The following is a 57,671-nucleotide window of genomic DNA, read 5'->3' on the forward strand; positions in this document are numbered from 1 at the left end:
GCACGTGCTCCACCCAGTAGCCCGGGTTGGTCAGCTGGCCCGGCTCGGCCAGCCGGCCGGTCACGTTGGAAACGACCGGAATCACAGGCTCGTGATAGGTCAGACCGGCAATGGCCTCCTCGAAGGAAGCCAGCATCGGCTCCATCAAAGGCGAATGGAAAGCGTGCGAGACCCGCAACCTGCGCGTCCTGAAGCTGACCCGCTCCTCGATCTCCGCGATCTTCTGAGCGTCGCCGGAGATCACCACCGCTGCCGGGCCGTTGACCGCCGCGATCCCGACCCGCTCGTCCAGCAGAGGCAGGACCTCCGCCTCGGACGCCGCGACCGCCAGCATCGCCCCACCGGCCGGAAGGGCCTGCATCAACCGCGCCCGAGCCACCACCAGCACACACGCATCCGCCAGCGAGAACACCCCGGCCACATGCGCGGCGGCGATCTCCCCGATCGAATGGCCCACCAGCACGTCCGCCCGCACCCCGAGCGAGGACAGCAGCCGATACAGCGCCACCTCGAAGGCGAACAACACGGGCTGCGTCATCCCGGTCTCGTTCAGCACCCCATCGGGATCGTCGAACATCACCTCACGCACGGGGTGCGGCAGCAGCGGGTCCAGCGCCCGGCAGATCTCGTCCAGTTCGGCGCCGAAGACCGGGAACGCCTCGGCGAGCTCCCGCCCCATGCCCAGCCGCTGGCTCCCCTGACCGGCGAAGAGCAGCGCCAGCTTCCCGCGGGAACCGGTCCCGGCCACCGCGTCCGAGGCCCCGTCAGCCAGCGCCCGCAACCCGGCCAGCAACTCGTCACGATCCGCACCGACCACGACCGCACGCTGCTCCAGCGCGGTACGTCCGGTCGCCAGCGTCCACGCGACCCCGGCAGCGTCCGGCTCCGGGCGTTCCTCCACCCATGACGCGAGCCGCCGCGCCTGCCCCGCCAGCGCCTCGGGCGTCTTCGCCGAGATCAGCCACGGCACCACCGGCAGCCCCGGGTCGTCGCCGGCGTCCGCGCCGGTCTCCTCGCCCTGCTCGATGATCACATGCGCGTTGGTGCCGCTCACCCCGAACGACGAGACGGCGGCGCGGCGCGGATGATCCTGAACGTCCCACGACCGGGCCTCGGTCAGCAGCTCGACGGCGCCCGCGGACCAGTCCACGTGCGGCGACGGCTCGTCCACGTGCAACGTCCGCGGCAGCACCCCGTGCCGCATGGCCATGACCATCTTGATCACGCCACCCACCCCGGCCGCGGCCTGGGAGTGGCCGATGTTCGACTTCAGCGACCCCAGCCACAACGGCCGATCCCGCTCCTGGCCGTACGTGGCGATCAACGCCTGCGCCTCGATCGGGTCACCCAAGGTGGTCCCGGTCCCGTGCGCCTCGACCACGTCCACGTCCCCGGCCGACAGCCCGGCGTTGGCCAGCGCCTGCCGGATCACCCGCTGCTGCGAAGGGCCGTTCGGCGCGGTCAGGCCATTACTGGCACCGTCCTGGTTGATCGCCGACCCCTTGACCACCGCCAGCACCCGATGACCGTTGCGCCGCGCGTCCGACAACCGCTCCACCAGCAGCATGCCGACACCCTCGGCCCAACCGGTGCCGTCAGCAGAGGCCGAGAACGCCTTGCACCGCCCGTCCGCCGACAACCCCCGCTGCCGCGAGAACTCCACGAACGTGCCCGGCGTGGCCATCACCGTGACACCGCCGGCCAGCGCCAGATCGCACTCCCCCGACCGCAGCGCCTGCACCGCCAGGTGCAGCGCCACCAGCGACGACGAGCACGCGGTGTCCACGGTCACCGCCGGGCCCTCGAACCCGAACGTGTACGAGACCCGGCCCGAGGCGATGCTGCCCGAGTTGCCGGTCCCGATCAGGCCCTCCAGCTCCTGGGGCACGGAGGACACCTGGGGGGCGTAGTCGTGGTACATCACCCCGGCGAACACGCCGGTACGGCTGCCGCGCAGCCCGGCCGGATCGACGCCCGCCCGCTCGATCGCCTCCCACGACGCCTCCAGCAGCAACCGCTGCTGCGGATCCATCGCCAACGCCTCACGCGGCGAGATCCCGAAGAACCCCGGATCGAAGTCCCCCGCGTCATACAGGAACCCGCCGTGCCGCGAGTAGGACGTCCCACGGCTGTCCGGATCCGGGTCGTACAGCTTCTCGAGGTCCCAGCCGCGGTCGGTGGGGAACTCGGAGATCGCGTCGACGCCGCCGGCGACGAGCCGCCACAGCTCCTCGGGCGAGGCGACCCCGCCCGGGTAGCGGCAGGCCATTCCCACGATCGCGATCGGCTCGCGCGCCGCCTCGGCGAGAGAACGGTTCTGCGCACGCAGCCGTTCCGTCTCTTTCAATGAGGAACGCAGGGCCTCGATGAGCTTGGTGTCGTTCGCAGCCATTCTCGCCTCGTACTCTTCCTGCAACCGAAAGGGGGGCCTACGCCTGGACGGCGGGGATGTTCTCGGTGATCTTCCGCATGACCGCTGCCGCGTGTGAGTTCAGGTAGAAGTGGCCGCCGCGGAAGACGTGCATGTCGAACGGGCCGCTGGTGTGCTCCTTCCAGCGCCTGGCCTCGTCCAGGGACACGTGCGGGTCCGAGTCGCCGACCAGGGTGATGATCGGCGCGTCGATCTTGATGCCGGGCGGGCAGCGGTAGGTCATGATCGCCGTGTAGTCGCCGCGCAGCGACGGAAGGATCATGTTCACGAGCTCGGGGTCGTCCAGCATCCGCGTGTCGGTGCCGCCGAGCCGCCGCACCTCGGCGATGAGCGCCCGGTCGCCCTCCTTGTGCACGGTCTCGACGCGTACGCTCGACGGCGCGCGGCGGCCGGACGCGAAGAGCACCAGCGGCGAGACGCCGTCACCCATCAGCCTCCTGGCCACCTCGAACGCGACCACCGCGCCCATGCTGTGCCCGAAGAAGGCCATCGGCCGGTCGGCCAGGGGCAGGATCTCCCCGGTGAGGCGATCGGCGAGGGTGCCGATGTCGTCGATGCACGGCTCCAGGCGGCGTTCCTGCCGGCCCGGATACTGGATCGCCAGGACGTCGAGCCGCGGTGAGAGCTGCCTGGCGACCGGGTGGAAATAGGAAGCGGAGCCGCCCGCGTGCGGGAAGCAGATCAGACGGGTGGCGGATGCCGGCGCGGCGAAGAACCGCCGTACCCACGCTCCGGTTTCGGTGATCACTGGGGATTCCTTCCTTCTGCCGGCCAGGAATTCGGCACCACGCCGCGGGATATCACCGTTCATTCCAGCCCATGCGGCCGCGGCGTAGCCACGGGATTCGCCCCCTAATGTCCGCGACCATTCCCCTAACGAATCCGCCAGTGGTCCGGCGCGCGGTGAAGCCGCGTCGAGACAAGGGGCGATAAGGGTTGCCCGAGCGCGTCAGGCCGTGCCCAGCAGGGCGGACACCGGCGGCCGGCACGTCTAGTGGGCGCTAGGGGTTACCCCGCTTTCTGCTCTCACAAATACTTGTGGCACCCGGACCGGGCGCATCAACGCGGCACGCAAGGAGAAACGATGGACTTTGGTCTCTTCTATTTCGCCGACGATGTCAGGGCGGGAACCGACCAGTACCGGCTGCTGCTGGAAGGGGCCAGGTTCGCCGACACCCACGGATTCTCCGCGGTGTGGACACCTGAACGGCATTTTCATGAATTCGGCGGCCGATATCCCAATCCCGCCGTGAGCGCCGCGGCCGTCGCCGCCGTGACCGAGCGGGTCGCCATCCGCGCGGGAAGCGTCGTGGCGCCGCTGCACCACCCGGTACGCATCGCCGAGGAATGGGCCATGGTGGACAACCTGTCCGGCGGCCGGGTCGGCGTGTCCTTCGCCCCCGGCTGGCACGTGGTCGACTTCGCGTTGCGGCCCGAGAACTACGCCGGCCGCCGGCAGGTGACGATGGACACCATCGACACGGTGCGGCGGCTGTGGCGGCAGGAGGAGGTGGAGCTGGTCGACGGGGCGGGCGAGTCGGTCAAGCTGCGCGCCTACCCGGCGCCGGTCCAGCCGGAGCTGCCCACGTGGCTGACCAGCTCGGGCAACCCGGAGACGTTCCGCCAGGCGGGCGAGCTCGGCTACGGCATCCTGACGCACCTGCTCGGCCAGAGCCTGGACGACCTCGTACGCAAGGTCGCCGACTACCGCGAGCACTACGCCAGGGCGCACAGCGGCACCGGCCACGTCGCGCTGATGCTGCACACCTTCATCGGCGAGGACCGCGCCCGCGTGCGCGAGGTGGTCCACCAGCCCTTCACCGACTACCTGCGCAGCTCCCTCGGCCTGGTGCTGAAGGCGGCCGAGGACCTGATGCCCGGCATCGACCCGGACTCGATGGACCCGGAGGACATCGAGTTCCTCCTGGAGGTCTCGTTCGACCGCTACTTCGAGACGGGCGGCCTGTTCGGCACGGTCGACGACGGCCTGGCCGTGCTGAGCTCGCTCCAGGAGATCGGCGTCGACGAGGTCGCCTGTCTCATCGACTTCGTCCCCGACACGGACACCGTCCTCGACGGGCTGCGCCACCTCGACGAGCTCAAGCGGCGCTGGAGCACACGATGATCGACAGCCTGCGGCTGAGGCGCGTGCTCGGCCACTACCCGACGGGGGTCGTCGTGATCGCGGCGCTGGAGGACGGCCAGCCGCACGGGTTCACGGTCAACTCCTTCACCTCCGTCTCCCTCGACCCGCCCATCGTGAGCTTCTGCGCCGCCCACACCTCGGCCACCTGGCCCCGCATCAAGGCCGCGGGCGCCTTCACGATCAGCGTGCTGGGCGCCGGGCAGGAGCAGGTGTGCCGGTCGTTCGCAGCCAAGGGGAACGACAAGTTCGCGGGGGTCGGCTGGTCGGTGCGGGAGAGCGGCCACCCGGCGATCACGGACGCGATCGCGTGGATCGACTGCGTCCTGGACCTGAGCCACGTGGTGGGCGACCACGAGCTGATCCTGGCCAAGGTGGTGTCGCTCACCGTGAACGACTCCGACGACGACCCGCTCGTCTTCCACCGCGGGCGCCTCGGCCGGGTGTGCGCCGAGACCTTCCCGATCCTGACACGGCGATGCCCGGCGCTCGCCTGATCAAAAAAGCCCAGGCCACCTGAGTGACCTGGGCTTTTCGCGGTGCGCCGCCAGGGACTCGAACCCCGGACCCGCTGATTAAGAGTCAGCTGCTCTGACCAACTGAGCTAGCGGCGCAACAGGTGTAACTGTATCAGCCGCCGAGCCCTGCCCGCACATCATCCGAGCCGCCCCGCCAACCTCTCGTACGCCCCCAGGACCAGCTCCCAGAATCCCTTGACGTCGATCGACGTGGCCACGAGCGCGTTCGCGTCCTGCTCGCTCACCTTGAAGTCCGTCACGGTCATCCCCCGCGTGTACAGGCCGGCGGTCTCGACGTTCACCGTCGCGGGGACGCAGGTGAAGAGGGAGGGGTCGAGCACGTACGCCACCGCGCACGCGTCATGGATGGCCGGCCCGCCGTCGGCCGTCACCATGCCGTAGAACTGCGCGGCGGGCACCAGCAGCTCGGCCAGCTTGCCGAGCGGCCACATCCGGTCCAGGACGTCCGAGGTGACCATGGCGGACAGGGTGACGTCCAGCCCCAGCATCCGCACGGTCCACCCGGCGCCGAAGACGATCGCGGCCGCCTCCGGGTCGGCCAGCATGTTGAACTCGGCCGCCGGATTGTGGTTGCCACGCGTGAACGAGCCGCCCATGATCACCAGTTCGCGGGCCCACTCCACGACGCGCGGCTCGCGGCGTACGGCGAGGGCGATGTTCGTCAGCGGGCCCACGGCCACCAGCGTGATCTCGCCCGGGGCGGCCTTCAGGGTGTCCACGATGAAGTCGACCGCGTGGCCGTCCGAGGGCCCCATCTGCGGGGTGGGGAGCACCACGCCGCCCAGGCCCGTGGCGCCGTGTACGCGGGTGGCGCGCACGGTCTCGCGCAGCAGGGCGCCGGCGCTGCCCGGGGTCACGGGGACGTTCCCCATCTCCAGGAACTCGCGCAGCGCGAGGGCGTTCGCGGTGGTCAAGGAGAGGTCAACGTTGCCCCCCACCGTGGTGATGCCCACCACGTCGAGGGAGGGGGAGCCGGCGGCCAGGGCCAGAGCGAGCGCGTCGTCGATGCCGGGGTCGCAGTCAATCAGCACTTTCTTCACGAAAGGGGAGGATACGCATAGATCGGGCCGGGCAGTTCCCCCAAAGCTGCCCGGCCCGATCGGCGGCGGTCCAGGCCGGCGATTCCCCCAAAACGCCGGCGGTCCCGCACTGCGAACCGCGGTCCCCCTCCGCGTCCGCTTCGGTGAAGGTCTATTGGCCTCTTGACCTGCTACAACGTTACCGAGACGAATGCAACGGTCGCGTCATAACGGGGTCGAATATCTGTTTAATCCGACTACGGAAGCTCCAACCGAACCTCCGTACCTTCCTGCAACGACCTGCTCACCGTGCAGTACTTCTCGTGCACCCGCTCCGCGACCGCCCTGAACACCTCGTCGGCCTCCTCCGAGGGCAGCTCGACGTCGTACGTGACGGTCACCGGGCCCAGCTTGCTGGGCTCGACCTTCTCCGCCTGCACCGTCATCGCCAGGCGGACCAGCCGGTGCCCCCGCTTGGCGGTCAGCGGCTCGACCGTCACGATGTTGCACCCGCCCACCGCCGCCAGCAGCAACTCCACCGGGGTGAACACCCCGTCCTCGTCCCCGCCGCCCATCCGCACCTCGGCGCCGCGGGCGTTCGTGGCCCGGAATCCGCCGTCCTCAGTTCGCTCGACACGCACGTTAGCCATGTTTCAGACCCTACTCAGAAACCTTTAATGTTCGTTCAGCATCGTGAGTGGCATGGCTAGCGAGGCGAATGCGAACCAAGGTCCCGTCCTGTTCTGGTGCGGGGTCGCGGTGGCCGAGTTCGGTGCGATCCAGCCGGGATTCGGCTACCCCTGGCGACCCAGTGCCTACGCCGCCGCGGCGCTGCTCGTCGCGTGCGGCCTGATCACCGTCAAGGCCGCCGACTACCTCCGCACCGAGGAGGCCAGGCAGCGCCTGCGGCTCGGCAGCTATCTCGCCGGCGCGCTGCTGGTGGCCCACGAGTTCAGCTCCACGGCGTACGTGACCGACCTCAGCCGCGCCGGCTCGCTCATCCTGTACGCGATGGCGGCCGTCATGGCGGTCTGGAGCCACCAGGTCTCCCACGCGACCAGGCCGACCCTGCTGATCGCCACCGGCCTCGACGCGGCCGCCCTGCGCGAGCGGCTGGCCGGCACGCCCGGCACCGTGGCCGTCTACCGCACCGAGCGCGCCACCGACGAGCTGCGCGACCTGGAGGCCCGATACGGGCTCATCCTCATCGAGGGCGCCGAGCACGACCCGCGGGCCAAGGAGCGCCTGAGCGCCTCCGGCCTGAGCCGCCAGATTCCCGACATCGCCGAACGCGACGTGGTGGTGGCCGGCCCACGGCAGTTCAAGAGGTACGTACGCGGTGCGTTGTCACGCCTTGCTGTCCCAAGATCACAGATTTATTTCAAATCACAGCAAAAGGTTTAGCTCCACATTACGTGCCACCTGCAACGGTGGGTTGCGGACAAGGAGGCAAGGTGACGATTTTCCCCGGAAGCGCCCGTGTCGAGATGGTCATGGGCATGCCGGTCAGTGTGGACATCCGCACCGCTCTCCCGGCACGCGAGATGACGCCCCTGCTGGATGACGCGTTCTCCTGGCTGAGGTGGGTGGACGACACCTTCAGCCCGGTACGGGAGGACAGCCAGATCGGCCGCCTCAACCGCGGCCAGACGATCAAGCAGATCCCCGAGCTCATCGAGGTCCTCCACCGCTGCGACGAGATCAGCAAGGCCACCGACGGCTACTTCGAGGCCCGCATCAACGGCGTCACCGACCCGTCGGGCTACATCAAGGGCTGGGCGCTCGAACGCCTCTCCCGCGCCCTGGTCAACGCGGGCGCGGGCGACCACCGCATCAGCGCGGGCGAGGACATCAGGGTGCGCGGCTCGGCCGCCCCCGGCAAGCGCTGGCGGGTCGGCATCCGCGATCCGCGCAAGGACGTGATCCGCAAGGTCGTCTTCGCCCACGACCTCGGCATCGCCACCGCCGGCGGCGCGCCCATCGTCAACCCCCACACGGGGGCCGTGGAGGAGGGGTTCGGCTCGGTCACCGTGATCGGTCCCGACCTGGGCATGGCCGACGCGTACGCCACCGCCGTCTACGCCATGGGCCCCATGCTGGCCAGGCGCTTCGCGGCCGACCTGGCGGCGGGGCCGTACCAGACGATGATCATCACCCGTGACGGGCAGGAGGTCAGCACGCCCGGCTTCGCCGAATACAGCGGCGCCGAGGCCCGTCTGGCGGGCTGAGCGCGCCCGCGCGGTCGCGGAGGGTGGCCCGCCCCGCCCTCCGCGCGCCTCCGGCGCCCCGGGAGCACGGTCAGGCGTCGGGGTGTTTGCGCAAATACTCTATGTAGATCGGGCGCAGCGCCTCGCCCAGCTGGCCCTCGCCGGAGGCGATGGCATCGCTGAGCAGCGCGGAGACCCTGCTGAGGTCGTTGGCGGCCTCCGTGCCATGACCGCTGGCGGCCTCGGCGGCCGGGATCACCTTCAACAGGTCCCAAAGAAACCCCAGGTCCCCGTGGCGTACGGCGTACCGCACGGCACGGTCGTGCAACTCGTCGGCCGGCAACGACTCGAGCCCGTTCGCGTCCATCTCGCTCCCTCCCCCTGGACGCCCCTGCCCGAGTTGGGCCGACCATAACCGGCGACTACGCACAGTAATCGCTGGGAATCGTAGTGGCCGCGCCACTATCGAAGTGCCGATCTCAAGTGGGAGGATCAAGCAGCGTGAGATTCATCATCAGAACCATCGCCGCGGCGGCGGCCCTCTGGGTGGCCATCCAACTGGTCCCCGGCATCGAGGTCAGCACCTCCCCCAACTCCGCCAAATACTGGGGCGTGCTGCTGATCGTGGCGTTGATCTTCGGCATCGTGAACGCGATCGTCAAGCCCATCGTCAAGGCCCTCGGATGCGCGATCATCGTTCTGACGCTGGGCCTGTTCCTCCTCGTGATCAACGCGGCCATGCTGCTGCTGACGAGCTGGATCTCGACTCAGCTCGACATCCCCTTCCACGTCGACAACTTCTACCCGGCCGCCTTCTGGGGCGCGATCATCATCAGCGTGGTGAGCTGGCTGCTGGGCCTGTTCATTCCCGACGGCGACTGACCCGCCGGTGGAGCTCGACGGTGCCGGCCTGACCTGCGCGCAGGTCCACGACGCCGCGTACGGCGGTGCCCGGGTCACGATCGCCTCCCTCGATCGGGCCCGGGCCGCGTGGGCCACCGCCCAGGAGCTCACAGGCCCCGTGTACGGGCGGAGCACCGGCGTGGGCGCCAACAGAGGCGTCATCCTCGACAAACCCGGCCTCGACCTGCTCCGCAGCCACGTGTGCGGCGCCGGCCCGCTGATCCCGCCGGCCCGCGCCCGGGCCATGCTCGTGGTCCGGCTCAACCAGCTCCTCGCCGGCGGCTCCGGCATCGACCCGGCCGTCCTGCCGGTGCTGGCCGAGGCGATCAACGGCGGCTTCACCCCACCGATCCAGACGTACGGCGCCATCGGCACCGGCGACCTCGCCGCCCTCGCCACCACGGCCCTGTGCCTGCTCGGCGAACTCCCCTGGCACCACGAACCCCCACCCCTCTCCCGGGGCACCACGCCGTCCGAGGCCCCACCCCCTGCTGGGGCACCGCCGACCGACGTCGCCACTCCCCTCTTCCCCTTCGCTCCAGAGGACGCGTTGCCGTTCATCAGCTCGGGAGCCGCCACCCTGGCCGACGCCGCCATCGCCTGCCACCGGCTCCGCCTCCTCCTGGAAGCCGCCATCGACGTGGCCGCGATGTCGTTCACCGCCGTGAGCGCCTCGGCCGAGCCGCTGGCCGCCGCCGTACAGGAGGCGCGCCCCCACCCCGGCCAGGCCGCCGTGGCCGCCCGCCTGCGCGGCCTGCTCACCCAGGAGCTGGCGACCCGCGTCCAGGACCCGTACGGCTACCGGGCCTTCGCCCAGGTGCACGGGGCCGCCGTGGACACCCTCGACCGGGCCACGGCCGCCGTCGAGATCGACCTCAACGCCGCCGCCGAGAACCCCCTCATCTCCGGCTCCCTGGCCTGGCACAACGGCAACTTCCACTCGGCCCCGCTGGCGCTGGCGCTCGACGCGCTGCGCGCCGCGCTCGTCCAGACGGCCCAGCTCAGCGCCGCCCGCCTGGCCACCCTCATGGACCCCGCCTACACCGGCCACCACCCCTTCCTCGCCGACCGCCCGGGTTCGTCGGGGGCGCTCATCCTGGAGTACGTGGCCCAGGACGCCCTGGCCGAACTCCGCCTCCTGGCGACGCCGGTGACGACGGGCACGGCGGTCATCTCCCTGGGCACGGAGGACCACGCCGGCTTCGCCACCCAGGCGGCCCGCAACGCGCTGCGCTGCCTGGAGCCCCTGGAGATCGTCCTGGCCTGCGAACGCACCGCCGCCCTCCGCGCCCTCCACACCCCCACCCCGGACCGCCCCCTCACCCCCGACCTCACCACCTCCCGCCACGCCCTAACCCCCCACCCCCCACCCTGACGCCCGGGGGCCCTAGGGATCCCGCCTCGGACGGTGTCCCGCCTCACGGGGCGTCCGGTCTCACGGGGTGTCGGGTCTCCGGGGTCCCGTCTTCGGCGATCCCGCCTCGGGCGGTGTCCCGTCTCGGGGGGCCGCCTCGGGCGGTGTCCCGCCTCGGGGAGTGTCCCGTCTCGGGCGGTGTCCCGTCTCGGGCGGTGTCCCGTCTCGGGGAGCCGTCTCGGAGGGCGCAATCCCTCGGGGGTTTCCGGCGCCGGTGCGGCGAGGAGGTGTACGGCGGGGCTCGGCGCAACGCGCACGGCGAGCAGGCGACCCACCGCCCACGACCCCACAAGCGCGCGCCAAGGCCGGGAAGGCGTCACCGCACGCGGGCGACCGACCCCCGCTCACGAAGGGTCGGCGCCTGAACGACACGCCGCCTCCGACTCCCCCCATCAGCCGCAGCCGAAATGAGCCGCACCGCAGCCTTGACGATCCCGTCGATATCCCAATCGACCGTCGTCAAACCAGGCGTGAGCAGCCCGGACATCGGGTGATCGTCATACCCCATGACCGACACGTCCTGAGGCACGACCAACCCCAGCTCCTGAGCAGCCGCATAAACCCCGTAAGCGATCGAGTCCGCGAAGCAGAACACCGCACTGGGCCGCTGTCCCGCCAGCAGCTCCCGCGCCGCCGCGGTGGCCCCCGCCAGCCCGTGCGGGGCGGTGGCGACCATGATGTCCAGCCCCAGCCGGTCGGCCTCGGCGGTGACGTGCACGTCGGCGGGCCGGTCGGGCGTGCTGGCCCGGGTCGGGGTGAGGACGGCGATGCGGCGGTGGCCGAGCGCGCGCAGGTGCTCCAGCGCCAGCGTCACGCCGCGCCGGTTGTCGAAGACGACCTCTCCGGCCGTGCCCGCGATCGAGTCGCCGATCGCGACCACCGGCAGCGACTCGCACAGCTCGGGCCAGAACGCCGCCGCAGGGTCGATCGGCTGGACGATCAGTCCGTCGACGCGCTGGTCACGCAGCCGCTGGGCGAAGGCCCGCTCGCGGGCGGGATCGCCCACCGCATCAAGGATCAGGGCATAGCGGTCTTTCTCCCGCAGCCCCCTGCTGATGCCGACCGCCAGGGACTGCTGCCACAGGTCCTCCAGCGAGCCGCACAGCAGGCCGATCATGCCGGTGCGCCCGCTGGCCAGGGCCCTGGCGATGGGGTCGGCCTCGTAGCCCAGCTCGGCGGCCGCCGCGCGGACGCGCTCCATGGTCTCCTCGGAGACCTGCAGGCCGCGCAGCGCATACGAGACGGCTGCCGGTGACAGGCCCGTGGCCTGGGCCACCTCCCGGATCGTGGCTCTCTTGCGAGGCATTAAGCCAGCCTATTCGCTACCGCCGACAGAACGGATTCCCGTCCGACGATTCGCGCTTCTCACCGAGCGGGAAGGCCGGGCCCGGCGGCGTCCGGGCCCGTTGACAAGGGCCTTGTGAAGCGGTTCACTGAACCGTATCACTGAAACGCTTCACAGCTCAGTGTCGCAAGGTGGCGCGGGTTACCTGTAATGTTAGTAGGGAATAGGGGAAGGAGGAAGCCGTGAGCATCGACGTCCATCAGCATGTCTGGACGCGCCCGCTCGTCGACGCCCTGCGCGCCCGTTCCTCCCCTCCCCACGTCGACGGCTGGACGCTGTTCCTCGACGACGAGCCCCCGTACGAGATCGACCCCCAGGACCTCGAGCACCGCGACACCACCGGCCTGGAGCTGGCCCTGGTGTCGCCGTCGAGCCCGCTCGGCATCGAGTTCCTGCCGCCGGAGGAGTCCTGGCCGGTCATCGACGCCTACCACGCCGGCGCGCTCGCGCTGGGCGAGCCGTTCGGCGCCTGGGCGTCCACCTGCCTCAGCCGGCCCGATCCCGAGCGCCTGGCCCGCGACCTCGGCCGCGGCTTCGCCGGGCTGCAGATCCCCGCGACGGCCGTGCCCGACGACGGCCTGCTCGAGGTGCTGACGGACCTGGACCTTCCGCTGTTCGTCCACCCCGGGCCCGCCGCGAGGAAGCCGGGCACGCCGCCGTGGTGGCCCGCCGTGGTGCCGTACGTCCAGCAGATGCACAGCGCGTGGCACTACTTCCACGCCGTCGTCCGCCCCAGGCACCCGGAGCTGCGCGTCTGCTTCGCCCTGCTCGCGGGGCTGGCCCCGCTGCACTCCGAGCGCCTGATCGCCAGGGGCGGCGGCAGCCGCGGCCTGGTCGACCCCAACTTCTTCGTGGAGACCTCCTCCTACGGCCCGCGGGCGATCGACGCGATCGTCCGCGAGCTGGGCATCGACGTCGTCGTCAACGGCTCCGACGCCCCCTACGCCACCGCACCCGAGCCCGGGCTCGGCGCGGCCGCCGGCCACGCCATCCGGGTCGTCAACCCCCGTCGTCTATTGAGCAGAAAGGAGACTCGTACGTGAGCACGAAGCAGATCCAGGACGGGGGCACCTGTGCCCAGTTGCCCGAGCGCACGCTCGACCGGCGCGAACTGCGCGACCTGGTGAACGAGCTGGCTGCCCACCCCGAGGAGTGGCGGGACCAGGTGCAGTTCCCCGAGGACGGCGGCAGGCACTACGCCTCGCTCTACCGCGACGCGTACGTGGACGTCTGGCTGCTCTGCTGGCGCCCCGAGGACGACACCGGCTGGCACGACCACGACATCTCCTCCGGCGCCGTCCACGTGGTGCAGGGCGCGCTCCTGGAGTGCAACCCGCGCATCGGCGGCGAGCACCTGGAGACCGTGGTCTCGGAGGGGCAGTCGTTCTCGTTCGGGCCCGACCACATCCACCGCCTCAACGGCGCGGTCGACGAAAGCGTCTCCATCCACGCCTACTCGCCGCCGCTGTGGCGGCTCGGCCAGTACTCCATCGACGGCACCGGCGTCATGCGCCGCGTCTCGGTGAGCTACGCCGACGAGCTCAGACCTCTGGACGACGCGGTGGTGGCCTGAGCACGCAGCAGCTTCCGCAGGGCTCGACATCGGGCAGTGTGATCCACAGGCAGCAGGTCCTGCGGAAGTAGCCGTCGCCGGCGGGCTCGATCAGCCCGTCGACCGGCGGGCCGATCTCCTTCAGCAGCCGCATGTAGTCGCCCGGCACGATCGACGTCAGCGGATGGGCGAGCGCCTCGGCCGTGGATCCCCACAGCGTCCGCTCGCCCACCTTCGCCACCGCTCCGACGGCCCGCACCAGCGGCGCCTGCGACTCGGCGAGCGCCTCGCGGATCGCGGCGGCCCCCTCGGACCAGGTGACCCGCGTGGCCGCGATCGTCACCCCGGCGTCCGACACCTTGAAGTACGTGTCCGCCGGCCGCATGATCGGCACCCGCCCGTCCAGCGCCCAGCCGAGCGCCATGGGCATGGTGTGCCAGTAGCTGTAGGTCTTCCAGAACAGCGCCGCGCCGACGTGGCGTGGCGCGTTCCAGCGCGCGGCCGTCTCGTCGATCAGCCCGAGCAGCGTCGCGTACGGCTCCCGCAGCAGCTCGGTCACCGGCGTCCAGCTGCTGTCGGGCTCGATGACCAGGCGAGGCTCGACGCCCAGCACCCCGCCACGCGCGTCGGCGACCCGCTGGAGCGTCTCGGTCAGCACCCTGAACCCCCTTTAAAGGTTAGCCTTACCTAAGGTAGCAGGCCGCCCCGCGAACCACCCAGCCGCGATCTGCACCACGAGCACCCCCAGCCCCGCCAGCAGCGGCACGGTCCAGCCCCCGGAGACCTCCCTGAGGAACCCGAACAGCAACGGCCCCAGCGCCGCGATCACGTACCCCACCGACTGCGCCACGGCCGAAAGCGCGGTCACGGTGGCCGGATCGGCCGGCCGCAGCGCGATGATCAGCAGTGCCAGCGCGAACGAGGCGCCCTGGCCGATCCCCAGCACGATCATCCACAGCCAGGGCGCGGCCGTGGGGGCCAGCAGCATGCCGAGGTAGCCGAGCACGGTCAGCACCCCGGCGCCCACCACGTACGGCACCTGCGAGGCCCGCCGGCCCGCCAGCACGGGGATCGCCAGCGAGGTGCCGACCTGGACCAGGTTCGTCAGGCTGAGCAGGTAGCCGGCCTGGTCGGCGGGGAGTCCGGCGTCCAGGAAGATCGTCGGCAGCCAGGCCAGCATGACGTAGAAGGTGAGCGACTGCAGGCCCATGAGGGCGGTCACCGACCAGGTCACGGGGCTCCTGAGCACCACTCCGAACGGCCTGGGCCCGTTCTGCGCCCCGCTCTGCTTGCGCAGCGCCTGGGGCAGCCAGAGCAGCGCGGCCAGCAGGGCGGGCACGGCGAGCAGCGCGGAGACGCCGCGCCAGCCGTACCCGGTGGCGTGCTCGACGGGGATGACCAGCCCGGAGGCGAGGGTGGCGCCGGCCACCACCGAGGCGACGTAGACGCCGGTCATCAGGTTGACCCGGGTGGGGAAGTGCTCCTTGACGACGGCGGGCATGGAGACGTTCATGACGGCGATCGCCGTGGCCGCGAGGGCGGAGCCGAGGTAGAGCACGGGCGCGCCGTCGAGGCCGCGCAGCGTCACGCCCGCCGCGATGACCAGCAGTCCGGCCAGCAGCGTGCGGTCGAGCCCGAAGCGCCGCGCGAGCAGCGGCGTGACCGGCCCGAACACGCCGAGACAGACCACCATGACCGTGGTGACGGCGCCGCCGCCGGCGGGTGACAGGCCGACGTCCTTCATGATCTCGTCGAGCAGCGGGGAGACGCCCGCGATCGCGGGACGCAGGTTGAGCGCGGCCAGTACGAACCCGGTGACCAGCACGGCAGATCTCAACGACATAGGGAACCACTCTCGCATAACCCCTGACAACGTTGTCTGCCTGGTCCGGGTGAGGAATGATCCTGGCGTGAGACCGACGATGAAGGACGTCGCCTCGGCGGCGGGCGTGGCGCTCAAGACCGTCTCGCGCGTCGTGAACGGCGAGCCCGGCGTCCACCCGGCCACGGCCGAGCGGGTGCGCGCGGCCATCGAGCGGCTGGGTTACAGCCGCAACGAGAGCGCGGCGGTGCTGCGCAGGGGCACGACGGCCACGGTCGGGCTGGTCATCGAGGACGTGGCGGACCCGTTCTACTCGGGTCTGAGCCGGGCCGTCGAGGACGTCGTCATCGAGCACGGCTGGCTGCTGCTGAGCGGCTCGTCGAGCGAGGAGCCGCTCAGGGAGCGCGAGCTGGTCGAGACGTTCTGCGCGCGCCGGGTGGACGGGCTGATCGTGGTGCCCGCCGGCGACGACCACACGTACCTGCGGCCCGAGCTGGAGGCCGGCACGCCGGTGGTGTTCGCCGACCGGCCGCCGGGCGCGGGGATCGACGTGGACACCGTGCTCGCCGACAACCTCGGCGGCGCCGGGGAGGCGATCCGCCACCTCATGGGCCACGGCCACCGCAGGATCGCCTTCCTGGGGGACGACCCGGGCATCTTCACCGCGGCCGAGCGGCTCAACGGCTACCGGCAGGCGCTCGGGGGGCTGTTCGACCAGCGGCTGGTGTCGATGCGGCCGCCCTCGCTGGAAGGCGTGCGCGCGGACCTGGCCCGCATGTTCGCCCTGGACGATCCGCCCTCCGCGCTGTTCACCGGCAACGGCCGCTACACCGTGACGACGCTGCGCGCGCTGGCGGGGCGCCGGGTGGCGCTGGTGGGGTTCGACGACTTCGAGCTGGCCGACCTGCTGACCCCGGGGGTGAGCGTGGTGGCGCAGGACCCGGCGTGGATGGGGCGGGTGGCGGCCGAGCTGCTCTTCCGCCGCCTGCGCGGCGACGCGGGGCCGCCGGAGCACATCGAGCTGCCGGTACGGCTCATCGCCCGCGGCTCCGGCGAGCTCCCCCCGCCCTACTGACCGCTCAGACGACCCGCTCGTCCACGCCCACGGCGCCCACGCCGCTGGTGAAGATGCCGCCGCAGTATCCCCGCGACTCCCCCGACGCGCCGGGCGCGAGCGTCACCCACTCGCCCACGACGTCCGGCGCCCGGCCGCAGACCACCACGGCCCGGAACTTCCAGGTCTGGCCCGTGGGGTTGGTGCAGGACGCGATGCCGAGGTCCCTGTCCTGCGCGTGCACGTAGGTGTCGCAGCGCAGGACCGTGGCCGCCGCCACGGCGGGCGGCTCCATGTTCCCGACCACGAGGCCGACGGCCACCGCGGCCAACATCCCTTTGGACATTGCCTCTCCCCTGTCCCCCGTATTACTTTGCGCAGTCGATCGTAAGCGCACAGTAGTAGCCCTGTCTGGAGAACGTCAGGGCAGCTAGCCTTTCCAGCGGAGAGCGCGGTAGTGGCCCCGGGGGACATCACCGCCTATAGTCGTTTGCGCATCGGTTCAGCAAAAATGTTCACAGGAGCGCGCGCATGAATGCCGCCGACGTCGCACCGGAGACACCGGCCAGGTTCCCGCTTGAGCTGATGTACGCGGCGGCCCAGCAGTACTACATCGAGGAAGTCACCCAGGGCGACATCGCCCAGCGGCTCGGCGTCTCCAGGGCGACCGTGAGCCGGCTGATCACCGAGGCCCGCAAGCAGGGCATCGTCGAGATCAAGGTGCACCGGCCGGCCGCGCTCGAGGACGGCCCGCTGGCCGCCGAGGTGGCGCAGGCGCTCGACCTGCAGCGCGTCTACCTCGTCCCCAAGGTCAGCGGCCCCACCCTGGGTCCGTGGCTGGCCCCCGCCGTGACCCGGGCGCTGGCGGCGGTCGGGCTGGAGGCCGGCGACGTCGTGCTCGTCTCCTCCGGCACCACCGTCTACGAGTGCGCCCGCGAGGGGCTCGGCCAGTACCCGGGCGTCACGATCGCGCCCGCGGTGGGCGGCCAGGAGGAGCCGCAGCCCTGGTTCCAGACCAACGAGACCACCCGCATCCTGGCCGAACGCGCCGGCGGCGTGCCCGCTTACCTCTACGCGCCCGCCCTGCCGGGTCCCGAGCTGTTCTACTCGCTGCAGCACGAGCCGTCCGTACGCCGGGTCATGGACCTGTGGGCGCACGCCAAGTGCGCCATCGTCGGCGTCGGCTCGGCCCCGCTGATGCGGCAGATGACGCCCGCCCTCATGCCGCGCGACGCCGACAGCCTGCGCCAGGCCGTGGGAGACGTGTGCATGCGCGTCTACGACCGCGACGGCGAGCCCGTCACGTACCCGGGCAGCGAGCGCCTGGTCGCCACGCAGCTGGAGGAGCTGCGCCGCATCCCCGCCACGATCGCGGTCGCGGTCGGCGCCGAGAAGGTGCTGTCCATCGTCGCGGGCGCCAAGGGCGGCTACTTCAACCAGCTCGTCACCGATGTCCCGACGGCAGAGGGCCTGGTGGCCGCCGCCCACCAGCTCTGAACATCTTTGCTGGACAAAGTTTCAGCACCCGCGCTACCGTGAGCCGCACCACAGGATGTGCCTGGTTGTGAGGGCATTGTCCTGTTTCGGGGGCAGTGCGTCAGGAATCCCGGTAGCAAGTGAGGAACGAAACCCGTGAACAGAGCTAAGATGCGGACCTCCACGTTCGCCGCAGTGGCAGTGCTCGCAGGCTCGGTGCTGGCCGCGTGCGGCTCCGGCTCCGGATCGACCGGCGGGGGCACCAGCGGCGGCGACAGCGGTGCCGCCCAGAACGCCAAGGTCGCCTTCCTCATGCCCGACCTCGCCTCCACTCGGTACGAGCTGGCGGACAAGCCGCTGTTCGAGGCCAAGATGAAGCAGCTCTGCCCGACCTGCGAGGTCATCTACCAGAACGCCGACTCCGACGCCGCCAAGCAGCAGCAACAGGCCAACTCCGCGCTCGCCCAGGGCGTCAAGGCCATCGTGCTCGACCCGGTCGACTCCGCCGCCGCGGCCACCATCGTCAAGACGGCCCAGTCGCAGCAGGTGGCGGTCATCGCCTACGACCGTCCGATCCCGGCCACGCCCGCCGACTACTACATCTCGTTCGACAACGAGAAGATCGGCTCCATGATCGCCCAGTCCCTGGTCGACCACCTGAAGAAGGAGAACGCCAAGGGCGGGATCCTCCAGGTCAACGGCTCCCCCACGGACGCGGCGGCCGGCCTGATCAAGAAGGGCATCCACAGCGCGGTCGACCCGAGCGGGTTCAAGCTGCTGGCCGAGTACGACACCCCCGACTGGCAGCCGGAGAAGGCCCAGACCTGGGTCAGCGGCCAGATCACGCAGTTCAAGGACCAGATCGTCGGCGTGGTCGCGGCCAACGACGGCACCGGCGGCGGCTCGATCGCCGCGTTCAAGGCCGCGGGCGTGAAGGTGCCGCCGGTCACCGGCAACGACGCCGAGCTGGCCGCCGCCCAGCGCATCATCGCGGGCGACCAGTACAACACGATCTCCAAGCCGATCAAGATCGTGGCCGAGGCCTCCGCGAACGTGGCGTGGGAGTTCATGCAGGGCAAGAAGCCCGCGGGCAAGACCACGCTCTACAACACCCCGTCGGAGCTGTTCGTGCCCACGGTGGTGACCAAGGAGAACATCAAGGAAGTGCTGTTCGACAGCGGCATCATGAAGGCCGCCGAGGCCTGCGCCGGCGAGTACGCCAAGGGCTGCGCCGAGCTCGGAATCAAGTGATGAGCGTCCTCTCTCTGCGCGGGATCAGCAAGACCTTCGGCGCGGTGGCGGCGCTGACCGACATCGACCTCGACGTCGCCGCCGGCCAGGTCGTCGCGGTCGTGGGGGACAACGGCGCGGGCAAGTCGACCCTGGTCAAGATCCTCTCGGGCGTGCACCCGCCGGACGGCGGCACGATCACGTTCGAGGGGAACGAGGTCCACATCCCCACCCCGGCCGCCGCGCACAAGCTCGGCATCGCCACCGTCTTCCAGGACCTCGCGCTCTGCGAGAACCTCAACGTGATCCAGAACCTGTTCCTCGGCCAGGAGATCCGCCCGCTGCGCCTCAACGACGTGGCGATGGAGACCCGCTCGTGGGAGCTGCTCCGCCAGCTCTCCGCGAAGATCCCGAGCGTACGGGTGCCGGTGGCGGCGCTGTCGGGCGGCCAGCGGCAGACGGTGGCCATCGCCCGGTCGCTGCTCGGCGACCCGAAGGTCATCATCCTCGACGAGCCCACCGCCGCGCTGGGCGTGGCGCAGACGGCCGAGGTGCTCAACCTGGTCGAGCGGCTGCGCGAGAACGGCCTGGGCGTCATCATGATCAGCCACAACATGGCCGACGTGAAGGCCGTCGCCGACACCGTCGCCGTGCTGCGGCTCGGCCGCAACAACGGCGTGTTCGACGTGGACCAGGTCTCCACCGAGGACATCATCGCCGCCATCACCGGCGCCACCGACAACGTGGTGTCCCGGCGTGCGCAGAGGGGGAACGGCTCATGAGCACAGTGACGACCGACCGTCAGGACGAGCGGCTCCAGAACCGCGACGGGCTGCGCGGCGCGCTCGCCGACGTGGTCGAGCGGGCCCGCGGCGGCGACCTGGGCGTCATCCCCGTCGTGGTCGGGCTCGTGGTCATCTGGACGGTCCTGCAGGTCCTCAACCCGATCTTCCTGTCCAGCGCGAACCTGGTGAACCTCACCCTGGAGTCCGCCGCCGTCGGGATCATCTCGCTCGGCATCGTCTGCGTGCTGCTGGTCGGCCAGATCGACCTGTCCGTCGGCTCGGTCAGCGGGCTGTCGGGAGCGGTGCTCGCGGTGCTGTTCGTGGGCCAGGGGCTGCCGGTCTGGCTGGCCATCGCCGCGGCGGTGATCATGGGCGCGGTCATCGGCTGGGTGTACGGGCAGCTGTTCAACCGGTTCGGGGTGCCGAGCTTCGTGATCACGCTGGCCGGCCTGCTCGCCTTCCTCGGGCTCCAGCTGTACGTGCTGGGCACCAAGGGGTCGATCAACCTGCCCTTCGACTCGGGCCTGGTGAACTTCGCGCAGCTCGACTTCGTGCCGGCCTGGCTGTCGTACACGTTCGCGGTCGTCGCCGCCGTCTGGCTGTTCGTCACCGGATACCTGCACGCGCAGGAGCGGCGCAAGGCCGGGCTGTCGGCCAAAAGCGTGTCCACGCTGGCCGTCAGGAGCGCGGCGCTGCTGGTCGTGCTGGCCTTCGTGGTCTGGTACCTGGGCCAGACGCGCGGCGTGGGCTGGATGTTCGTCTTCTTCGTGGCGCTCGTGCTGATCATGCACTACCTGCTGTCGCGGACGAAGTGGGGCCGGGCCGTCTACGCCGTCGGCGGCAACGTGGAGGCCGCCCGCCGGGCCGGCATCAACGTCAGGGCCGTCTACACCTCGGTGTTCGTGCTCTGCTCGACGTTCGCCGCGGTCGGCGGCATCCTGGCCGCGGCCCGGCTCGCGGCGGCCAACCAGTCCAGCGGCGGCGGCGACGTCAACCTCAACGCCATCGCGGCGGCCGTGATCGGCGGGACGAGCCTGTTCGGCGGGCGCGGCACCGCGTTCGGCGCGCTGCTCGGGATCATCGTCATCCAGTCCATCTCCAGCGGCCTGACCCTGCTCAACCTCGACTCGTCGATCAGGTTCGTGGTCACCGGCGCGGTGCTGCTGCTCGCCGTGATCGTCGACTCCGTGTCGCGCCGGTCGAGGACCTCCCACGGCAGGGCCTGATGGCGATCATCTGCGTGGACGCGGGCACCACGGTCATCAAGGCGGTCGGATACGACGCCGAGGGCGCGGAGGCGTTCGTCGCCCGGCGGGAGACCGTGGTCTCCAGGCCCCTGCCCGGCCACGCCGAGCAGGACATGAACGCCGTCTGGGACGCGGTCGCCGCCACCGTGCGCGAGGTCGCCGCCCAGCTTGACGGGGTCGACTTTGTGGCCGTGACCGCCCAGGGCGACGGCTGCTGGCTGGTCGGCCCGGACGGCGAGCCGACCGGGCCCGCGATCCTCTGGAACGACGCCAGGGCGGCCTCGGCCGTGGACGCCTGGACCCGCTCCGGGACCGCGGCCGAGGCGTTCCGGCTCAACGGCTCGTCGGCCGCCTCCGGGCTGCCGCACGCGATCCTGACCTGGCTGCGCGCGAACGACCCCGAGCGGCTGGAGCGGTCGAGCGCCATGCTCACCTGCGGCGGCTGGATCTTCGCGCGGATGACCGGGGAGCTGGTGGCCGACGAGTCCGACGCCTCCGCGCCATTCATGGACCTGCGGGCGCGGGCGTACTCCCCCTCGCTGCTGGCCCTGTTCGGCACGGAGTGGGCCGAGCGGCTGCTGCCCCCGATCCGCTCCGGCCACGTCGCCGAGCTGTCCCGGGACGCGGCCTCCGCGCTCGGGCTGCCCGCCGGTACGCCCGTCGTGATGGCCCCGTACGACATCGCCGCCACGGCGCTGGGCGCGGGCGCGGTGCGGGCCGGGCAGGCGTGCGGCATCCTCGGCACCACGCTGTGCACCGAGGTCATCGTCGACTCCGCCGACCTGGAGAGCGAGCCGATCGGGATCACGATCGCGCTGGCCGGCGGCTACCTGCGGGCCTTCCCCACCTTCGCGGGAACGGAAGTGGTGCAGTGGACGTGCCGCATGATGGGGCTGAGCGGCCCGGCCGAGCTGGGCGACCTGGCCCTGCTGAGCGAGCCGGGCGCGCGCGGGCTGACGTTCCTGCCGTACATGTCGCCCGCCGGTGAGCGGGCGCCGTTCTCCGACCCGCTGGCCAGGGGCTCGCTGCTGGGCATGTCGTTCGAGCACGGCCGCGAGGACATGGCGCGGGCAGTGCTCGAAGGACTGACGATGGTCATCCGCGACTGCCTGGCCGCCACCCGCGCCGCGCCGACGGAGCTGCGCGCGTGCGGCGGCGGCTCGAACAGCACCGTCTGGCTCCAGCTGATCGCCGACATCACGGGGCTGCCCGTGCGCCGCCCGGCGGACACCGAGGTGGGCGCTCGGGGCGCGTACCTGGTGGGACTGGCCGCCACCGGCGCCGCTCCGTCCATCGCCACGGCGGCCTCCGAGCATGTACGGATGCGCGACGCGCTCGAGCCCAAGCCCGCCAACCAGGCGTTGTACGGGCGGCTGTTCGACGACTTCCTGGCTCTGCGCCAGGCGAACGCGGTCTCCTGGCCGCTGCTGGCCGAGATGAGGGGCCGTAGATGAGCGTATGGATCGGCATCGATCTCGGGACCCAGAGCGTACGGGCGATGGCCGTCGCCGGGGACGGGCAGGTGCTCGGCACGGCCGGCCGGCCGCTGACCAGCCACCGCGACGGGCCCCGCCACGAGCAGGACCCCGAGCAGTGGTGGCGCGAGCTGGCCGCCGCCACCCGCGAGGCGCTGCGCGACGTGCCCCCCGAGCAGGTCGCGGGCGTGGCCGTGGCCGCCACGTCTGGAACGATCCTCCTCACCGGCCCCGACGGCCGGGCGCTGACGCCCGCGCTCATGTACGACGACCGGCGCGCCGACGCCGGGCGCGCCAACGAGGCGGGCGCCCGCGTGTGGGAGCGGCTCGGCTACCGGCGCATGCAGCCCAACTGGGCGCTGCCCAAGCTGCTGTGGCTGCTCCAGGACGCCCCCGCCGGGGCGCGGCTCGCGCACCAGAACGACTTCGTCAACCGGCGCCTCGTGGGCCACGAGGTGGCGACCGACCTCAGCAACGCCCTCAAGACCGGCGTGGACCTCATCGAGGAGCGCTGGCCGTCCGAGGTGCTGGACGTCCTGGACGTGCCCGCGGAGCTGCTCCCCGAGGTCGTACGGCCCGGCACCCGCCTGGGCGTGGTCTGCGCGGCCGCCGCCGAGGAGACCGGCATCCCCGCGGGCACGCCCGTGATCGCCGGGACCACCGACGGGTGCGCGGCCCAGCTCGGCGCGGGCGCCACCCGGGTCGGGAGCTGGAACTCGGTGCTCGGCACGACGCTGGTGCTCAAGGGCGTGACGAAGGAGCTGATCCACGACCCGCTCGGCGTCGTCTACTCGCACCGCGCGCCGGACGGCTCGTGGCTGCCGGGCGGCGCGTCGAGCACCGGCGCCGGCGTGCTCTCCCGCGACCTGCCCGGCCGCGACCTCGACGCGCTGAGCGCCCAGGCCGCCGCCCGCCCCGGCCCGCCCGCGAGCGTCACGTACCCGCTGGTCTCGCGGGGCGAGCGCTTCCCGTTCGACGCCCCCGGCGCCGAGGGGTTCACGCTCGGCAGCCCGGCCGACGACGTCGAGCGCTACGCGGCGATCCTGCTCGGCGCGGCCTTCGTCGAGCGCCTCTGCTTCGACTACCTCGACCTCCTCGGCGCCCCCGTGGACGGCGAGATCATCCTGACCGGCGGCGCCACCCGCAGCGCGTACTGGACCCGGCTCAGGGCGGACGTCCTGGGACGTCCGGTGACGCTGCGGGAGAACGCCGAGCCCGCCCTGGGCATGGCCGTCCTGGCGGGCGGCGACCCCGACCGGATGATCAGGACCCGCGCGGTCGTCGACCCGTCGGGAGCCGACCTCACGGAGCCCTACCTGCGCTTCGTCACCGAGCTGGAAGGGCGCGGCTGGCTCGACCCGGCCGCCGCCCGGCACGCACGCGAGAGGACCGCCCGATGACCGACCTCGTCCTGGTCCGCCACGGCGAGACCGTCTGGCACGCCGAGAACCGCTACGCGGGGGTCAGCGACATCGAGCTGACCCCGCGCGGCCACGCCCAGGCCGACCGGCTGGCCGACTGGGCCGGTCAGGCGGGCCTGGCGGCCGTGTGGGCCTCCACGCTCAGCCGGGCCCGGATCACCGCCGCCGCCAGCGCCGACAAGGCCGGGGTGGAGCTCCGGACCGACCCGAGGCTGCGCGAGCTGGACTTCGGCGAGGGCGAGGGCCTGACCTCGGCCGAGATGGCGGCCCGCTTCCCCGAGGCACGCGCCGCGTTCGAGTCCGACCCAGCCGCGCACCCGCTGCCCGGCGGCGAGGACCCGCACCTGGCCGCCGACCGGTTCGTGGCCGCCCTCGACGACATCGCCGCCGCCCACCCCGACGGGCGCGTGCTGGTGGTCGCGCACACGACCGCCATCAGGCTCGCCCTGTGCCGCCTGATCGGGGTGCCGCTCGGCGAGTACCGGCGGCTGTTCCCGCGCCTGGACAACTGTGCCCTGACCGAACTTCGCCTGCGCAGCGGGCGGCGGGCCGCGATGCTGCAGTACAACTCCCCGATTGGAGCCGTTCGTTGACCATCCGAGTGCTTGCCGCGGGCGACCACTTCGTCCAGAACCGCCTGCTCATCGACGCGCTCAGGCGGGAGGTCCCCGGCGAGTTGGACATCAGCGAGCTCACGCTGCCGTGGCCGGTCGAGCCGTTCGGCCGGGTGGGCGAGGTGGACGAGGCCTCGGACGTGGAGGACGAGCTGATCGAGGCGCTGCGTGGCGTCGAGATCTGCGTGACCCAGATGGCCCCGTTGACCAAGCGTGTCCTGGACGCCTCCCCTGACCTGCGGCTGTTCTGCGTGAGCCGGGGCGGTCCCGTCAACGCCAACCTGGAGGCGGCCAAGGCGGCGGGCGTGGCGGTGACGTTCGCGCCGGGCCGCAACGCGGTGGCCACCGCCGAGCACACCCTGGCCATGCTGCTGGCCGCCACCCGCAGGATCCCCCAGACGCACGGCGACCTGGCGGGGGGCGTGTGGCGGGGCGACTACTACAAGTACGACAACGTCGGCCCCGAGCTGGACGGCAACACGGTCGGCCTGGTCGGCTACGGCGCCATCGGCCGCCGCGTGGCCCGCATGCTCGAAGGCTTCGGCGCGGAGGTCCTGGTCTACGACCCGTACGTGGACGTGCCCGGCCGGGTGGAGCTGGACGAGCTGCTCCGGCGCTCCCACTTCGTCTCCCTGCACGCCCGCGCCACCCCCGAGACCAACGGCATGATCGGCGCGGCCGAGATCGCCGCCATGCCGCGCGGCTCGGTCCTGGTCAACTGCGCCAGGGGCGCGCTGGTCGACTACGACGCCGTCTGCGACGCCCTGGACTCGGGCCACCTGTTCGGGGCCGCCATGGACGTCTTCCCGGAGGAGCCCATCCCGGCCGGCTCACGCCTGCTCACGACCCCCAACCTGATCATGACCCCGCACCTGGCCGGGGCCAGCAAGCAGACGGCCATGAACGCGGCCTCGATCGTGGCCGCCGACGTGGCCCGCTACGTACGCGGCGAACCCCTCTCCCACGTCGCCACCGCCTGACCCCCGCCGCACCACCAACCGCCGCTCTCCCTAAGGACGGCAGCCCCCGCACCACCCCTCCTCCCAAAAGGACGCCCGCCGGAGTACGGCGGGCGGAGGGGCGCGGGCAAGTGGTGGTGACGGGGGTGGCTACCCCTTGAGGGCTCCAGCCATCAGGCCCCGCATGAAGAACCTGCCCAGCAGGACGTAGATCAGCATCGTCGGGATCGACGACAGGACGGCCGCCGCCATCTGCTGGCTGTACGGGGTGGCCTGCGCCCCGGCGATGTTGTTCAGCATCACGGTCGTGGGCCAGTTCGTCGGCCCGGTCAGGAACACGGCGAACAGGAAGTCGTTCCAGAGCGAGGTGAACTGCCAGATGACGACCACCGCGATCGCGGGCCCCGACACCGGCAGCACCACCGACCAGTACGACCTCAGCATGCCCGCCCCGTCCACCCGGGAGGCCTCGATCAGCTCGTCGGGGATCGTGACGTAGTAGTTGCGGAAGATCAGCGTGCAGATCGGGATGCCGTACACGACGTGGGCCAGCACCAGCCCCGGGATGCCGCCGTAGAAGACGCCCTGCAGCCCGGTCAGCTCGTTCAGCCCCACGAGCAGCTGCACCAGCGGGATCATGACCCCCTGGTACGGGATGAACATGCCGAACAGGAACAGCGTGAACAGCACGTCCGCCCCGGGGAAGCGCCACTTGGACAGCACGTAGCCGTTCATGGAGCCGAGCGCGCACGACAGCAGCGAGCCCGGCACGGCCAGCAGCACGCTGTTCCACAGGCCGGGGGCCAGCTTCTCCCAGGCCACCTGCCACGCCTCGGTCGTCCACGTCCGCGGCAGGTTCCACGCCTGGCCGGGGTCGGCCTCGGTGAGCGGCTTGAAGCTGGTGACCAGCAGCACGTAGATGGGGATCAGGAAGATCACCACGAAGAGGATCAGCAGCCCGAGGCGCAGCCAGGGGAAGGCCGCCCGGCGCGTGGCCACCGCCGTCATGAGCGCCTCTCCTTACGCACGGACCAGATCAGGTACGGGATCACGAAGATCGCCACGCTCAGCACGATGTACGACGCGATCGTGGCGCCCTTGGCCGGATCGTGCGAGTCGAACACCGCGACCCACATGAACACCGCGGGCACGTCCGTGATGATCTGCTTGCCCGACACCGCCACGATCAGGTCGAACACCTTGAGCGAGATGTGCCCCAGGATGATCAGCGCGGACAGCGTGACCGGCCGGAGCAGGGGCAGCACCACGTGCCGGTAGACGCCCCACTCGGTGCAGCCGTCCACCCGCGCGGCCTCCCGCAGCTCCTCGGGCACGCCGCGGAAGCCCGCCAAAAACAATGCCATGACATATCCGGACATCTGCCAGATGGCGGGGATCGCCATCGCGGCCATCCCCCAGTCCGGATCCCTGAACCACTGCCACTGCGGCAGCCCGATCCAGTCGAACAGCCGGTTCAGGCCGACTGCCCGCTCCCCCGTCCCCGAGTTCATCAGCCACCGCCACACGATGCCGGTCGCGACGAACGAGATGGCCATCGGGAACAGATAGATCGCCCGGAACGTCCCCTCGCCCCTGATCCCCTTCTCCATGAGGAACGCCAGCAGCCACCCGAGCAGGAGCGCGCCCAGCACGAACGCGACCGTGAAGACGATCGCGTGGTTCACCGAGAGGTGCCACCGCGGCTGGTCCCAGATGTCGATGAAGTTCCGCAGCCCCACGAACTTCCCCTCGGACACCTCATCGTGCTTGTCCGTCATGGCCAGCCGGAAGTTCCAGCCGAGCATGCCGTACACGAAGACGCCGATCAGGACGATCGACGGCGTGACGAGGAGGAGTCCGGGCAGCCACGTGCGTGCCCACCTCACAAGCATTCCCTCCCACGGGACCGGCGGGCGCCGGGTGACGCCCGCCGGACCTCGCTACTGAGCGTTGGACTTGGCCGCGTCGGCGAGCCCCTGCTGCAGGGCCTTGACGTCCTTGCTGCCGATGAACAGGCCGACCGACTCGGTGATCGCCGCCAGCCACGGCTGGTTGACCGAGACGCCGTGCTGGATCGACCCGGCGAGCTTGTTGCTCGACCAGTCCTTCAGCGCGTCGGCCAGGTAGTCGGTGTAGAGGGCCTGGTCGGCGTCCTTGCGGGCGGGGATGGAGCCCTTCTTGGGGTTGAAGGCGTCCTGGCCCTCCTTGCTGGCCGCGACCTTCAGCCAGGCGATGGCGCCGTCACGGTTCTTCGCGCCCTTGGGGAGGGTGAAGCTGTCGGACAGCCACATGTACGTGCCCTCGGTCCCGGGGGCCGGCGCCCAGTCGAAGTCCGTCTTCGACTTCTTGCCCAGGCCGCCCTCCGGCGGGTTGTGGAAGTAGCCGTACGCCCAGTCGCCCATGATGTTGAACGCGGCCTCGCCGTCGGCCACCTGCTTGGCGGCCGGCTGCCAGTCGTCCTGCGGGTCGCCCGCGTACGACATGATCTTGGCGAAGCTTTCGAGCGCCTTGGTCACCTGCGGGCTGTTCCAGTCGGCGCCCGGCTTGAACAGCGCGTTGTAGGCGTCGGTGCCCATGGAGCCGAGCAGGACGTTCTCCAGCAGGTGGGTGACGGTCCACTCGGAGCCGATCGACAGCGGGATCTTGCCCTTGGCCTTGACCTTCTCCAGGTCCGCGATGAACTCGTCGATCGTCTTGGGCGCGGCGGCCACGCCGGCGTCCTTGAGCACCGCCGGGTTGAACCACAGCACGTTGGAGCGGTGGATGTTCACCGGCACCGAGTAGATCTTGCCGTCGACGCTGATCTGCTCGACGAGCTGCGCGGGGAAGACGTCCTTCAGCTTCAGCTCGTCGTACAGGAACGTCAGGTCTTCCAGGTTGCCGGCCTTGATGTAGCCCTGCAGCTCGGCGCCCGCGTGACCCTGGAAGGTGTCGGGCGGGGTGTTGGCCTGGAGCTTCGACTGGAGCAGCGCCTTGGCCTTGTCACCCGAGCCGCCCGCCACGGCGGCGTCGAAGAATGTGTAGTTCGGATTCTGCTGCTCGAAGATCTTCTTCATCGCCTGGAGGCCGTCGGCCTCGCCGGGGCCCGTCCACCAGGAGAAGACCTCAACCTGTTTCTTCTCCCCGCCGCCGCCACTGGCCGCCGGAGACTGGGACGCCTGCCCGCCCCCGCCGCCGCCGCAGGCCACCAGGCTCAACGCGCTCACGATCGAGATCGAGACGGTCGCTAACCACCGTCGCATCGCACACCATCCCTTCGAAGCCCCCGAAGTTGGTGATTTGACAACGTTGTCAACCAACGGCCATCTACCCACTTCCCGCCGCGCGGCGTCAAGGGAGGGGCGGATAACAGCTCCGCATACTCAGCGGACGCGCTCCAGCCCGCCCTCGGGGTTCGTCACCACCGTGACGCTGAAGTCGTAGCTCGTGCCGGGCGGATCGCCGCCGCCCGCGGCCACCACCAGCGCGCCCTTGGACACGCCCAGGCCGACCAGGGCGACCAGGTCGCAGCGGCTGTCGGGCGACCACGTGGTCAGCACGACGTCGGACTCGGCCAGGCCCACGGGCAGGTCGAGCTCCGCCATCCGGGACAGCAGGTCGGCGTGGGACATCCGGCGGCCGTCCGCCGTCAGCAGCGCGTCCTGGCGCTTGGCGTCGAGCGCGGGCAGCGGGGTGGGCTCCAGCGTGAGCAGGCAGCGGAAGTCGATCGTGTCGAGCGCCGCGCCCAGCGAGACGACCTGGCGCACCCGGGACTCGTCGGCCGCCCGCACCGCCGTCTCCGCCAGGTCGGGGGTGGTGATCAAGGTCCGCGCGTCGCACGCGCGCAGCCACGCGGCCATCTCCCCGGCGCCGAGCGCGGGGTCGATCGGCGCCGCCACGCCGCCCGCCGCGAGCACGGTGTGCACAGCCAGGGTCTGCGCACCGGCCGTCGAGACGTGCACGCCCACCACCTGGTCGCGCCGGGCGCCCCTGCGTACGAGCCCCGAGGCCGCCCGGGTCACCTCGGTCACCAGCCTGCGGTAGCCGTAGACGTGGCCGCCACGCAGATCGACGAGCGCCGGCCGCTCCCCGCGCTCGTACGCCTGGCGGAACACCTCGTGGATCACGGTCCCGGTGGTCGAGGCGGCAGGCTTCATGACCGCCAACGTACGGCCGCCGGGCATGCACAGCATCCACCGATCTATGTAGGCAGATGTGCATTCCCGTGGGCGGGCCCGAGCCCTGCGCGACTCGAGCCCGCTGCCACGCGCCCGGAACCGGACCTCCACCCCTCCGAGGAGGCCCAGCTCCGCGTGGACGCGTGACGTCCCCGAGGATCGGCCGCACCGGGAATGCGGAAAGACGGTGCGGCCGATCACACGTAGCAACGTTAGGTGTGCAGACGGCTGCCGCACATGCGCTGACATGGCCATTCGACGATGTAAACCGGTCGGCTCCACGATGTGTAGAGAGGTGCGCGGATCAGCGGCTCTCGATCACCCATGCGGCGATCTGTGTACGTGTGGAGAAGCCCAGCTTGGACAGGATGTTGGCCACGTGGCGGGCGGCGGTCGCCGGGCTGATGACCAGTTCGTCGGCGATGGCCCGGTTGCTGAGCCCTCTGGCGATCAGCTCGGCGATCTCGCGCTCCCTGGCCGTGAGCCTGCTGTCCTGGCTGACCGGTACGACCGCCTCCGCGGGGCGTTCGGGCAGCGCGCCGTCCAGGGCGCACGCCACGGCCTGCTCGGCGGTCATCCCCGCGCCCTCGCTCCACAACATGCCGACCACGGCCTCGCCCAGCCCGGTCCGCGCCGGTCGCAGGACGTCCTCCGTACGCGCGTCCGGCTGGCGGCTGCGCAGCGCCACGGAGGCGGCGGCCAGCAGGACGGCGCGCCGGTGGTCGCCCTCGGCGGAGACCAGGACCGCCCACTCCTCCAGCCGCCTGGCGATGCCCGCGCGCAGCCCCGCGTCGCGGCTGAGCACGAGCGCCTCGGTGAACCTGGATCTGGCCTCCACCAGGTCGCCCTGGTCGAGCGCCACCTTGCCGAGCCCGGCCAGGCAGCTGACGATCTGCTGCCTGACGTCCACGTGCCGCAGCAGGCTCAGCCCCGACTCGTAGTGCCGCTTGGCGGTCGCGAGGTCGCCCGAGCGCCTGGCCACCTGGGCGAGCCCGATGTGGGCGAAGGACTGGCCCACGTGGTTGTCGAGCCCCTCGTTGATCGCCAGCACCTCCTCGAACCCGCGCTGCGCCTCCCGCAGGCGGCCGTGGTGCAGGCCGAACTGCGCCCGGGTGCCCTGGGCCAGCGACTCCAGGATGAGGTCGCCGGAGCGCCTGGCCAGCTCCAGCGCGCGGGCCAGGGTGTCGGGCTTGCCGGTGAGCTGGGCCAGCACGATCGTGCCGACGGCCTCGCCGTACGCGTCGTCGGCGGACCTGCACAGATCGAGGCCGGCGCGGGTGCACCACGTGGCCAGCTCGACATCGCCCGCCGCCAGCGCCAGCTCACCGCGCAGGATCGTGGCCTGGCCGCGCAGCGCCGGCCGCATCTGCGGGACGTCGAGGGCCAGCAGCCGGTCCAGCCGCTCGGCCATGTCGAGCTTCCTGCCGCTGCCGACCAGCAGGTAACGCAGGTCGGTCAGCAGGCCCAGCGCGGTCTCCGGCAGGCCGATGGCGATCGACCAGTCGCAGGCCGAGCCGACCTCGACCTTGAGCGCGTCGAACAGGTTCACGTACCGCTCGATCACCGGCCACGACGTGCGCGCTCCCGGCGCGATCGCCTCCTTGAAGCCGCTCGCCATCGCGGCCAGCGCCGTCAGGTGCCTGCGCCGCAGTTCCGTCTCCTCGCCGGACTCGGCGAGCTGCTCCAGCGCGTAATCCCGTACGGTCTCCAGCAGCCGGTAACGCGCCTGACCGGCGATCTCGCCGTCGAGGGCGACCAGCGACTTGTCCACCAGATCGCACAGCCTGAGCAGCACGTCCTCCTCGGGCAGCCCCGGCCCCGAGCAGACCGCCTCGGCCAGGTCGAGCGTCCACGAGGAGCGGAAGGCGGCCGTGCGGCGCAGCAGCAGCCGCTCCTGCGGGGAAAGCAGCCGGTAGCTCCAGTCCACCGCGGCCCTGAGCGTGCGGTGCCGGGCCGGAGCCGTACGCGCGCCGCCCGCCAGCAGCCTGAACCGGTCGTCCAGCCGCTCGACGAGCTGGCGGACGGACAGGACCCGCACCATGGCGGCGGCCAGCTCGATCGCCAGCGGCAGGCCGTCGAGCGCCTGGCACAGCTCCGTGACCAGCGGCCGGTTCTCGTCGGTCAGCTCGAAGTCGGGCCGGGCGGCGGTGGCCCTGGCCACGAACAGCCGCACGGCCTCGCTCTCCTCCCCGCCCGCCGAGCCGTCCCCCCGCCCGTCCACCGGCCTGTCCACCGATAGGGGCGGCACCCGCCACACCGTCTCACCGGGCACGCGCAGCGGCTCCCTGCTGGTGGCCAGCACCGTGAGCCCCGGGCAGGCGCCGAGCAGGTCACGGCACAGCTCCGCGCACTCCCCGATCACCGGCTCGCAGTTGTCGAGCACCAGGAGCGCGCGCCGCCCCGCGATCGACTCGGCCAGGTCGCCCGCGATGCCGAGCGCGGCGGCGACGTACCCTCTCAGCTCGCCCTTCTCCAGGTCGGCCAGCTCGATCAGCCACACGCCGCCCGGGTGGTCGGGGCCCACCCTGGCCGCGAGCCGCAGCGCCAGCCGGGTCTTCCCGATGCCGCCCGCGCCGCAGAGGGTCACGGCCCGGGAGACACGCATCAGCTGGACGAGCTCATCGAGATCGGACTCCCGGCCCACGAACGCGTTCGGCTCGGCCGGCAGGTCGCTGAAGTCGGCGAATCGCAGCATCACTGTGAGTGTGTCACCAACTACGCCGCGCGCCCAGACATAATCGGTGGAGATCTGTCAGTGCCCGCGGGCACACTCGAGTCATGGCCGATGAGCCGCTCGAGCTCGGTGAGATGTCCTTCTCCGACTGGCACGCCCATCAGGACAAGCTGGCGGAGGTCGGTTTCCTGACCATCGCCAGGCGGCTGCCGTCACTCGTGACACAGGCGATGCGCATGGCCTGGCGGGCCAGCCGGCGCGACACCCTCGCCACGATCGCACTCAACCTCCTCGGCGGCGTCTTCACGGCCTTCGGCCTGCTGGCGACCACCGGCGTGCTGACGGCCCTCTTCAGCGAGGGCCCCACCCCCGACCGCGTGCTGGCCGCGCTGCCCAGCATCGTCCTGGTCGGGGTGGCCGCGACGCTCCGCACCGGCGTGCAGGCCGGCGCGGGCTGGGCGCAGTCCCGCCTCGACCCCCAGGTGAGCCGGCTGACGGAGGAGCGCCTGTACGGGCTGACCAGCCGGGTGGAGCTCGTGGCCTACGACGACCCCGAGTTTCACGACGCGTTGCAGCGGGCCAGGTTACGCGGCGTGGCCATGGCCGACTCGGTGGTGACCTCGGCCATCAACGTGGTCACGGCCGCGGTCGGCATCGCGGCCGTGGCCGGCGTCCTCGGCGTGCTCCATCCGGTGCTGCTCCCGCTCCTCCTGCTGGCGGTGCTGCCCGACGCCTGGGCTGCGGTCCGCAGCGCCAAGATGCGCTACACCACCCTCCACGCCCTCATCCCCGCCAACCGCCGCAAGTGGATCATCGCGGAGCTGCTGGCCGACCGCGAGCCGGCGGCCGAGGTCCGCTCGTTCACCATGCGCGGCTTCCTGCTGCGCATGTACGACGCGGTGGCCAGGGCCGAGCAGGACGTCATGCTCAATCTCGCCCGGCGCCAGACCTTCGCCCGCCTGGTCGGCGAGGCCCTCGGCGGCCTCGGCTCCGCCCTCGTCTACGTGGTCCTCGGCGTCCTCCTCGCGGTGGCCGCGATCCCGCTGGCGGTGGCGGGCACCGCGGTCCTGGCGATCAGATCGGGCCAGAGCTCGCTGGCCAACCTGATGCACGCCACCAACCGCCTCTACGAAGAGGGCCTGTACTTCACCGACTTCCTGGAGTTCTGCGCCGAGGCCGAACGCCGCGTCCCCGCCGCCCGCGAGGCGTCGGTGCCCGAGAGCTTCGAACACATCGTCGCCTCCGACATCACCTTCACCTACCCCGGCGCCGAGGAGCCCGCCCTGCGCGAGGTCTCCATCGAGATCAAACGCGGCGAGGTCATCGCCTTCGTCGGCGAGAACGGCTCCGGCAAGACCACCCTCGCCAAAATCCTGTCCGGCCTGTACGAACCCGACACCGGCACCGTCCGCTGGGACGACACCGACCTGCGCCAGGTCAACCCCGAAGACCTGCGCCAGCGCACCGCCGTCATCGCCCAGGACCACACCCGCTGGCCCCTCACCGCCCGCTACAACATCACCATGGGCACCGGCAAAGGCGAGCAGGCCCTGCACGCCGCCGCCGCGGTCGCCGGCGCCGACCAGGTCATCGCCGACCTCCCCCACGGCTACCGCACCCTGCTCGACCGCCGCTTCAAAGACGGCCACGAACTGTCCGGCGGCCAATGGCAGCGCATCGCCGTCGCCCGCGGCTTCCACCGCGACGCCGACCTGCTCATCTGCGACGAACCCACCGCCGCCCTCGACGCCCGCGCCGAACACGCCCTCTTCGAACGCATCCGCCACCACTCCGACGGCCGCACCGTCCTGCTCATCACCCACCGCCTGGCCAGCGTCCGCTACGCCGACCGCATCTACGTCCTCGACCACGGCAAGATCACCGAACAGGGCGACCACCACACCCTGATGTCCCTCAACGGCCTCTACGCCGACCTCTACACCCTCCAGGCCGCCGCCTACCGCTGACTCTCATCGCAGGCCCTCATTGCCGGCCCTTATTCCAGGCCCTTATTGCAGGGCGGCCGCGATGACCGTGCGGGCCATCGCGGTCACCGCGTCGGCCCGCGCCCCGGGGCGCTCCAGCACGACCCCCACCGCCACCTCGGGCGCGTCCGCGGGCGCGAAGGCGGTGACGAGCGCGTGGTCGTCCGTCCCCGGGATGATCTCCGACAGGACGGCCTCGGCGCCCGTCCTGGGGGCCGCCGCCGACTTCCCGGTGCGCGGCGCCACCGTCATCATCGCCGCCAGGCTCTTGGCCAGCGCCGGCGAGACGGCCTTGCGGTAGACGGAGGGCACGGCGCGGTCGATGACCGAGCCGTCCGCCAGCCGTACCTCCTCCACCAGGTACGGCCGCATCAACGTCCCGTTGTTGGCCACGGCGGCCGACAGCATGGCGACCATCAGCGGCGTCACCCGGCTGTCATGGTGCCCGATGGCCGACAGGGCGGTCTGCGCCCGGTCCATGGCCAGCGGATAGCGGCTGGCCGTGGCGACGAGCGGGATCGCCAGGTTGGGGGCGTTGAACCCGAACGCCTCCGCCTGGTCCCTGAGCAGGTCCTGCCCGAGCTGTAGCCCGATGCCGGCGAACGCGGTGTTGCAGGACACGTGGAAGGCGTCCGTGAGCGTCGGCCGCTGCTTGCCGCACCCGCCGCCGCCCGCGTTCTGCAGGATCGTCGACGTCCCGGGCAGCCGCAGCCGTACGGGCGCGTCCACCAGCGTGGTCGGCGTGTACTCCCCGGACGCCAGCGCCGCGGCCGCCGTCACCAGCTTGAACGTGGACCCGGGCGGATAGAGCCGGTTCAGCGCCCGGTTCAGCAGGGGCCGCGACGGATCCTGCCTGAGCAGCCGCGAGCTCTCGAGGAGCCGCCCGGCGTCGAACGTGGTGAGGGTGTTCGGGTCGTAGGTCGGATAGGTGGCCAGCGCCAGGATCGCCCCCGTCGCCGGGTTGATGGCCACCACCGCTCCCGGGAGCCCCATCGTCTTGAGCTCCTGGTACGCGGCCCGCTGCACCCGTTCGCTGATCGTCAGCCGGACGTCGGCCCCCTCCACGACGCCTTCCCCGACCAGCGACCGCACCTTGACCTTGGGGTCCTCCCCGGACAGCACCTCGTCCCGCGCCTGCTCGATCCCGGTGGAGCGGTAGAGCGACATGTGACCGGTGACGGCCGCGTACAGCTCCCCGTCCTGGTAGACCCGCCGGTAGAGGTACGGGCCGCCGCCGGTCGGACGGCTCGCGGCGATCGGGGTGCCCTCATAGGTGAGAATGTCGCCGCGCGGATGGTCGAACCTGTCGATCAGCGGCCGCACGTTCCTGTGGTCGGCGTTGAGCTCCCGCGAGCCGAACGCCTGGACGACCGTCACGTGCGCCAGCAACGCGAACAGCATCGCCGCGCACAACCTGGCGACACGGCGCAGCGGCTCGTCGATCCGCTCCGCCCTCGATCCGGCCATGGATCTTGGTTTAACAGCCGGACCGCAAAGGCAGGGCTAGAGCTGGCTGCGGTAGTAGGAGATCTTGTTGTGGATGTACTTCTGCCGCTCGGCCAGGTTGTCGATCTGGTCCCTGACCTGCCGGTCGTGCTCCTCCAGCAGCTTGATCCGGTCGGGGATCGTGTGGTCTCCGGCGCGTACGAGCTCGGCGAAGCGCAGCATCTTGGCGATGGGCATGCCCGTGTCACGCAGGCAGCGCAGCGTGCCGAGCCAGCCGATGTCCTCCTGGCTGAACCTGCGCTGCCCGGCCGCGTTGCGCCCGACGCGCTCCAGCAGGCCGATCTTCTCGTAGTAGCGCAGGGTGTCGATGCTGAAGCCGGTCTCCTCGACAACTTCCGCCGGCGTGTAGACGCTCACGTTCACCAGGATCCCACCTGGAGCGCACTCCAGGTCAATGGGCTTGACATGGAGTGCACTCCAGCTTCCAAAGTCGGGCCCATGAACATCGCACTCGGCACGATTCCGTTCGGCACGACCGTCGACCTGCGGGACACGTTCGCCATCCTGGACCGGTTCCACGAGGCCGGCGGCACGATGCTCGACACGGCCAACAACTACCCGTTCTGGGTGGAGGGCCGGTCGGGCGATGAGAGCGAGCTGGCCGTCGGCGCGTGGCTGGCCGCGCGCGGCAACCGCGATGAGATCTTCATCAGCACGAAGGGCGGCGCCCGCCCCACGGTCCCCGGCGACACCACCCTGGCCTCCGCCGAGGGCCTGTCCGCCGCCGCCATCGCCAAGGCCGCCGAGGGCAGCCTGCGGCGCCTCGGGACGGACCACATCGACCTGTACTGGTCGCACATCGAAGACCGGTCCGTCCCGCTGGAGGAGACCCTGGGGGCGCTGAACGAGCTCGCCCAGGCAGGCAAGATCCGCAGCGCGGGGGCGAGCAACCTCGCGACCTGGCGCCTCGAACGGGCCAGGAACATCTCGGCCGCCCACGGCTGGATCCCCTACACCTACCTCCAGCTCCGGCACACCTACCTGCGCCCGCGCCCGCTCACCAAGCCGGCGGAGTCCGGGCACACGCTGGCCACGGACGAAACCTTCGACTACCTGGCCGCCGAGCCTGACGTGACGTTGTGGGCGTACAACACGCTGATGTACGGCAGCTACACCCGCGCCGACCGGCCCATCCCCGAGATCTACGACCACCCGGGGACCACGCGGCGGCTCGCGGTGCTGCGGGAGGTCGCGGACGAGCTGGGCGCCACGCCCAACCAGGTGGTGCTGGCCTGGCTGCTGGCCGACGGCGTGGTCCCGATCGTGGGCGTCTCGACGCTCGCCCAGCTGGAGGAGGCCATCGCCGCCGCCGACCTCAAGCTCGACCCGGACCTCCGCACCCGCCTCGACACCACCACCTAATGGGAGTTACCGGGTCACCTGATCGGGCAGATTCGGTGCCTGGTAGCCGCCGGTGAGTGAGCACTTCCATCACCCGGGCCGATGTTTGAGCCCTGGGGTCAGACCGTGCCCTCACCGGTGGTCAGGGGTCTTGATCGCTGATGGGATGTCGTGCCCGCCCCAGTGGCGTGAGCACTGGTCCATTAGGCCGCCGACCGGCTCCTGCGGGCTGCTGGAGATGTCGTCGATCTTGGAGGCCGGATGCTGTTCGTCGGAGATGACTGGGCTGAAGACCATCACGATATCGAGGTCCAAGATGAGCACGGGCGGGCGGTCAAACGGATCCAGCTGAGCGAGGGCATGGCCGGGATGGCCCGCTTCCACGCGCTGGTGGCCGAGTTCCTGCCCGAGGATGCCGAACCGGCTGACGTGCTGGTGTGCATCGAGACCGATCGGGGCCCCTGGGTGCGGGCTTTGGTGGCGGCCGGTTACCGCGTTTTCGCGGTCAATCCCAAGCAGGCCGCCCGGCACCGGGAGATCATCAGCAACTCGGGGGCCAAGAGTGACAAGGGCGACGCCCATGGGCTGGCCGACATGGTCCGCACCCGCCGTCACCAGTTACCGCAGGTCGCGGGAGACTCCGATGTGGCCGAGGCCGTCAAGGTCGTCACCCGGGCGCATCAGACGCTGCTGTGGGAGCGCACCCGGCACATGTTGCGGCTGCGCAGTGCGTTGCGGGATTACTTCCCCGCTGCGCTGGAGGCGTTCAAACCCCTGGGCCTGACCTCGCCGGCCGTGCTCAGGCTCCTGGCCAAGGCCCCGACTGCGGCGACGGCGGCCAAACTGACCGTCAGCCAGATCAGTGCGGCGCTCAAGGGGCACCGGAACATCCCAGGCAAGGCCGCTGCGATCCAGCAGGCGCTGCGTACCCAGCAGCTCGGTCAGGCCGAGCTTGTCGCTGCCGCCTACGCTTCGACGGTTCGGGCCCTGGTCGCGGTCATCACCACGCTGAACACCGAGATCAACAACTTGGAGGGTGAGGTCGAGGCGCATTTTGGCCGGCACCCGGACGCTGAGATCTACCTCAGCCAGCCCGGTCTTGGCGTCGTACTCGGCGCCCGGGTGCTCGCAGAGTTCGGCGATGCCAAGAACCGCTACGCCAGCGCCAAGGCACGCAAGAATTACGCCGGAACCAGCCCGATCACCCGCCAGTCCGGCAAGACCAAGACCGTGCACGCGCGCTTCGTCCACAACGACCGGCTCGTCGACGCCCTCCACCTGCAAGCCAGCTGCGCGATCCTGCACGACTGCGAGGTCCGCGCCTACTACGACGAACTCCGCGCCCGAGATGTCGGACACAACGCCGCTCTCCGCCAGGTCGGTAACCGCCTCGTGGGCATCCTGCACGGCTGCCTCAAAACCGGCACCCACTACGACCAGACAACCGCTTGGCATCACCGTCACGACACCCAAGCCGCTTGACACCCAAGCTCCAGGGATGTCTGACCCCTGCGCTTCCCGGTCCAACCCGCCCCGGCCCCTACGCGCATCCCACCACCCGCCCGCCCATAGGAGCCCCGGCGACGCGTCCCCAACCGCCCTGGGGTGGTCAGGCGAGGTGGTCGGCGAGGTAGCGGCGGACGAGGTGTTTGCATTCGGCGATCAGCAGCGCATCCCCCGCCGGATCCACGCGGAACGCCAGCTTGAGCACCGCGTCCGTCGCCTCCACCGCCACCAGCAGCGCGCGATCCAGCCCCGGCCCCACGGGCGCGTCCAGGAGTTCGAGGGTGAGGGTGCGCAGCCGCTCGGCCACCACCATGTTGTTCTCCTGCGTCCCGTCCAGCGCAGTCTTGCTCCCGCCGACCGCCGGGCCGCCGGGGCCGAGGAGGACCTCGCCGAAGTCCAGCACCGCGAACCCCGGCGTGGTGCGCTTCATGGCGACGAACTCGTCGATGGCCAGGTCCACCAGGTCGGTCCAGTGTCCGAGGTCGGCCTTGGGGATGCGGTCGATGACGCGGGAGAGGAACGCCTCGAGGTTGCGCCGCGCCAGCGCCCGCACCAACCCCTGCTTGTCGTGGAAGAACTGGTAGAAGGTGCCGATCGGGACTTCGGCTCGGCGGGCGACCTCTTTGGTGGTCATCGCCTCGTAGCCGACCTCATCGAGCAGGAGCGCGCACTCGTCGAGCATCCGCTCCACCCGCTCCACGCTCCGGCGCTGGGCGGGACGGCGGCGCAAGGTACTCGTCATGACCCCATCCTGACCTATTACTGACATTAAAGTTCCCATAGACGAAAGGAGCCCGGGATGTTCCTGTGGGGGACGGCCACTGCGGCGTACCAGATCGAGGGCGCGGTCAAGGAGGACGGCAGGAGCGTCTCCATCTGGGACACCTTCGCCCACGAGCCGGGCCGCACCAGGGACGGGCATACCGGGGACGTCGCGTGCGACCACTATCACCGGTGGCGTGAGGACGTCGAGCTCATGTCCGGTCTCGGGGTGAACGCCTACCGTTTCTCCATAGCCTGGCCGCGCGTCCAGCCGCAGGGGGACGGCGAGATCAACGTGGCAGGGCTCGACTTCTACGAGCGGCTGGTGGACGCGCTGCTGGAGAAGGGCATCCAGCCGGTGCCGACGCTGTTCCACTGGGATCTGCCGCAGGCGCTGCAAGATCGCGGTGGGTGGATTAATCGCGATATTTCGGGAAATTTCGCCGAGTACGCCGCCACCGTCGCCGCCCGCCTGGCCGACCGCGTCCCCCTCTGGATCACCCTGAACGAGCCGTTCGTCCACATGGCCTACGGGTACGCCATGGGCATCCACGCCCCCGGCCAGGCCCTCCTCACGGACGCGCTCCCCGCCGCCCACCACCAGCTCCTGGCCCACGGCCTGGCCGTGCAGGCTTTACGGGCGGCCGGGGCCCGCCAGGTGGCCATCACCAACAACTGCACCCCGGTCTGGCCCGCCTCCCAGGAGGAGGCCGACCTGAAGGCGGCGGAGGCCTACGACATCCTCCACAACCGCCTCTTCAACGACCCCATACTTCTCGGCAAATATCCGGACCTGTCGGCGTACACCAAGAACGTCGACTTCGTCCGGGACGGCGACCTCGACCTCATCGCCGCCCCGCTGGACGGCCTGGGCATCAACTACTACAACCCCACCCGCATCGCCGCCCCCACCGACGAGGGCCTCCCGTTCACGGACGCGGGCGTCACCGGCTACCCCACCACCGCGTTCGGCTGGCCGGTCGTCCCCGACGGCCTGCGCGAGCTCCTGACCGGCCTCAAGTCCCGGTACGGCAGCGCGCTCCCGCCCATCCACATCACCGAGAACGGCTGCTCCACCGACGACACGCTGGAGGACCACTCCCGCATCGAGTTCCTGGAGGGACACATCGCGGCGATGCGCCGGGCCATGGCCGAGGGCGTGGACGTGCGGGGCTACTTCGTCTGGTCCCTGCTGGACAACTTCGAGTGGGCCGAGGGCTACCACCAGCGCTTCGGCCTCGTACACGTGGACTTCGAGACCCAGCGCCGCACCCCGAAGGCCTCCTACAGCTGGCTGCGAGAGCACATCAGGGCTCAGAACACCGACACGTGAACGTGGTCGTAGTGGTTGGCCGTGACTCCGCCGCGGTCGGACATGGGGTCCCAGCCGCCGCCTGACCGGATGTCGTAGTAGCGCTGCTTCCAGATGATGTACATGACGCCGATCCGGGCGCCGTTCTTGATCAGGTAGTCGGCCAGGGCGTCCCCGCGGGCCTCGTCGGCCCCGGTGGCCATGGTGCCGCCAGGCGACATCATGAAGTCGCAGGCCCGGCCCTTGCCGTGCTCGCCGGGGTCGCCGGGGCGCAGGCAGCCCACGCCGTACTTCATGGGGAAGTTCCGCATGATGTCGGCCCGCACGTCGATCATGCGCTGCGTCAGGCCCTCGGCGCCGCCGGGCTGCTGGAAGCCGTACTTGGCGAGCAGCTTCTCGACCTCGCGCTGCTTGCTCTGGAGGTTCTTGATCTCCTTGCGCAGCTTCTCGATCTTGTCATTGGCGGCGATCTTCGCCTCTTTGGACTTGTCGATCAGCTTCTGGACACCCTGGACGCGCCTGGTGCGCTCGTCGGCCATGTAGTTCATGTTGGCCGCCTGCCCCAGTATCACGGTCGGGTCGCCGTTGGGGGTGAGGAGCCGGAAGGTGTCGAGGGGCCCCACCATGTACGCGGTCCGCGCGATGTTCGCCACGTCCGCCCGCGCGTTCCTCAGCTGGGCCTGAAGGGTGCCGGAAGTGGTGGTCGCCCGTTTCACCTGGAGCTTGATCTCCTCCAGGCTCTGGATCTGGCCACGATAACGCTTTTCGAGCAGCTCGGCCTGTTTGGTGAGTCTCCGCAGGTCAGTCGGGCCGGGATCGGCCACGGCCGGGGACGGCGCGGGAAGGCCGAGCAGCCCGGCGAGGACGGCGACAAGAACGGCGATCCGCCCGATTCTCACACCCGCCCCCTCCCCTCATAGACGGTCCGAAACTATAGAAGATGATCTTGATTCCTGTCACCCGAACGGCCGAACTGCCGCACCATTGGCGACATTTCGGATGTTTTGTCCGAATTAAGGCGGACCTAAAGATTGGGTCTTGTATAGATCGCTCCAACGGTCTGAGATGGCGATCGAACTCGTCTCTGCGAAGGGGCAGATCTTGTCTCGAACATTGACCCTCGCCGCCGCCGTCATCCTCGGCTTAGGCACCTCCATCGTGGCCACGACCGCGCAGGCGTCCGTGGACCCCCTACCGCCCCGCGACCGCATCGAGCTCTACCAGCTCGACAGCGCCCCGGGCACCGCGCAGACACTCAGGGAAAAGGGCTTCGACGTCGTCCAGCAGCAGAACAAGGGCGACCAGGAACACATCGAACTCACCGCCGCCCAGGCCGACCTGGACGCGCTGCGCAAGCTCGGCCACAAACCCGAGCCTGTACGCAACCCGCAGGGCCAGACCCAGCTCGAGGCCGCCAAGGCGCAGGCCGCCTCCGGCTACACCGTGTGGAAGTCCTACTCCGAGACGGGCGGCATCGCCGACCAGCTCAAGGCCATCGCGAACGCCAACAAGGACATCGTCAAGCTCCAGTCCATCGGCAAGTCGCTGAAGGGCCAGGACATCCTGGCCGTCAAGGTCACCACGGGCGCCCGGCTGCTGCCCGACGGCATCAAGCCCTCGACGCTCTACTCCGCCACGCAGCACGCCCGCGAGTGGATCGCCACTGAGGTGGACATGCGGCTGCTGAAGTACGTGGTCGCGAACAAGACCGCGCTGAAGGACCTGCTCAACAAGTCCGAGCTGTGGTTCGTGCCGGTGGCCAACCCCGACGGGTACGACTTCACGTTCACCGAGGGCAACCGCCTGTGGCGCAAGAACCTGCGTGACGTCAACGGCGACGGCAAGATCACGGTCGGCGACGGCGTGGACCCGAACCGGAACTTCCCGACGAACTTCCACTACGACGAGGAAGGCTCGTCGAGCATCCCGAGCAGCGAGACCTACCGCGGCACGGCCCCGGCCAGCGAGCCGGAGACCAAGGCGATGGACGGCCTGCTCAGGCGCATCGGGTTCGAGATGCAGCTCAACTACCACTCCTACGGCCCGCTGCTGCTCTACCCGAGCGGCTTCCAGATCGCCACGGAGACGGCCGACAACCCGATCTACGAGGCCATCACCGGCAACGACGCCAAGCCGGCCGTCCCCGGCTTCGACCCCGACCTCGGGGCCGAGCTGTACACCACGAACGGCGACACCAACGACCATGCCCACCGCCAGTACGGCACGCTGTCGTGGACGCCGGAGCTGGACGAGGGCTGCGACGGCTGCGGGTTCGTCTTCCCCGACGACGAGGCGCTGGTGCAGGGCGAGTTCGAGAAGGGCCTGCCGTTCGCGCTCGACGTGGCCAAGTCCGCGGTCAACCCCGTCGAGCCGGTGAACCACCTGGGCAACACGACCCCGGACTTCGAGATCGACCCGTTCGAGGTCAGCTACGGCAAGGACCAGGTCGTCCAGGTCAACGCCAAGCGCAAGCTCGGCCCGGTCTTCCTCAACTACCAGGTCAACGGCGGCCGTACCAAGACCGTCCTGACGGGCGAGTGGAAGGGCGGCGAGCGGTACGGCAGCGGCTACAACCGCTACTACCACCGGCTGCGCGGCAAGATCACCGGCACCAAGCCAAGCGACAAGGTGAAGGTCTGGTTCACCTCGATCGGCAGGAAGAGCGCCGACTTCACCTACACCGTGGCGAGCGACATCGGCGGCAAGGTGCTGATCCTGGCCACGGAGGACGTCACGGGCCTCAGCCCGGCGCAGGGCGTGACCGAGGCCAAGTACGCCGACGAGTACGCCGCGGCGCTCACGGCGGCCGGCTACACCTCCGACGTGTACGACATGGACAAGATGGGCCGCAAGGCCCCGCACCCGCTCGGCGTGCTCAGCCACTACAAGGCCGTGGTGTGGGAGAGCGGCGACGACATCATCCCGAGGTCGCCGGGCCAGGTGGGCGGCACGACCTCCAAGGGCGGCGTGGACACCGAGCTCGCGGTCCGCGACTACCTCAACGAGGGCGGCAAGCTGCTGCACGCCGGCAAGTACCCGTCGTTCGCGGCCAACAACAACGGCGCCTACTACTACCAGCCCGACCAGCCGGCGCAGCCGGAGTGCACGGTCCCGGACGACCCGCCGTGCATCCCGGTGTTCAACGACTTCCAGCAGTACTGGCTGGGCGCGTACGTCTTCTTCGACGACGCCGGCACCGACCACAACACGGGCCAGCCGTTCGGGCTGGCGGGCAACGGCGGCGCGTTCGACGGCTTCGGCGCGACGATCGAGCCGAGCCACACCAACTCGTTCGTGGCCACCTCGGCCATCCTGCCCGCGCAGCAGTTCCCGCTGTTCGCGAGCTCGGCGCAGGTCAAGTGGGTACGCCCGGGCGGCCCGTTCGACCCGCACTCCGGGGCGTGGGACGTCTACAGCGGCATCGCCGACGTCTCGTGGAAGCGGCTGACCAAGACGATCGACCTGACCGGCAAGAGCTCCGGCGAGCTGACGTTCTGGACGTCGTACGACACCGAGAGCACCTGGGACTACCTCGCGGTCGAGGCGCACACGGTCGGCGGCGACGACTGGACCATGCTCCCGGACGCCAACGGGCACACCACCCAGGAGACCGGCAGCAGCTGCGACCCGCCCAGCGGCGGCGAAGGCTGGCGGACGATCCATCCGTTCACCCAGCGCTACCAGGGTCCCAACTGCGAGTCCACCGGCACCTCCGGCGCCTGGCACGCGGCCACCGGCAACTCGGGCGGCTGGCAGCAGTGGAAGATCGACCTGACCGCGTACGCGGGCAAGCAGGTCGAGCTGTCGATCTCCTACATCAGCGACTGGGGCACCCAGGGCGCGGGCGTCTTCCTGGACGACTTCGCGGTCACCCTGGACGGCGTGGCGACCGAGCAGACCTCGTTCGAGTCGGACCTGGGCGGCTGGGCCGTCGGGGCGCCTCCCGAGGGCACCTCGCCGTCGATCAACAACTGGTTCAGGACGGACCAGGTCTTCGAGGAGGGTGCCGGCATCGTCACCAAGGACACCGTCTACCTGGGCTTCGGCGCTGAGAGCGTGACCGATCCGGCCACGCGCGCCGACCTCGTCAAGAGATCCATGAAACACCTGCTCGGTTAGAGCCGGAGAGGGGTGCGGCAGAGCGTGCCGCACCCCTCTTGCGTGTCCGGACAGAACATGGTTCGGTCACCTTGAGGAAGTCCGGAAGCAAGCAAGCATTCGGTCAAGTAGGAGGGTCACGACATGCGCCGGCACGACAGGCTGTTCATCGGGGGCGAATGGGTGGCCCCCGCAGGCACCGCGACGATAGACGTCGTCTCCCCGCACACCGAGGAGGTGGTCGGCCAGGTGCCCGACGGCACCGCCGCGGACATGGACCGCGCGGTCGCGGCCGCCAGGGAGGCGTTCGACCACGGGCCGTGGCCGCGGATGACGTTCGCCGAGCGGGCGGAGGTCATCGGCAGGCTGGCCGCGATCTACAACGAGCGGCAGGGCGAGATGGCCCAGCTCATCACGGAGGAGATGGGCTCGCCGATCACGTTCTCGAACCTCGCCCAGGCGCCCCAGCCGCTGGGCATGCTGCAGTACTACGCCGAGCTCGGCAAGACGTTCGAGCAGGAGGAGCAGCGGCCGGGGCTGTTCGGCCCGATCACCGTGCGCAGGGAGCCGGTGGGCGTGGTGGCGGCCGTGGTGCCGTGGAACGTCCCCCAGTTCGTCACGATGACCAAGGTCGCGCCCGCGCTGCTGGCCGGCTGCGCCATCGTGCTCAAGCCGGCGCCCGAGACGCCGCTGGACGCGTACCTGCTGGCCGAGTGGGCGATCGAGGCGGGCATCCCGGCGGGCGTGCTCAACATCGTGGCCGCGGGCCGCGAGGCCGGCGAGCACCTGGTCTCCCACCCCGGCGTGGACAAGGTCGCCTTCACCGGCTCGACGGCGGCCGGCCGGCGCATCGGCGCCATCTGCGGCGAGCAGCTCAAGCGGGTCAGCCTGGAGCTGGGCGGCAAGTCCGCCGCGATCATCCTGGACGACGCCGACCTGGCCGCCAGCATGGGCTTCCTGTCCATCGCCTCGCTCATGAACAACGGCCAGGCCTGCGTGGCGCAGACCCGCATCCTGGCCTCGCGCAACCGCTACGACGAGGTCGTCGAGGCCGTCGCGAACATGGTCAACTCCCAGCCCGTCGGCGACCCCGCCGACCCGGCGACCGGCATCGGCCCGCTGGTGGCCAAGCGGCAGCAGGACCGGGTGGAGGGCTACATCAGGATCGGCATGGACGAGGGCGCCAAGGTCGTCGTCGGCGGCCTCGACCGCCCCTACGACCGCGGCTGGTACGTCTCCCCCACCGTCTTCGCCGGCGTCACCAACGAGATGCGCATCGCCCGCGAGGAGATCTTCGGACCGGTCCTGGCCGTGATCCCGTACGAGGATGAGGCGGACGCCGTACGCATCGCCAACGACAGCGACTACGGCCTGGCCGGCTCGGTGTGGACGGCCGACGCCGAGCACGGCATGGACGTGGCCCGCCAGGTCCGCACCGGCACGTACGGCGTCAACTGCTTCATGCTGGAGAACAACGCGCCCTTCGGCGGCTACAAGGCCAGCGGCCTCGGCCGCGAGCTGGGCCCCGAGGGCCTGAACGGCTACCTGGAGTACAAGACGATCGCGCGGCTCGGGTAGCCCCGGCGAGAAGGGCCTCGCGGCATGCCGCGAGGCCCTTCGTCGTGCCGCGGAACGTGCACCCAGCGCGCCCCCGCAACGCTAGGTACAGATCCCGCTACCGGAAGTATGTCCCACGTCCACCGCTGCGACGGTTTCCTTCCCCAGGGACTTTCTCCCGGTGGTTTCTTTCTTTCCGTCCTAGATAGACGCCTTTAACTCACGAAAGGTTCGAAGAGATCCACTTGCCGATTCTGCGAATGAGTTCGGGGGGCGCGGCGGTCTCCGCGTGGCCGTACCCGGGCTCGATCCAGAGCTCCTTGGGATCGCGTGCGCCGGCGTAGAGCTGGTGCGCGTGGTCGAGCGGGAAGAACGCGTCCTGGTCGCCGTGGACGATCAGCAGCGGGGCCGGCGAGATGAGCGCGGCGGCCTCGTGCGGCGGCATCGGGATCGGGTCCCACTCGCCGCGGGCGATCCTGGTCCGCTTGACCACCCTCGCCGCCAGGCGCCCGAACGGCCGCTCGATCGCCCAGTGGACCTGCCGCATCGGCTTGGTGCCGCGGTAGTACCAGCGGGCCGGGCCGCTCACCGACACCACGGCGTCCACGCCGCCGCGCAGGCCCGCGTGCCGTACGGCCACCGCCGCCCCCATGGAGAAGCCCACGACCGCGATCTTGGTGTAGCCGGCCACGCGGGCGTGCCGGACGGCGGCGTCCAGGTCGAGGATCTCCAGGTCGCCCACCGTGGTCTCACCCCCGGAGCGCCCGTGGCCGCGGAAGTCGAAGGCGACCACGCCGCCGTAGCCGCTGAGCACGTGCACGATGCGCCGCGCGGTCCGATCCCGCCACGACCCGGTGAACCCGTGCGCCATGACAATGCCAAGGTCAGTGCGGGTGGAGGGGGTGTGGGCGGCGTTGAGGCGTACCCCGTCGTCGGTTCTGAGCATGACGGGGAAATGAGGCGCGTACGGCATGGAGACGAGCTTATGTTCGCTCCGCGTCCACCCCGTGTTCGGCCGCCCAGACGGCGATCCGCGCCCGCGAGTCGAAGCCCAGCTTCTCCATGATGATGGCGACGTGCCTGGCCACGGTGGCCGGGCTGATCACCAGCGCCTCGGCGACGCCGCGGTTGCTCAGGCCGCGGGCCAGCATGGCGGCGATCTCCCGCTCCCGCGCGGTCAGCCCGTCCCGAGCCGGCACCGGCGGCGGCGGCGCGGCCGACCCGGGGTCGCCGTCGAGCACCAGCCCGGCCACCACCTCCGGCGGCATCCCCGTCCCCCTGGCCCACAGCAGCTCCACCCGGTCCGCCCCGAGCCGCCCGCGGGCGAGCGCCAGCAGCTCGTCGATCCGGCCGGACGCGCCGACCTGCCCGATGGACTCGCGCAGCGCGGTGGCGGCAGCGGCCGCCAGCACCGCGCCCTCCAGGTCCTCCCGCGCCTGCGCCAGGGCGGAGACGGCCATGAGCGCGCGGACGATCCCCCGGCGCTGGCCCGTCTGCCTGCTCAGCGCCAGGCTGTCGGCTATGTGGCCCCTGGCCGCGGCGTAGTCGTGCAGCCCGGCCGCCACCCGGCCGATCTGGGCCTGGCAGCGGGCCAGCTCGATCCGGTTGTCCAGGTCCTCCAGCAGCGGCAGCGCGGCGGCGTGGTGCGACCTGGCGGTCTCCAGGTCGCCCGCGGCCTCGGCCACCGCGCCCAGGTGGGTCAGCGCCCTGGCCAGCGACCAGTGGTGCCCCGCCTCCCGGGCCAGCGCGAGCGCCTCCTCGCCGTAGCGCCGGGCCTCGTCCGGCCGGCCGTGGAAGAGCGCCAGGTTGAGCTGCGCGATCCGGGCCGTGACCAGGTTGAACAGGTCGTCGTGGGCGCCCGCCGCCGCCTCCAGCTCCGCGGCGTAACACCGCGCCCGCTCGCTCTGCCCGGTGCGGAAGAGCACGGTCAGCGCCACGCCGTAGGTGATGCCCAGCCAGTAGCTGTACGGGTGCCGCTTCTGCTCCTCCAGCCCCCGCACGACCAGCTCTTCCGCCCGGCCCAGCTCGTCGGCGAGCTCCAGCCCGTACGCCAGCCCGCTCCTGGCCACCGCGACCAGGTCGGCAGGGGCCCCGGACAGGTCGAGCGCGAGCAGCCGCTCGTGCCAGCCGACGCTCTCGCCCAGGTCGCCCCGGACGGCCATGACGGCCATGGCGGCGCGGGCCAGGCGCAGCCCGAGCACGGGCTCGCGCGACTCCACCGCCCAGTCGACCGCGTTCCTGGAGTCGTCGAGGAGGGCGCGGCCCCTGGTGAGATGGGCGAAGCGCGCCTGCCACGGCATCCTGCGGTCGAGCGAGCCGGCCTCGTGGCAGCGCTCCATCTCCTCGCAGACCGCCTTCAGGTGCCTGTCGCGCAGGTGCGCGGCCTCGCCGGCCTCCTCCAGGCGCTCGGCGGAGTACTGCTTGATGGTCTCCAGCAGGCGGTAGCGGCCGGGGGCGTGGTGGCGCACCAGCGACTTCCCGGCCAGGCCGGTGAGCAGGCCGGCCAGCTCGGCCTTGCGCAGGATGCCGCCGTCGGCGCAGACCTGCTCGGCCAGGCCGAGGTCGAACGGCCCGGCGAACACCGAGAGCCGGCGCAGCAGCACCCGCTCCTTGGGCGGGAGGAGCTCGTGGCTCCACTCGACGATGGCCAGGAGCGTGCGCTGCCTGGCGGGGGCCGTGCGATCGCCGGCGGCGATCGGGCCGAACCGCTCGCCGCCGCGGGCGGCCAGGCGGTCGGCGATGTGCCCGGGGCTCAGCCGGCTCGTACGGGCCGCCGCCAGCTCCAGCGCGAGCGGCAGACCGTCGAGCGCGTGGCACAGGCGTACGACGTCGTCCATGACGCCCGCCACCCCGCTCGCGCCCGCCGCGAGCGCCCGCTCGACGAACAGCAGCACGGACTCGGCCTCGGGATGCCGCTCGTCGGGCAGCTCCAGCGGCGGCACCCGCCAGACCAGCTCGCCCGGGATGCGCAACGGCTCCCGGCTGGTGAGCAGGAACCGCAGCTCGGGGCACTCGGCGCTCAGACCGGCCACCAGCTCGGCGCACCGCCCGACCAGGTGCTCGCAGTTGTCCAGCACGATCAGCGCCCTGGCCGCGCGCAGGCGCGTGCGCAGGCCGTCGAGCAGCCGCCCGGGCACCTCGTCGCGTACGCCGAGCACCTCGGCCATCTCGTTGACGATCAGCTCGGGGTTGCCGATGCGGGCCAGCTCGACCAGCCACACGCCGTCGGGGAAGCGGCTCAGCTGCTGCGCCGCCACGCGCAGGGCGAGCCGGGTCTTGCCGATGCCGCCCACGCCGCTGAGCGTGACCACGCGTTGTTCGTGGACGAGCGCCGCCAGCTCGGCCACGTCACGGACGCGCCCGACGAAGCGGTTGGGCTCGGCGGGGAGGTTGTGCGGAACTTGCGCGATCATGTGGGGCCCAGGTGGTCGCGGGGGGATCACATCCGATGCCAAGTCTCCCCTGGTTCAGGGGCTGATGGGGTCACTTTCCGTGCAGAGTTCGCGACTGGTTGGATATGAATGCAGCACCCCGAGGTCGGCGACGCTCATCACGATCCGTACGCGTGATTCGTCCGCGGCGTCGAGCGCCCTCGGCAGGTCGGAGATCATCACGCGGGCGCCGCTCGCGTGGATCCGGTCCCTGAAGGCGCTCACGTCGAGGTCGCACGGCAACGGCCAGGCGACGCCGCCCGCGGCGATCACCGCGTCGGCCGCCACCAGCAGGTCGGCTCCCACGGGCAGGCAGATGAGCACGGCGTCACCCGCGCGCACACCTCGGCGCCGCAGCTGGACGGCCGCGACTGCAGACCTCTCGTCCAGCTGCTCCTCGGTGAGCCTCAGGCCGGTGCCCGAGTCCACCATGACGATGCGCTCATCCATGTGGCCCACGGTAGGGAGGGCCCCTCATGCATACATGGGGCGGAATATGCAGATCCCTATGCAGAACCGCGCTCAGCGCGCGACGGTCGGCTGCTCGGCGGCCCAGACCGCGATCTGGGCCCGCGACGTGTAGCCCAGCTTCTCCATGATGTTGGCGATGTGCCGGGCGACCGTGGCGGGGCTGATCACCAGCTCCGCCGCGATGGCGCGGTTGGACAGCCCCCGGGTGAGCAGGCCCGCGACCTCCTGCTCGCGGGCCGTCAGCAGCGAGTGTCTGACCGGCTTGGCCGCCACCGGCGCCTTCTGCGCGACGCGCTCGCCCTCCAGCACGTGGCGGGCGGCGTCGTCGGGGCTCATGGCCCGGCCCCGCGACCAGAGCGAGGTGGTGCGGCCGTCGCCCAGCTTGGTGCGGGCCCGGGCGAGCAGCTCCTCGATCCGGAGCGTGGGCGACTGCTGCCCGATCGACTCGCGCAGCCTGACCGCCGCGCCCGCGGCCAGCACGGCGCCCTCCAGGTCGCCCTCGCGCTCCGCCAGCACCGACAGCCCGACCAGGCACAGGGCCACGCCGTGGCGCTGCCCGGTCTCCCGGCCCAGGGCGAGACTGGCGGCCAGCCACTCCCGCGCGGCGGCGAACTCGTGCAGCATCGCCGTCACCCTGCCGACCCTGGCCAGGGCGCGCGACAGGTCGAGGTCGCTGCCCAGCTCGCGCAGCCACGGGACGACCATCTCGTAGTGGGCTTTGGCGGTCACCAGGTCGCCGCGGAACTCGGCCACCGCGCCGAGCTGGGTGGCGGTCCTGGCCATGATCCACCGGTGGCCGTGCTCGCGGGCCCGGGCGAGCGCCTCCTCGCCGTGCCGCTGGGCCTCGCGCAGCCGTCCGCGGGTCAGCGCCACGGCCGACAGCCCGGCCAGCCCCGCCGCCTGGTTCCACGCGTCTCCCGACCGCAGGGCCAGGGCCAGGCCCGCCTCGGCGTGGTGCACCGCCTCCTCGGGCCTGCCCATGCGCAGCAGCACGACGAGGATGAGGCTGTGGATGACGCAGCGGGCGAAGGTGTTGTCGGCGGTGAGCCCGGCCAGGCTCTCCTCGGCCAGCGCCAGGGAGCGGCTCAGCTCGTCCCTGGCCTCCAGGCCGTAGGCGAGGTATCCCCTGGCCTGCGCGATCTGCTCGGTGGGCACCTCGGTCAGGTCGAGCGAGAGCAGCCGCTCGATCCAGGTGACGATCTCCGTCAGGTTTCCGCAGAGCGGCAGCAGCCCGCTGCTGGCGGCGCAGAGGCGCAGGCCCAGCGGCACGTTGCCGGACTCCACGGACCAGTCGAGCGCCATCCGCTGGTCGTCGACGAGGCTCTTGCTCATGGTCAGCGCCTCCAGGCGGCGCGCCCACGGCACGCCCGGCTCCACCATCTCGGTGGTGAAGTGGCGCTCCTGCAGCTCGCAGACCACGTGCAGGTGGCGCTCGCGCAGGACCTCGCGCTCGCCGGCCCGGTGGAGGCACTCCACCGCGTAGCGCTTGATGGTCTCCAGCAGCCAGTAGCGCCTGCGGCTCTCGTCGCACAGCACGAGGGACTTGTCGACCAGCCCACCCAGCAGATCGACGATCTCCGCCTCCGAGATGGGCCGCTCGGCGCAGACCCGCTCGGCCAGGTCGAGGTCGAAGTCCCCGGCGAACACCGACAGCCGGCGCAGCAGCACCTGCTCCTTCGCCGAGAGCAGGTCGTAGCTCCACTCGACGGCCGCGAGCAGCGTGCGCTGCCTGACGGGGGCGGTGCGGCCGCCAGTGGTGAGCAGCGAGAACCGGTCGTCGATGCGGTCGGCGATCTGCCCGGGGCTGAGCAGGCTCGTGCGGGCCGCGGCCAGCTCCAGCGCCAGCGGCAGCCCGTCGAGCGCCCGGCACAGCCGCACCACGTCGGGCAGGCTGCCGGGGCCCAGCCTGGTGCCGGCGGCCGTCGCCCGGTCGAGGAAGAGCTGCACGGACTCCGCCTCGGGACCGCCCTCCCCGGGGGTGCCCTCGTCGGGGAGGTCGAGCGGCGGGACCCGCCAGATCAGCTCGCCGGCGATGCGCAGCGGCTCCCTGCTGGTGGCCAGGACGCTCAGGCGCGGGCAGGCCGCGATCAGCGCCGCGGCGACCTCGGCGCACCTGTCGATGAGATGCTCGCAGTTGTCGAGCAGCAGCAGGCAGTGCAGGTCGCGCAGCCGGTCGAGGACCGTGCCGAACACCGGGCGGCCCGCCTCCTCCCGCACGCCGAGCACCCGGCCGATCTCCTGGTCGACCAGCTCGGGGTGGCGCAGCCTGGCCAGCTCGACCAGCCAGACGCCGTCGGGGTACGCGGCCACCAGCCCGGCCGCGACCCGCAGGGCCAGGCGGGTCTTGCCGATGCCGCCCACCCCGCACAACGTGACCACGCGCGTCTCGCGGAACAGCCCGCGCAGCTCGTCGAGATCGCGCTCGCGACCGACGAACCGGTTGGGCTCCGCCGGAAGATTGTGCCTGGGGGGCTCTGGCATGTGGTCACCCTGCGTCGCTGAAGGATCACACTCTCCCACAGTGTCGCACTTTTCACAGCCCAAGCGAGCTCACGATCGCCCTTTCGTCGACGACACGCAGGACGGGATCGCCGAGCAGCCGTCTGGCCAGGTCATACGGCGCGACGACCATGGTGGCCCGGCGCTCCTGGGCCAGCACGCGGCAGCCCACCAGGCTCGGCTCGTGGGCGATGATGACGTGCGCCCCCACCGTCATCGCCAGGTCGATCACCCGCAGGCCCCGGAACGGCTCGCTCACCGCGCTGATCACCACGTCCTCCTTGCCGATCACCAGCCGGCCGGCCAGCCGGCGCAGGTCGGCCGCCAGCGTGTGGTGATCGAACACCCGCCCGCCGTCGACGGTGATCGCCGGCCCGGCCAGCGGGCCGTACTCGAGGGCGCGGTCGCCGATGAGCGCAGTGAACGGCTTCGCCCCCGACACGGACTGGAAGGAGAAGACCCGGTCGACCTTCACCGCGGCGGGGTCGTAGCGGCGCTGGGTGATCATGAAGCGCGCCGTCCCCGAGGCCGCGAGCACCGCCACCCCGCCCGCCCAGGCCACGGAGTGGACGGCCAGGGGCAACGACGTGCCGAGCGGGACGTCGACGATCACCTCGTCGCCGAAACGCAGGCCCTGGCGCTGCAGACCCGCCGCGGCTCGGGTGACCCGCCTGGCGAACGCGGCGTACGACAGCACCTCGCCGGTCCTGACTTCGCTGACCGCCGGTTGGTCCCCCTGGGTCGGCGCCGCGGCCATAACCAGCTCTGTCCAGGTCATGCCGACAATCTAAGGACGGCGGCCCGGCTTGCCATGCGCACAATTGTGCAACCGGCTATGTACGTGCGGACTGCACGTCACGGTGGTCATCGAGGATCGCACGGGACGTCCCGGATCCCCCTGTCCACACCCGCCCCTTGCCTCACCTCGCGCCTGTCATCAGAGGGGATCAACTAGACTTATAAGGCCGCGACTTCGCGCGGCCGCCCCCACGACACAGAGCGAGACGTCATCATGCCTTTGAACAGCCGCGACGACCTGCGGAACATCGCGATCATCGCGCACGTCGACCATGGCAAGACCACGTTGGTCGATGCCATGCTCTGGCAGTCCGGGGCCTTCCGCGCCAACCAGGACGTCGACGACCGCGTCATGGACTCCAACGACCTCGAGCGCGAGAAGGGCATCACCATTCTCGCGAAGAACACCGCGGTCAAGCACGGCGGCATGACCATCAACATCATCGACACCCCCGGCCACGCCGACTTCGGCGGCGAGGTCGAGCGCGGCCTGTCGATGGTCGACGGCGTGGTGCTGCTGGTCGACGCCTCCGAGGGGCCGCTGCCGCAGACCCGCTTCGTGCTGCGCAAGGCGCTGGCCGCGAAGATGCCGGTCATCCTGTGCATCAACAAGGTCGACCGCCCCGACGCCCGCATCAAGGAGGTCGTGGACGAGGTCTACGAGTTGTTCATGGACCTCGACGCCACGGAGGAGCAGATCGACTTCCCGATCGTCTACGCCTCCGCCAAGGCCGGCCGGGCCTCCATGGAGCGCCCCGAGGACGGCGGCATGCCCGACGCGACGGACCTCGAGCCGCTGTTCGACATCATCAAGTCGACCATCCCCGCGCCGACGTACGACCCGGACGCGCCGCTCCAGGCCCACGTCACCAACCTCGACGCCTCCTCCTACCTCGGCCGCATCGCGCTGTGCCGCATCCACCAGGGCGTCATGCGCAAGGGCCAGCAGGTGGCCTGGTGCCGCACCGACGGCACGATCCAGCGCGTCAAGGTGACCGAGCTGCTCATGACCGAGGCCCTGGAGCGCAAGCCGGCCGAGGAGGCGGGCCCCGGCGACATCATCGCCATCGCCGGCATCCCCGACATCATGATCGGCGAGACGCTGGCCGACCCCGACGACCCGCGCCCGCTGCCGCTGATCACGGTGGACGAGCCGGCCATCTCGATGACCATCGGCACCAACACCTCGCCCCTGGTCGGCAAGGTCAAGGGGTCCAAGGTCACCGCCCGCATGGTCAAGGACCGCCTCGACAAGGAGCTGGTCGGCAACGTGTCGCTGCGCGTGCTGCCCACCGACCGGCCCGACGCCTGGGAGGTGCAGGGCCGCGGCGAGCTGGCGCTGGCCATCCTGGTCGAGCAGATGCGCCGCGAGGGCTACGAGCTGACCGTCGGCAAGCCGCAGGTCGTCACCAAGACCATCGACGGCAAGGTGCACGAGCCGGTCGAGCGCCTGACGGTCGACTGCCCCGAGGAATACCTCGGCGCGGTCACCCAGCTCCTGGCCGTGCGCAAGGGCCGCATGGAGCACATGACCAACCACGGCACCGGCTGGATCCGCATGGAGTTCGTGGTGCCGGCGCGCGGCCTGATCGGCTTCCGCACCGAGTTCCTCACCGAGACGCGCGGCACCGGCCTGGTGCACCACGTCTTCGACTCGTACGAGCCCTGGTTCGGCGAGCTGCGCACCCGCAACAACGGCTCCCTGGTGGCCGACAGGTCCGGCCCGGTGACCGCGTTCGCGATGCTCAACCTGCAGGAGCGCGGCACGCTGTTCGTCTCGCCGACGACCGAGGTCTACGAAGGCATGATCGTCGGCGAGAACTCCCGGTCCGACGACATGGACGTGAACATCACCAAGGAGAAGAAGCTCACCAACATGCGCTCCTCCACCAGCGAGGAGACGGAGAAGGTGATCCCGCCGCGCGTCCTTTCGCTGGAGCAGGCGCTGGAGTTCATCCGCGAGGACGAGTGCGTGGAGATCACTCCGGAGCACGTGCGCATTCGCAAGGTCGTGCTCGACGCCGCCACGCGCGGTCGCGCCGCGGCCCGCGCCAAGCGCGCCTGAGCCTTTTTCATCGCCTTTTTCGGGTAAGGCCGCCCGGTAAGTTCCCGGCTCTGCCACGGGCGATGGATGGGCCTGCCGGTCAGGAAAAGGGGTCATGGGGAAAAGCTGTAATCACACCGTGACCCCCTGACATAGAACATTCTGCCATTCCGGAGAATCATCCAATTTGTGGGGAAGCTCCGGATGGCAACTGCGTTCGGGCTGGCTCTGGTGTCGTTGGGGGCGATTGTTTGGTGCACCGTCGTAGCCAGACCGGTGGCGGGCCCCGCGCTGCCCAAGAGCACCGCGGCGCCCAATCCGTGGGTGGCGGCCGCCGCCCGCGCCGACCCCCTGGTGGGCTGGGACCGCAAGGCCACCACCGAGGTGACGCTCGCCAGGGCGACTGAGCGCGACCTGGACCCGGTGCCCAAGGGGCGGATCGATCCCCGCCAGCGGCAGGTCAAGGTGACCGTCGTACACCGGCTCCAGATGGCGCCCAAGGACCCGCTCACGGAGGCGCTGCGCCAGGGCAGCGGGTTCCCGGGCACGCTTCAGCAGGTCACCGACGCCGCGTTCGGCGCGATCAAGGTGGGCGGGCCGGGGCTGGCGCCCACGACGCGCCTGGCGCCGATCCTGACCTCCGACTCCACCGGGACCACGGCCAGGTTCGCCGTGACGCTGCTGCGGCAGGTCAAGACGGACGAACTGCTGAAACTCGACTTCACCGCGCCCAATGCGGTCCCGCTGATCGTCACCTCGCGCTCGATCGCCGTGCTGCCCGGCGAATGGACGGTGCTGCGGCTGGCGGGGATCACGCCGGAGCGGGAGCAGGAGGAGCGGCTGGAGTTCACCGTCGGGGCGTACCCGGTGAGCATGACGCTGGCGCCGGACTCGTTCGGGTTCGCCGACACGGTCGTGGAGGACGACTTCTCGTGGGCCACCGCGCTCGGCGTGCTCACCGCGATCGCTCTCGTCGCCTTCCTGCTGCGCTCGCTCGGGCGCGGGTGGTGGGCGCGGCTGGCCAACAGGGAGCTGTTCGTCGGACTCGTCCTGGCGGCGCCCACGCTGCTGATCCCGCTGTTCGCCGCGGACTGGTCGGCGGTGGCGTACGTGATCCTCTTCGTCGCGGTGCCCGCGCTCGCGCTGCGGCACGCCGGACGGGTGCTGCCCACCAGCCCGCCGTGGAACACCCGCGACCTGCTGGTCACGACCGGGCTGGGCGTGGTGGTCGGGCTCGGCATGCTGGCCTGGTCGTGGCTGCACGGGCAGCTGCCGGGGCAGACGCTGCTGGCCGGAGGGGCGGTGGCGGCCGTGGCCGCGGCCGGGTCCGCGGTCGCGTTCAGCGTGGACCTGGGGGTCAGACCGGTGATCGTACGGCTGGCCGTGCTGTCGGCGGAGGCCGCGATCGGGCTGCTCGCGCTGGCGCTGTGGCTGCGGGCGCTGCTGGCCGGGGTGTACCCGCCCGACAGCGTCCGCCTGGTGCTGGCGCTGGGCTGGGCGATGATCCCGGTCGCCGCCATCGCCGTGGCCACCAAGCAGTGGACGCGCGGCGCGGTGGCCGGCGCGGTGCTCGTGAGCCTGCTGGTCCAGGGCTGGCCGACCGAATGGCTGGACACGGGATCGTGGAGCCTGGCGGTCTCGCAACCCGAACCCCGGATCGGCAGCCTGGTGCTCACCCCGCTCGTGCGCGGGGTGCTCGGGCTGCTGCTGCTGGGGTTCCTGATGCTGGTGCTGCGGCTGCGGCGGCTCGGCGACGAGCTGTCCGCGATCGACAACCCGGTCGCCGAGTCGACCATGATCGCCGTACTGATGGTGCTGTACATCACGCCCGGCGGCAGCACGACGCTGGCGGACATCGACGTGCCGCTGCCGCTGCTGGCGATCACCTCGATCG

At 70.9% G+C, this 57,671-nt stretch carries 48 protein-coding genes and 1 tRNA gene (2 of these 49 only partly in view); 25 read left to right on the forward strand and 24 right to left on the reverse strand.

Going from position 1 to position 57,671, the window contains the following annotated elements; genetic code table 11:
* Both HD596_RS04400 and HD596_RS04405 read right to left on the reverse strand, forming a co-directional pair.
* A protein-coding gene (locus HD596_RS04400; protein WP_185068004.1) for a type I polyketide synthase crosses the window boundary here: on the reverse strand, window positions 1–2,392 show its beginning. 23,063 nt of this gene lie to the left of the window's left edge; the window shows 2,392 of its 25,455 coding nt (coding positions 1–2,392); the start codon lies at window positions 2,390–2,392; its stop codon lies beyond the left edge, outside the window.
* A 37-nt stretch (window positions 2,393–2,429) separates the two neighbouring features.
* Window positions 2,430–3,179, reverse strand: a complete 750-nt coding sequence (locus tag HD596_RS04405) for a thioesterase II family protein (RefSeq protein WP_313042715.1) — start codon at window positions 3,177–3,179, stop codon at window positions 2,430–2,432.
* A 336-nt stretch (window positions 3,180–3,515) separates the two neighbouring features.
* Here HD596_RS04405 and HD596_RS04410 point away from each other — a divergent pair, with 336 nt between their 5' ends.
* Both HD596_RS04410 and HD596_RS04415 read left to right on the forward strand, forming a co-directional pair.
* Complete coding sequence (locus HD596_RS04410) at window positions 3,516–4,556, forward strand: MupA/Atu3671 family FMN-dependent luciferase-like monooxygenase (RefSeq protein WP_185068006.1); 1,041 nt, start codon at window positions 3,516–3,518, stop codon at window positions 4,554–4,556.
* Window positions 4,553–5,071: a flavin reductase family protein gene (locus tag HD596_RS04415; protein ID WP_185068007.1), complete on the forward strand. Its 519-nt coding sequence runs from the start codon at window positions 4,553–4,555 to the stop codon at window positions 5,069–5,071. The genes HD596_RS04410 and HD596_RS04415 overlap by 4 nt, the downstream gene beginning before the upstream one ends.
* Window positions 5,072–5,114: 43 nt before the next feature.
* Here HD596_RS04415 and HD596_RS04420 read toward each other — a convergent pair.
* The 3 genes from HD596_RS04420 to HD596_RS04430 all read right to left on the reverse strand — a co-directional run bounded on the left by HD596_RS04420 (window position 5,115) and on the right by HD596_RS04430 (window position 6,782).
* Window positions 5,115–5,188: transfer RNA gene (locus HD596_RS04420), tRNA-Lys, on the reverse strand.
* 41 nt (window positions 5,189–5,229) lie between these two features.
* Window positions 5,230–6,153 carry a nucleoside hydrolase gene (locus HD596_RS04425; protein WP_185068008.1) on the reverse strand — a complete coding sequence of 308 codons (924 nt, stop codon included), beginning with the start codon at window positions 6,151–6,153 and terminating at the stop codon, window positions 5,230–5,232.
* Between the two features lie 236 nt (window positions 6,154–6,389).
* Entirely contained in the window at window positions 6,390–6,782 is a 393-nt protein-coding gene (locus HD596_RS04430; RefSeq protein WP_185068009.1) for an OsmC family protein, read from the reverse strand.
* 52 nt (window positions 6,783–6,834) lie between these two features.
* Here HD596_RS04430 and HD596_RS04435 point away from each other — a divergent pair, with 52 nt between their 5' ends.
* Window positions 6,835–7,536 (forward strand): ferredoxin reductase domain-containing protein, encoded by a 702-nt coding sequence (locus HD596_RS04435; protein ID WP_185068010.1) that lies wholly within the window; start codon window positions 6,835–6,837, stop codon window positions 7,534–7,536.
* Between the two features lie 50 nt (window positions 7,537–7,586).
* Complete coding sequence (locus HD596_RS04440) at window positions 7,587–8,360, forward strand: FAD:protein FMN transferase (RefSeq protein ID WP_185068011.1); 774 nt, start codon at window positions 7,587–7,589, stop codon at window positions 8,358–8,360.
* Between the two features lie 70 nt (window positions 8,361–8,430).
* Here the strand turns inward: HD596_RS04440 and HD596_RS04445 are convergent, their stop codons facing one another.
* Complete coding sequence (locus tag HD596_RS04445; RefSeq protein ID WP_185068012.1) at window positions 8,431–8,706, reverse strand: hypothetical protein; 276 nt, start codon at window positions 8,704–8,706, stop codon at window positions 8,431–8,433.
* 134 nt (window positions 8,707–8,840) lie between these two features.
* Between HD596_RS04445 and HD596_RS04450 the strand changes: the two genes are divergently transcribed.
* Complete coding sequence (locus HD596_RS04450) at window positions 8,841–9,221, forward strand: phage holin family protein (protein WP_185068013.1); 381 nt, start codon at window positions 8,841–8,843, stop codon at window positions 9,219–9,221.
* Between the two features lie 7 nt (window positions 9,222–9,228).
* Entirely contained in the window at window positions 9,229–10,617 is a 1,389-nt protein-coding gene (locus HD596_RS04455) for an aromatic amino acid lyase (protein ID WP_185068014.1), read from the forward strand.
* A gap of 355 nt (window positions 10,618–10,972) precedes the next feature.
* Here the strand turns inward: HD596_RS04455 and HD596_RS04460 are convergent, their stop codons facing one another.
* Window positions 10,973–11,962, reverse strand: coding sequence for a LacI family DNA-binding transcriptional regulator (locus HD596_RS04460; RefSeq protein WP_185068015.1), 990 nt, complete (start codon window positions 11,960–11,962; stop codon window positions 10,973–10,975).
* A gap of 221 nt (window positions 11,963–12,183) precedes the next feature.
* On the opposite strand from HD596_RS04460, the gene HD596_RS04465 reads away from it, so the two are divergent.
* Window positions 12,184–13,044 carry an amidohydrolase family protein gene (locus HD596_RS04465; protein WP_185068016.1) on the forward strand — a complete coding sequence of 287 codons (861 nt, stop codon included), beginning with the start codon at window positions 12,184–12,186 and terminating at the stop codon, window positions 13,042–13,044.
* Window positions 13,041–13,574 carry a cysteine dioxygenase gene (locus HD596_RS04470; protein ID WP_185068017.1) on the forward strand — a complete coding sequence of 178 codons (534 nt, stop codon included), beginning with the start codon at window positions 13,041–13,043 and terminating at the stop codon, window positions 13,572–13,574. The genes HD596_RS04465 and HD596_RS04470 overlap by 4 nt, the downstream gene beginning before the upstream one ends.
* On the opposite strand, the gene HD596_RS04475 is transcribed toward HD596_RS04470, so the two are convergent.
* Entirely contained in the window at window positions 13,543–14,211 is a 669-nt protein-coding gene (locus tag HD596_RS04475) for a (2Fe-2S)-binding protein (protein WP_185068018.1), read from the reverse strand. The genes HD596_RS04470 and HD596_RS04475 overlap by 32 nt on opposite strands.
* Before the next feature lie 12 nt (window positions 14,212–14,223).
* On the reverse strand, window positions 14,224–15,396 hold the full coding sequence (locus HD596_RS04480) for a CynX/NimT family MFS transporter (protein WP_185068019.1): 1,173 nt from the start codon (window positions 15,394–15,396) through the stop codon (window positions 14,224–14,226).
* Window positions 15,397–15,463: 67 nt separating this feature from the next.
* Between HD596_RS04480 and HD596_RS04485 the strand changes: the two genes are divergently transcribed.
* Complete coding sequence (locus HD596_RS04485) at window positions 15,464–16,450, forward strand: LacI family DNA-binding transcriptional regulator (RefSeq protein ID WP_376775820.1); 987 nt, start codon at window positions 15,464–15,466, stop codon at window positions 16,448–16,450.
* A gap of 4 nt (window positions 16,451–16,454) precedes the next feature.
* Here HD596_RS04485 and HD596_RS04490 read toward each other — a convergent pair whose 3' ends face one another.
* Window positions 16,455–16,775: a hypothetical protein gene (locus HD596_RS04490; protein WP_185068020.1), complete on the reverse strand. Its 321-nt coding sequence runs from the start codon at window positions 16,773–16,775 to the stop codon at window positions 16,455–16,457.
* A 185-nt stretch (window positions 16,776–16,960) separates the two neighbouring features.
* On the opposite strand from HD596_RS04490, the gene HD596_RS04495 reads away from it, so the two are divergent.
* From HD596_RS04495 to HD596_RS04530, 8 genes are all read left to right on the forward strand, one after another.
* Window positions 16,961–17,926: a sugar-binding transcriptional regulator gene (locus HD596_RS04495; protein ID WP_185068021.1), complete on the forward strand. Its 966-nt coding sequence runs from the start codon at window positions 16,961–16,963 to the stop codon at window positions 17,924–17,926.
* Window positions 17,927–18,061: 135 nt separating this feature from the next.
* Window positions 18,062–19,156 (forward strand): ABC transporter substrate-binding protein, encoded by a 1,095-nt coding sequence (locus HD596_RS04500; protein WP_221519183.1) that lies wholly within the window; start codon window positions 18,062–18,064, stop codon window positions 19,154–19,156.
* Window positions 19,156–19,917 carry an ATP-binding cassette domain-containing protein gene (locus HD596_RS04505; protein ID WP_185068022.1) on the forward strand — a complete coding sequence of 254 codons (762 nt, stop codon included), beginning with the start codon at window positions 19,156–19,158 and terminating at the stop codon, window positions 19,915–19,917. The genes HD596_RS04500 and HD596_RS04505 overlap by 1 nt, the downstream gene beginning before the upstream one ends.
* The gene (locus tag HD596_RS04510; protein WP_185068023.1) at window positions 19,914–21,146 is read left to right on the forward strand and encodes a sugar ABC transporter permease; all 1,233 of its coding nucleotides are present in this window, start codon (window positions 19,914–19,916) and stop codon (window positions 21,144–21,146) included. The genes HD596_RS04505 and HD596_RS04510 overlap by 4 nt, the downstream gene beginning before the upstream one ends.
* Window positions 21,146–22,621 carry an FGGY-family carbohydrate kinase gene (locus HD596_RS04515; RefSeq protein WP_185068024.1) on the forward strand — a complete coding sequence of 492 codons (1,476 nt, stop codon included), beginning with the start codon at window positions 21,146–21,148 and terminating at the stop codon, window positions 22,619–22,621. The genes HD596_RS04510 and HD596_RS04515 overlap by 1 nt, the downstream gene beginning before the upstream one ends.
* Window positions 22,618–24,042: an FGGY-family carbohydrate kinase gene (locus HD596_RS04520; RefSeq protein WP_185068025.1), complete on the forward strand. Its 1,425-nt coding sequence runs from the start codon at window positions 22,618–22,620 to the stop codon at window positions 24,040–24,042. The genes HD596_RS04515 and HD596_RS04520 overlap by 4 nt, the downstream gene beginning before the upstream one ends.
* Window positions 24,039–24,656, forward strand: a complete 618-nt coding sequence (locus tag HD596_RS04525) for a histidine phosphatase family protein (protein ID WP_185068026.1) — start codon at window positions 24,039–24,041, stop codon at window positions 24,654–24,656. The genes HD596_RS04520 and HD596_RS04525 overlap by 4 nt, the downstream gene beginning before the upstream one ends.
* Complete coding sequence (locus HD596_RS04530) at window positions 24,653–25,657, forward strand: 2-hydroxyacid dehydrogenase (RefSeq protein ID WP_185068027.1); 1,005 nt, start codon at window positions 24,653–24,655, stop codon at window positions 25,655–25,657. Before HD596_RS04525 ends, HD596_RS04530 begins: the two co-directional genes overlap by 4 nt.
* 129 nt (window positions 25,658–25,786) lie before the next feature.
* On the opposite strand, the gene HD596_RS04535 is transcribed toward HD596_RS04530, so the two are convergent.
* The 5 genes from HD596_RS04535 to HD596_RS04555 form a co-directional block, all read right to left on the reverse strand.
* Window positions 25,787–26,644: a carbohydrate ABC transporter permease gene (locus HD596_RS04535; RefSeq protein WP_185068028.1), complete on the reverse strand. Its 858-nt coding sequence runs from the start codon at window positions 26,642–26,644 to the stop codon at window positions 25,787–25,789.
* Complete coding sequence (locus HD596_RS04540; protein WP_185068029.1) at window positions 26,641–27,528, reverse strand: carbohydrate ABC transporter permease; 888 nt, start codon at window positions 27,526–27,528, stop codon at window positions 26,641–26,643. Before HD596_RS04540 ends, HD596_RS04535 begins: the two co-directional genes overlap by 4 nt.
* A 48-nt stretch (window positions 27,529–27,576) precedes the next feature.
* On the reverse strand, window positions 27,577–28,878 hold the full coding sequence (locus tag HD596_RS04545) for an ABC transporter substrate-binding protein (RefSeq protein ID WP_185068030.1): 1,302 nt from the start codon (window positions 28,876–28,878) through the stop codon (window positions 27,577–27,579).
* A gap of 120 nt (window positions 28,879–28,998) precedes the next feature.
* Window positions 28,999–29,772, reverse strand: a complete 774-nt coding sequence (locus HD596_RS04550) for an AMP-binding protein (RefSeq protein WP_185068031.1) — start codon at window positions 29,770–29,772, stop codon at window positions 28,999–29,001.
* Window positions 29,773–30,097: 325 nt separating this feature from the next.
* Window positions 30,098–32,488 carry an ATP-binding protein gene (locus HD596_RS04555; RefSeq protein ID WP_185068032.1) on the reverse strand — a complete coding sequence of 797 codons (2,391 nt, stop codon included), beginning with the start codon at window positions 32,486–32,488 and terminating at the stop codon, window positions 30,098–30,100.
* 83 nt (window positions 32,489–32,571) lie between these two features.
* Between HD596_RS04555 and HD596_RS04560 the strand changes: the two genes are divergently transcribed.
* Window positions 32,572–34,434, forward strand: coding sequence for an ABC transporter ATP-binding protein (locus HD596_RS04560; protein ID WP_185068033.1), 1,863 nt, complete (start codon window positions 32,572–32,574; stop codon window positions 34,432–34,434).
* A gap of 42 nt (window positions 34,435–34,476) precedes the next feature.
* Here the strand turns inward: HD596_RS04560 and HD596_RS04565 are convergent, their stop codons facing one another.
* Together HD596_RS04565 and HD596_RS04570 are read right to left on the reverse strand one after the other, a co-directional pair.
* The gene (locus tag HD596_RS04565) at window positions 34,477–35,919 is read right to left on the reverse strand and encodes a penicillin-binding transpeptidase domain-containing protein (protein WP_185068034.1); all 1,443 of its coding nucleotides are present in this window, start codon (window positions 35,917–35,919) and stop codon (window positions 34,477–34,479) included.
* Window positions 35,920–35,955: 36 nt separating this feature from the next.
* Window positions 35,956–36,315, reverse strand: coding sequence for a MerR family transcriptional regulator (locus tag HD596_RS04570; protein WP_185068035.1), 360 nt, complete (start codon window positions 36,313–36,315; stop codon window positions 35,956–35,958).
* 81 nt (window positions 36,316–36,396) lie between these two features.
* Between HD596_RS04570 and HD596_RS04575 the strand changes: the two genes are divergently transcribed.
* Together HD596_RS04575 and HD596_RS04580 are read left to right on the forward strand one after the other, a co-directional pair.
* Window positions 36,397–37,320 (forward strand): aldo/keto reductase, encoded by a 924-nt coding sequence (locus HD596_RS04575; protein ID WP_185068036.1) that lies wholly within the window; start codon window positions 36,397–36,399, stop codon window positions 37,318–37,320.
* Window positions 37,321–37,560: 240 nt separating this feature from the next.
* Window positions 37,561–38,781, forward strand: a complete 1,221-nt coding sequence (locus tag HD596_RS04580; RefSeq protein WP_185068037.1) for an IS110 family RNA-guided transposase — start codon at window positions 37,561–37,563, stop codon at window positions 38,779–38,781.
* Window positions 38,782–38,908: 127 nt separating this feature from the next.
* Here HD596_RS04580 and HD596_RS04585 read toward each other — a convergent pair whose 3' ends face one another.
* Entirely contained in the window at window positions 38,909–39,547 is a 639-nt protein-coding gene (locus tag HD596_RS04585; RefSeq protein WP_185068038.1) for a TetR/AcrR family transcriptional regulator, read from the reverse strand.
* Between the two features lie 57 nt (window positions 39,548–39,604).
* Between HD596_RS04585 and HD596_RS04590 the strand changes: the two genes are divergently transcribed.
* On the forward strand, window positions 39,605–40,900 hold the full coding sequence (locus HD596_RS04590; RefSeq protein ID WP_185068039.1) for a GH1 family beta-glucosidase: 1,296 nt from the start codon (window positions 39,605–39,607) through the stop codon (window positions 40,898–40,900).
* Here HD596_RS04590 and HD596_RS04595 read toward each other — a convergent pair.
* Entirely contained in the window at window positions 40,882–41,778 is an 897-nt protein-coding gene (locus HD596_RS04595) for a coiled-coil domain-containing protein (protein WP_185068040.1), read from the reverse strand. The genes HD596_RS04590 and HD596_RS04595 overlap by 19 nt on opposite strands.
* Window positions 41,779–41,980: 202 nt before the next feature.
* On the opposite strand from HD596_RS04595, the gene HD596_RS04600 reads away from it, so the two are divergent.
* Window positions 41,981–44,998, forward strand: a complete 3,018-nt coding sequence (locus HD596_RS04600) for a M14 family metallopeptidase (protein ID WP_246554129.1) — start codon at window positions 41,981–41,983, stop codon at window positions 44,996–44,998.
* Between the two features lie 123 nt (window positions 44,999–45,121).
* Window positions 45,122–46,555, forward strand: a complete 1,434-nt coding sequence (locus HD596_RS04605; protein ID WP_185068043.1) for an aldehyde dehydrogenase — start codon at window positions 45,122–45,124, stop codon at window positions 46,553–46,555.
* Window positions 46,556–46,754: 199 nt separating this feature from the next.
* Here HD596_RS04605 and HD596_RS04610 read toward each other — a convergent pair whose 3' ends face one another.
* From HD596_RS04610 to HD596_RS04630, 5 genes are all read right to left on the reverse strand, one after another.
* Window positions 46,755–47,507 (reverse strand): alpha/beta hydrolase, encoded by a 753-nt coding sequence (locus HD596_RS04610; protein ID WP_246554131.1) that lies wholly within the window; start codon window positions 47,505–47,507, stop codon window positions 46,755–46,757.
* Between the two features lie 10 nt (window positions 47,508–47,517).
* Complete coding sequence (locus tag HD596_RS04615) at window positions 47,518–49,947, reverse strand: ATP-binding protein (protein WP_185068044.1); 2,430 nt, start codon at window positions 49,945–49,947, stop codon at window positions 47,518–47,520.
* 54 nt (window positions 49,948–50,001) lie between these two features.
* Window positions 50,002–50,415 (reverse strand): AMP-binding protein, encoded by a 414-nt coding sequence (locus HD596_RS04620; protein ID WP_185068045.1) that lies wholly within the window; start codon window positions 50,413–50,415, stop codon window positions 50,002–50,004.
* A 72-nt stretch (window positions 50,416–50,487) separates the two neighbouring features.
* Window positions 50,488–52,917: a LuxR C-terminal-related transcriptional regulator gene (locus HD596_RS04625; RefSeq protein ID WP_185068047.1), complete on the reverse strand. Its 2,430-nt coding sequence runs from the start codon at window positions 52,915–52,917 to the stop codon at window positions 50,488–50,490.
* A gap of 52 nt (window positions 52,918–52,969) precedes the next feature.
* On the reverse strand, window positions 52,970–53,713 hold the full coding sequence (locus HD596_RS04630; protein ID WP_185068048.1) for an AMP-binding protein: 744 nt from the start codon (window positions 53,711–53,713) through the stop codon (window positions 52,970–52,972).
* A gap of 234 nt (window positions 53,714–53,947) precedes the next feature.
* On the opposite strand from HD596_RS04630, the gene typA reads away from it, so the two are divergent.
* Together typA and HD596_RS04640 are read left to right on the forward strand one after the other, a co-directional pair.
* On the forward strand, window positions 53,948–55,798 hold the full coding sequence (typA, locus tag HD596_RS04635) for a translational GTPase TypA (RefSeq protein ID WP_185068049.1): 1,851 nt from the start codon (window positions 53,948–53,950) through the stop codon (window positions 55,796–55,798).
* 183 nt (window positions 55,799–55,981) lie between these two features.
* Window positions 55,982–57,671: the 5' portion of a hypothetical protein gene (locus HD596_RS04640; protein ID WP_185068050.1), read on the forward strand. Its footprint extends 824 nt past the window's final position; the window shows 1,690 of its 2,514 coding nt (coding positions 1–1,690); the start codon lies at window positions 55,982–55,984; its stop codon lies off the right edge, out of view.

Source organism: Nonomuraea jabiensis (assembly GCF_014204795.1).
In the GTDB taxonomy this organism is placed as follows: Bacteria; Actinomycetota; Actinomycetes; order Streptosporangiales; family Streptosporangiaceae; genus Nonomuraea; species Nonomuraea jabiensis.

What these genes read in the sequence shown, in the direction of transcription:
- HD596_RS04575 (WP_185068036.1), top strand. Translation starts at nt 36,397, where the DNA reads ATGAACATCGCACTCGGCACGATTCCGTTCGGCACGACCGTCGACCTG.
- HD596_RS04620 (WP_185068045.1), bottom strand. Translation starts at nt 50,415, where the DNA reads ATGGATGAGCGCATCGTCATGGTGGACTCGGGCACCGGCCTGAGGCTC.
- HD596_RS04560 (WP_185068033.1), top strand. Translation starts at nt 32,572, where the DNA reads ATGGCCGATGAGCCGCTCGAGCTCGGTGAGATGTCCTTCTCCGACTGG.
- HD596_RS04415 (WP_185068007.1), top strand. Translation starts at nt 4,553, where the DNA reads ATGATCGACAGCCTGCGGCTGAGGCGCGTGCTCGGCCACTACCCGACG.
- HD596_RS04615 (WP_185068044.1), bottom strand. Translation starts at nt 49,947, where the DNA reads ATGATCGCGCAAGTTCCGCACAACCTCCCCGCCGAGCCCAACCGCTTC.
- HD596_RS04495 (WP_185068021.1), top strand. Translation starts at nt 16,961, where the DNA reads ATGAATGCCGCCGACGTCGCACCGGAGACACCGGCCAGGTTCCCGCTT.
- HD596_RS04550 (WP_185068031.1), bottom strand. Translation starts at nt 29,772, where the DNA reads ATGAAGCCTGCCGCCTCGACCACCGGGACCGTGATCCACGAGGTGTTC.
- typA (WP_185068049.1), top strand. Translation starts at nt 53,948, where the DNA reads ATGCCTTTGAACAGCCGCGACGACCTGCGGAACATCGCGATCATCGCG.
- HD596_RS04590 (WP_185068039.1), top strand. Translation starts at nt 39,605, where the DNA reads ATGTTCCTGTGGGGGACGGCCACTGCGGCGTACCAGATCGAGGGCGCG.
- HD596_RS04630 (WP_185068048.1), bottom strand. Translation starts at nt 53,713, where the DNA reads ATGACCTGGACAGAGCTGGTTATGGCCGCGGCGCCGACCCAGGGGGAC.
- HD596_RS04515 (WP_185068024.1), top strand. Translation starts at nt 21,146, where the DNA reads ATGGCGATCATCTGCGTGGACGCGGGCACCACGGTCATCAAGGCGGTC.
- HD596_RS04410 (WP_185068006.1), top strand. Translation starts at nt 3,516, where the DNA reads ATGGACTTTGGTCTCTTCTATTTCGCCGACGATGTCAGGGCGGGAACC.
- HD596_RS04545 (WP_185068030.1), bottom strand. Translation starts at nt 28,878, where the DNA reads ATGCGACGGTGGTTAGCGACCGTCTCGATCTCGATCGTGAGCGCGTTG.
- HD596_RS04565 (WP_185068034.1), bottom strand. Translation starts at nt 35,919, where the DNA reads ATGGCCGGATCGAGGGCGGAGCGGATCGACGAGCCGCTGCGCCGTGTC.
- HD596_RS04480 (WP_185068019.1), bottom strand. Translation starts at nt 15,396, where the DNA reads ATGTCGTTGAGATCTGCCGTGCTGGTCACCGGGTTCGTACTGGCCGCG.
- HD596_RS04490 (WP_185068020.1), bottom strand. Translation starts at nt 16,775, where the DNA reads ATGTCCAAAGGGATGTTGGCCGCGGTGGCCGTCGGCCTCGTGGTCGGG.
- HD596_RS04505 (WP_185068022.1), top strand. Translation starts at nt 19,156, where the DNA reads ATGAGCGTCCTCTCTCTGCGCGGGATCAGCAAGACCTTCGGCGCGGTG.
- HD596_RS04435 (WP_185068010.1), top strand. Translation starts at nt 6,835, where the DNA reads ATGGCTAGCGAGGCGAATGCGAACCAAGGTCCCGTCCTGTTCTGGTGC.
- HD596_RS04555 (WP_185068032.1), bottom strand. Translation starts at nt 32,488, where the DNA reads ATGCTGCGATTCGCCGACTTCAGCGACCTGCCGGCCGAGCCGAACGCG.
- HD596_RS04510 (WP_185068023.1), top strand. Translation starts at nt 19,914, where the DNA reads ATGAGCACAGTGACGACCGACCGTCAGGACGAGCGGCTCCAGAACCGC.
- HD596_RS04535 (WP_185068028.1), bottom strand. Translation starts at nt 26,644, where the DNA reads ATGACGGCGGTGGCCACGCGCCGGGCGGCCTTCCCCTGGCTGCGCCTC.
- HD596_RS04430 (WP_185068009.1), bottom strand. Translation starts at nt 6,782, where the DNA reads ATGGCTAACGTGCGTGTCGAGCGAACTGAGGACGGCGGATTCCGGGCC.
- HD596_RS04610 (WP_246554131.1), bottom strand. Translation starts at nt 47,507, where the DNA reads ATGCCGTACGCGCCTCATTTCCCCGTCATGCTCAGAACCGACGACGGG.
- HD596_RS04605 (WP_185068043.1), top strand. Translation starts at nt 45,122, where the DNA reads ATGCGCCGGCACGACAGGCTGTTCATCGGGGGCGAATGGGTGGCCCCC.
- HD596_RS04460 (WP_185068015.1), bottom strand. Translation starts at nt 11,962, where the DNA reads ATGCCTCGCAAGAGAGCCACGATCCGGGAGGTGGCCCAGGCCACGGGC.
- HD596_RS04445 (WP_185068012.1), bottom strand. Translation starts at nt 8,706, where the DNA reads ATGGACGCGAACGGGCTCGAGTCGTTGCCGGCCGACGAGTTGCACGAC.
- HD596_RS04580 (WP_185068037.1), top strand. Translation starts at nt 37,561, where the DNA reads ATGCTGTTCGTCGGAGATGACTGGGCTGAAGACCATCACGATATCGAG.
- HD596_RS04625 (WP_185068047.1), bottom strand. Translation starts at nt 52,917, where the DNA reads ATGCCAGAGCCCCCCAGGCACAATCTTCCGGCGGAGCCCAACCGGTTC.
- HD596_RS04585 (WP_185068038.1), bottom strand. Translation starts at nt 39,547, where the DNA reads ATGACGAGTACCTTGCGCCGCCGTCCCGCCCAGCGCCGGAGCGTGGAG.
- HD596_RS04520 (WP_185068025.1), top strand. Translation starts at nt 22,618, where the DNA reads ATGAGCGTATGGATCGGCATCGATCTCGGGACCCAGAGCGTACGGGCG.
- HD596_RS04525 (WP_185068026.1), top strand. Translation starts at nt 24,039, where the DNA reads ATGACCGACCTCGTCCTGGTCCGCCACGGCGAGACCGTCTGGCACGCC.
- HD596_RS04540 (WP_185068029.1), bottom strand. Translation starts at nt 27,528, where the DNA reads ATGCTTGTGAGGTGGGCACGCACGTGGCTGCCCGGACTCCTCCTCGTC.